General features: G+C 63.7%; 40 protein-coding genes and 2 tRNA genes (1 of these 42 running past the window's edge). 23 read left to right on the top strand and 19 right to left on the bottom strand.

Annotated elements, in window-relative coordinates; all coding sequences use genetic code 11:
• The 4 genes in view from IG178_RS17905 to lipB are tightly spaced (at most 9 nt apart) and all read left to right on the top strand, a layout consistent with a single transcriptional unit that may run on beyond the window.
• A protein-coding gene (locus IG178_RS17905; RefSeq protein WP_193213947.1) for a DEAD/DEAH box helicase crosses the window boundary here: on the top strand, nt 1-1,175 show its 3' portion. 25 nt of this gene lie to the left of the window's left edge; 1,175 of the gene's 1,200 nt are visible here — the last part of the coding sequence; the start codon falls outside the window, past its left edge; the stop codon is at nt 1,173-1,175.
• A 9-nt stretch (nt 1,176-1,184) separates the two neighbouring features.
• A complete protein-coding gene (locus tag IG178_RS17900) occupies nt 1,185-1,454 on the top strand; it encodes a hypothetical protein (RefSeq protein WP_193213946.1) in 270 nt (89 codons plus the stop codon).
• A gap of 1 nt (nt 1,455) precedes the next feature.
• Nucleotides 1,456-1,959, top strand: coding sequence for a crossover junction endodeoxyribonuclease RuvC (ruvC, locus tag IG178_RS17895; RefSeq protein WP_193213945.1), 504 nt, complete (start codon nt 1,456-1,458; stop codon nt 1,957-1,959).
• Nucleotides 1,956-2,579 (top strand): lipoyl(octanoyl) transferase LipB, encoded by a 624-nt coding sequence (gene lipB, locus IG178_RS17890; protein ID WP_193213944.1) that lies wholly within the window; start codon nt 1,956-1,958, stop codon nt 2,577-2,579. Before ruvC ends, lipB begins: the two co-directional genes overlap by 4 nt.
• A gap of 10 nt (nt 2,580-2,589) precedes the next feature.
• Here lipB and IG178_RS17885 read toward each other — a convergent pair whose 3' ends face one another.
• The 4 genes from IG178_RS17885 to IG178_RS17870 form a co-directional block, all read right to left on the bottom strand.
• Entirely contained in the window at nt 2,590-3,300 is a 711-nt protein-coding gene (locus IG178_RS17885) for a YebC/PmpR family DNA-binding transcriptional regulator (protein WP_193213943.1), read from the bottom strand.
• Nucleotides 3,301-3,385: 85 nt separating this feature from the next.
• The gene (locus IG178_RS17880; RefSeq protein WP_193213942.1) at nt 3,386-4,585 is read right to left on the bottom strand and encodes a hypothetical protein; all 1,200 of its coding nucleotides are present in this window, start codon (nt 4,583-4,585) and stop codon (nt 3,386-3,388) included.
• 102 nt (nt 4,586-4,687) lie between these two features.
• On the bottom strand, nt 4,688-6,535 hold the full coding sequence (locus IG178_RS17875) for a DNA topoisomerase IV subunit B (protein ID WP_193213941.1): 1,848 nt from the start codon (nt 6,533-6,535) through the stop codon (nt 4,688-4,690).
• 54 nt (nt 6,536-6,589) lie between these two features.
• Nucleotides 6,590-8,944 carry a serine/threonine-protein kinase gene (locus IG178_RS17870; protein ID WP_193213940.1) on the bottom strand — a complete coding sequence of 785 codons (2,355 nt, stop codon included), beginning with the start codon at nt 8,942-8,944 and terminating at the stop codon, nt 6,590-6,592.
• A gap of 102 nt (nt 8,945-9,046) precedes the next feature.
• Between IG178_RS17870 and IG178_RS17865 the strand changes: the two genes are divergently transcribed.
• The 10 genes from IG178_RS17865 to IG178_RS17820 all read left to right on the top strand — a co-directional run bounded on the left by IG178_RS17865 (nt 9,047) and on the right by IG178_RS17820 (nt 20,858).
• On the top strand, nt 9,047-9,973 hold the full coding sequence (locus IG178_RS17865) for an RluA family pseudouridine synthase (protein ID WP_193213939.1): 927 nt from the start codon (nt 9,047-9,049) through the stop codon (nt 9,971-9,973).
• A gap of 272 nt (nt 9,974-10,245) precedes the next feature.
• Nucleotides 10,246-13,404, top strand: coding sequence for an Ig-like domain-containing protein (locus IG178_RS17860; RefSeq protein WP_193213938.1), 3,159 nt, complete (start codon nt 10,246-10,248; stop codon nt 13,402-13,404).
• A gap of 13 nt (nt 13,405-13,417) precedes the next feature.
• A complete protein-coding gene (locus IG178_RS17855; protein ID WP_193213937.1) occupies nt 13,418-14,089 on the top strand; it encodes a PEP-CTERM sorting domain-containing protein in 672 nt (223 codons plus the stop codon).
• 39 nt (nt 14,090-14,128) lie between these two features.
• Nucleotides 14,129-14,407, top strand: coding sequence for a DUF1841 family protein (locus IG178_RS17850; RefSeq protein ID WP_193213936.1), 279 nt, complete (start codon nt 14,129-14,131; stop codon nt 14,405-14,407).
• 111 nt (nt 14,408-14,518) lie between these two features.
• Nucleotides 14,519-15,391 (top strand): hypothetical protein, encoded by an 873-nt coding sequence (locus IG178_RS17845; RefSeq protein WP_193213935.1) that lies wholly within the window; start codon nt 14,519-14,521, stop codon nt 15,389-15,391.
• Nucleotides 15,392-15,435: 44 nt separating this feature from the next.
• Nucleotides 15,436-16,704, top strand: a complete 1,269-nt coding sequence (locus tag IG178_RS17840) for a ClpP family protease (protein WP_193213934.1) — start codon at nt 15,436-15,438, stop codon at nt 16,702-16,704.
• A gap of 145 nt (nt 16,705-16,849) precedes the next feature.
• Nucleotides 16,850-16,924: transfer RNA gene (locus tag IG178_RS17835), tRNA-Val, on the top strand.
• 94 nt (nt 16,925-17,018) lie between these two features.
• Entirely contained in the window at nt 17,019-17,549 is a 531-nt protein-coding gene (locus tag IG178_RS17830; protein WP_193213933.1) for a sigma-70 family RNA polymerase sigma factor, read from the top strand.
• Nucleotides 17,549-18,988, top strand: a complete 1,440-nt coding sequence (locus tag IG178_RS17825) for a FecR domain-containing protein (RefSeq protein ID WP_193213932.1) — start codon at nt 17,549-17,551, stop codon at nt 18,986-18,988. The genes IG178_RS17830 and IG178_RS17825 overlap by 1 nt, the downstream gene beginning before the upstream one ends.
• Nucleotides 18,933-20,858: an alpha-amylase family glycosyl hydrolase gene (locus tag IG178_RS17820; RefSeq protein ID WP_193213931.1), complete on the top strand. Its 1,926-nt coding sequence runs from the start codon at nt 18,933-18,935 to the stop codon at nt 20,856-20,858. The genes IG178_RS17825 and IG178_RS17820 overlap by 56 nt, the downstream gene beginning before the upstream one ends.
• Here IG178_RS17820 and IG178_RS17815 read toward each other — a convergent pair.
• A complete protein-coding gene (locus IG178_RS17815; protein ID WP_226895555.1) occupies nt 20,855-21,838 on the bottom strand; it encodes an endonuclease/exonuclease/phosphatase family protein in 984 nt (327 codons plus the stop codon). The two genes, IG178_RS17820 and IG178_RS17815, sit on opposite strands and share 4 nt — an antisense overlap.
• 63 nt (nt 21,839-21,901) lie before the next feature.
• Nucleotides 21,902-22,138, bottom strand: a complete 237-nt coding sequence (locus tag IG178_RS17810) for a Sec-independent protein translocase subunit TatA/TatB (protein ID WP_193213929.1) — start codon at nt 22,136-22,138, stop codon at nt 21,902-21,904.
• A gap of 204 nt (nt 22,139-22,342) precedes the next feature.
• Here IG178_RS17810 and hrpB point away from each other — a divergent pair, with 204 nt between their 5' ends.
• The gene (gene hrpB / locus IG178_RS17805; protein ID WP_193213928.1) at nt 22,343-24,934 is read left to right on the top strand and encodes an ATP-dependent helicase HrpB; all 2,592 of its coding nucleotides are present in this window, start codon (nt 22,343-22,345) and stop codon (nt 24,932-24,934) included.
• 12 nt (nt 24,935-24,946) lie between these two features.
• The gene (locus IG178_RS17800) at nt 24,947-25,492 is read left to right on the top strand and encodes a hypothetical protein (RefSeq protein ID WP_193213927.1); all 546 of its coding nucleotides are present in this window, start codon (nt 24,947-24,949) and stop codon (nt 25,490-25,492) included.
• Here IG178_RS17800 and lnt read toward each other — a convergent pair.
• Both lnt and IG178_RS17790 read right to left on the bottom strand, forming a co-directional pair.
• The gene (lnt, locus tag IG178_RS17795; RefSeq protein ID WP_193213926.1) at nt 25,489-27,234 is read right to left on the bottom strand and encodes an apolipoprotein N-acyltransferase; all 1,746 of its coding nucleotides are present in this window, start codon (nt 27,232-27,234) and stop codon (nt 25,489-25,491) included. The two genes, IG178_RS17800 and lnt, sit on opposite strands and share 4 nt — an antisense overlap.
• 70 nt (nt 27,235-27,304) lie before the next feature.
• A complete protein-coding gene (locus tag IG178_RS17790) occupies nt 27,305-29,269 on the bottom strand; it encodes a phospho-sugar mutase (protein WP_226895554.1) in 1,965 nt (654 codons plus the stop codon).
• A gap of 76 nt (nt 29,270-29,345) precedes the next feature.
• Between IG178_RS17790 and IG178_RS17785 the strand changes: the two genes are divergently transcribed.
• Nucleotides 29,346-30,176 (top strand): class I SAM-dependent methyltransferase, encoded by an 831-nt coding sequence (locus tag IG178_RS17785; protein ID WP_226895553.1) that lies wholly within the window; start codon nt 29,346-29,348, stop codon nt 30,174-30,176.
• Between the two features lie 54 nt (nt 30,177-30,230).
• On the opposite strand, the gene IG178_RS17780 is transcribed toward IG178_RS17785, so the two are convergent.
• From IG178_RS17780 to IG178_RS17750, 7 genes are all read right to left on the bottom strand, one after another.
• Nucleotides 30,231-31,226 (bottom strand): S1C family serine protease, encoded by a 996-nt coding sequence (locus IG178_RS17780; protein ID WP_193213924.1) that lies wholly within the window; start codon nt 31,224-31,226, stop codon nt 30,231-30,233.
• A gap of 57 nt (nt 31,227-31,283) precedes the next feature.
• Nucleotides 31,284-31,922 carry a hypothetical protein gene (locus IG178_RS17775; RefSeq protein WP_193213923.1) on the bottom strand — a complete coding sequence of 213 codons (639 nt, stop codon included), beginning with the start codon at nt 31,920-31,922 and terminating at the stop codon, nt 31,284-31,286.
• Between the two features lie 23 nt (nt 31,923-31,945).
• On the bottom strand, nt 31,946-32,539 hold the full coding sequence (locus tag IG178_RS17770; RefSeq protein ID WP_193213922.1) for an RNA polymerase sigma factor: 594 nt from the start codon (nt 32,537-32,539) through the stop codon (nt 31,946-31,948).
• A gap of 13 nt (nt 32,540-32,552) precedes the next feature.
• A complete protein-coding gene (gene uvrA / locus IG178_RS17765) occupies nt 32,553-35,408 on the bottom strand; it encodes an excinuclease ABC subunit UvrA (RefSeq protein ID WP_193213921.1) in 2,856 nt (951 codons plus the stop codon).
• An 87-nt stretch (nt 35,409-35,495) separates the two neighbouring features.
• Entirely contained in the window at nt 35,496-36,239 is a 744-nt protein-coding gene (locus IG178_RS17760; protein WP_193213920.1) for a hypothetical protein, read from the bottom strand.
• Nucleotides 36,240-36,284: 45 nt separating this feature from the next.
• Nucleotides 36,285-38,270 carry an Ig-like domain-containing protein gene (locus IG178_RS17755; RefSeq protein WP_193213919.1) on the bottom strand — a complete coding sequence of 662 codons (1,986 nt, stop codon included), beginning with the start codon at nt 38,268-38,270 and terminating at the stop codon, nt 36,285-36,287.
• A 581-nt stretch (nt 38,271-38,851) separates the two neighbouring features.
• Nucleotides 38,852-39,742 carry a hypothetical protein gene (locus IG178_RS17750; protein WP_193213918.1) on the bottom strand — a complete coding sequence of 297 codons (891 nt, stop codon included), beginning with the start codon at nt 39,740-39,742 and terminating at the stop codon, nt 38,852-38,854.
• Between the two features lie 93 nt (nt 39,743-39,835).
• Here IG178_RS17750 and IG178_RS17745 point away from each other — a divergent pair, with 93 nt between their 5' ends.
• The 4 genes from IG178_RS17745 (at nt 39,836) to IG178_RS17730 (ending at nt 47,265) form a co-directional block, all read left to right on the top strand.
• Nucleotides 39,836-40,687 carry an alpha/beta hydrolase gene (locus IG178_RS17745; protein ID WP_193213917.1) on the top strand — a complete coding sequence of 284 codons (852 nt, stop codon included), beginning with the start codon at nt 39,836-39,838 and terminating at the stop codon, nt 40,685-40,687.
• A 141-nt stretch (nt 40,688-40,828) separates the two neighbouring features.
• A complete protein-coding gene (gltB, locus tag IG178_RS17740) occupies nt 40,829-45,508 on the top strand; it encodes a glutamate synthase large subunit (RefSeq protein ID WP_193213916.1) in 4,680 nt (1,559 codons plus the stop codon).
• 131 nt (nt 45,509-45,639) lie between these two features.
• Nucleotides 45,640-46,203: an elongation factor P gene (locus tag IG178_RS17735; protein WP_193213915.1), complete on the top strand. Its 564-nt coding sequence runs from the start codon at nt 45,640-45,642 to the stop codon at nt 46,201-46,203.
• A gap of 186 nt (nt 46,204-46,389) precedes the next feature.
• On the top strand, nt 46,390-47,265 hold the full coding sequence (locus tag IG178_RS17730) for an ROK family protein (RefSeq protein WP_193213914.1): 876 nt from the start codon (nt 46,390-46,392) through the stop codon (nt 47,263-47,265).
• Nucleotides 47,266-47,295: 30 nt separating this feature from the next.
• Here IG178_RS17730 and IG178_RS17725 read toward each other — a convergent pair whose 3' ends face one another.
• From IG178_RS17725 to IG178_RS17715, 3 genes are all read right to left on the bottom strand, one after another.
• Entirely contained in the window at nt 47,296-48,414 is a 1,119-nt protein-coding gene (locus IG178_RS17725; RefSeq protein ID WP_193213913.1) for a LacI family DNA-binding transcriptional regulator, read from the bottom strand.
• A gap of 400 nt (nt 48,415-48,814) precedes the next feature.
• The gene (locus IG178_RS17720) at nt 48,815-54,253 is read right to left on the bottom strand and encodes a LamG-like jellyroll fold domain-containing protein (RefSeq protein WP_193213912.1); all 5,439 of its coding nucleotides are present in this window, start codon (nt 54,251-54,253) and stop codon (nt 48,815-48,817) included.
• 415 nt (nt 54,254-54,668) lie between these two features.
• Nucleotides 54,669-54,741, bottom strand: a tRNA-Ile gene (locus IG178_RS17715).
• 118 nt (nt 54,742-54,859) lie between these two features.
• On the opposite strand from IG178_RS17715, the gene IG178_RS17710 reads away from it, so the two are divergent.
• Together IG178_RS17710 and IG178_RS17705 are read left to right on the top strand one after the other, a co-directional pair.
• On the top strand, nt 54,860-55,918 hold the full coding sequence (locus IG178_RS17710) for a tyrosine-type recombinase/integrase (protein ID WP_193213911.1): 1,059 nt from the start codon (nt 54,860-54,862) through the stop codon (nt 55,916-55,918).
• A gap of 712 nt (nt 55,919-56,630) precedes the next feature.
• The gene (locus IG178_RS17705; RefSeq protein WP_193213910.1) at nt 56,631-57,119 is read left to right on the top strand and encodes a hypothetical protein; all 489 of its coding nucleotides are present in this window, start codon (nt 56,631-56,633) and stop codon (nt 57,117-57,119) included.
• Nucleotides 57,120-57,157: 38 nt separating this feature from the next.
• Here IG178_RS17705 and IG178_RS17700 read toward each other — a convergent pair whose 3' ends face one another.
• The gene (locus IG178_RS17700) at nt 57,158-57,610 is read right to left on the bottom strand and encodes a hypothetical protein (protein WP_193213909.1); all 453 of its coding nucleotides are present in this window, start codon (nt 57,608-57,610) and stop codon (nt 57,158-57,160) included.
• Nucleotides 57,611-57,671: the final 61 nt, after the last annotated feature.

The raw sequence follows: 57,671 nt of genomic DNA, 5'->3' as shown, positions 1-57,671 counted from the left end.
CGGAAACCGTCCTCCAAGCCGTGACGGAGTCGGGCTATGAAAACCCGACACCAATCCAGGCGCAGGCCATTCCGTTGATCCTCGACGGCAAGGATGTCATCGGCGCGTCGCAGACGGGAACCGGCAAGACCGCGGCGTTCGCGTTGCCGTCGCTCAGCAAGATCCAGCCGATCGGCAAACCGCAGATCCTGGTGCTGGAGCCGACCCGCGAGCTGGCCCATCAGGTCGCCGAGCAGTTTGAACACTACGGCAAGCACACCGGCATCAAGGTCGCGCTCCTCTACGGCGGAGTCGGTGCCGGCGAACAACTCAAGCAACTCGAGGCCGGTGCCGATGTCGTGGTCGCCACCCCGGGCCGCCTCGTCGATCACTTTTACCGGGGCACCATGCGCTTCGGGGAACTCAAGATCCTGATCCTCGACGAAGTCGACCGCATGCTCGACATGGGCTTCCTGCCGCAGGTCCGCAAGATCGTCAACCTGTGCCCGTGGGATGGCCGCCAGACGCTGTTTTTCTCTGCGACCATGCCGCCGGCCATCCAGACCTTCGCCCAGTGGTGCCTGGTCGACCCGGTCAGCGTCGAGATCGCCCGGCGGGCGGTCGCCTCGACGGTTACCCACGCTTTCTACCCGGTGTCGATGGACCAGCGCGACGAACTCCTTTTGGCCCTGCTCCAGCAAACCGACTACCACTCGGTGATGATCTTCACCCGCACCCGCAAGGAAGCGGACCAGGTCTGCGCCCTGATCAAGCGGGAAGGTGGCCATGACAAAGTCGCCGCCATGCACTCCGACATCAGCCAGGCCGACCGGATGAAAGCCTTGGCCGGCTTCAAAAGCGGGGAATACGAGGTCCTCGTCGCCACCGACGTCGCCGCTCGCGGGATCGACATCTCCGGGGTCTCGCACGTCATCAACTACCGCGTCCCGGAGAACGCCGAGGACTACGTTCACCGCATCGGCCGGACCGGCCGCGCCGAGGCCGAGGGTGACGCCTTCACCTTGCTCACCGCCGACGAACTCGACTTCGCGAAGTCGGTCGAAATCTTCATCGACCAGACCATCCAGCGCAAGAAGCTCGACAACTTCGACTACATCTACACCGCCCTGCTCGACGATTCCCCGGCCAAGCCGATCCGCAAGCGCCGGCCGGCCGGCAAGAAGAAGCGGAGGTAGTTTCCGGCCATGGCCGCCACCCGGGGAACGCCGCTAGGATGCATCGTCGGGGTGCTTTCGCTCTTTCCCCTCGGCTTGGTCTTCCTGGGTGTCTACGGCTGGAGCGAATGGAGCGCCCTCCCGGAAGAGAAGCGTCCCGATGACCTGCTGTCGCTGTGGATGGCCAGCATCGCGGGGGGGCTCGTGCTCGCCGCGGCACTGATCTGGCTGTCGGTGAAAATCCTCCGTCGCACCGATTGGAAGTCCTACGATCCCGACAAGGGCAACTCGCAGATGTAGCATGAAGGTCCTGGCCATCGATCCCGCCGTCCGCAATACCGGCTATGCCATCGTCGAGGGCGACGGCCGCAAAGCCCGGGCACTGGCGTTCGATGTCATCAGCATCCCGGCACGGCTACCCCAGTCCGCGGCCCTGGCCGCGGTCCGGACGCATTTGCGGAACGTGATCGCGAAATACCAGCCCGACGAAGTGGCGGTCGAGGGGATCATCTACGTCCAATCGCACCAGACCGCGATCTCGATGGGTGCGGCCCGCGCCGCGGCGCTGATCGCCGCCGCGGACTCCGGTTTGACCGTGTTCGAATACGCGCCTCGCAAGGTCAAGAAGGCGGTGGTCGGCAACGGCACCGCCGACAAGGCCCAGGTTGCTTTCATGGTGCGCGCCCTCCTCGGTCTCTCGGAAACCCCGCCCCACGATGCCGCCGACGCGCTGGCCATCGGGCTGGCCCATCTGCAGGCCTCCGATCCCCTCAAAGCGAAGATGCTCGATCGCCGCCAAGTATGAAGACCGTCCAACTCGGCCAAGGAATCTCCTATCAAGACGGCCTCGATTTCCAGAAGGGAGCGGTCAACGCAGTGCTCGACGGCGGCGGCGAGGAAACCCTGTTCCTTCTCGAGCACGCCCCGGTCTACACGATCGGCCGCCAACGCGACCAGTCGTCCCTGCGCAACCCTGCCGCGCTGCCGGCACCGGTCTTTGAAACCAACCGCGGCGGTCAGGCCACCTACCACGGCCCCGGCCAGCTGGTCGGGTATCCGATCCTCGACCTGCGCGAGCGGAACCGCGACCTTCACGCCCACCTCCGCGGCATCGAGGAAGCCTTGATCCTCACCTGCCGCGACTTCGACATCCCGGCGACCCGGCGCGAGGGCCTCACCGGAGTTTGGGTTGAGAACCGGAAGCTCGCTTCGATCGGGGTCGGCGTGAGGAAGTGGATCTCCATGCACGGATTCGCGATCAACGTGACATCGGATTCCCTCTTGCCCTTCTTCGCCATCACGCCGTGCGGGATCGACGGAGTCATCATGAGCTGCGTCGAACAGGAAGCCGGCAAACCCGTCAGCGTCGATGAGTTTGCAACGGCTTTCATCCCCCGCTTCACGGAAGCCTTCGGGCAACCTTGAGCGGAGGGGGTCAGGCGATGTTGGTGAAAACCACCTGAACGTCGTCGTCGTCCTCGATCTTCTCGAGGATCACCTCGACCTCGGCCATCTGCTCCTCGGTCAGTTCGATCGGCTGGGTCGGGATCCGTTCGAGGCCTGCCTTTTTCGTGGGAATCCCGAGCTGCTCGAAGCCGGCGACCAGATTCGAGAAACTCGCGAACTCGCCGATGGCGCGCCCGATCCCATCTTCCACCTCGAGCTCCTCGAGGCCGGCATCGATCAGTTCGAGTTCAATCTCCTCAAGGTTCATTCCGTCCGTCACCTCGAACTCGACCACCGCCTTGCGGGTGAACATGAAGTCGAGTTGGCCGCTGTTCACGATCTGGCCGCCGTTCTTGTTGAAGATCGTCTTCATGTTGACCACCGAGCGATTGGTATTGTCGGTAGCGCACTCGATGAAAAACAGCGAGCCGTGCGGGCCTTTGCCTTCGTAGGCGACTTCCACGATGTCCGCGGCGTCATGTCCGGCGGCACGCTTGATGGCCGCGTCGATCTTGTCCTTCGGCAGGTTCTGCGCCTTGGCGTTGTTGATCGCCAGCCGCAGCGGGGCATTGGCAGCAGGGTCCGGACCGCCGTTCTTGGCGGCCATGGTGATGGATTTGGCGAGCTTCGGGAAAACCCGGGACATGGTGTCCCAGCGGGCTTCCTTGGCGCGGCGTCGGCATTCAAAGGCGCGTCCCATGGTTCGAAAGGTTCTTGGTTGGCGGGATTGAAGCGGATCCGCGGCAGCGGGCAAGCCTGCCTTGCGACCCGGCTCCGGGGCGACCCTAGTTCCAGAACTCGACCACCGGCCGGGTGACTTCGGAATCCACCGAATACCCGCGGGCCAGCAAGCGATGCTCCACGTCCGGAAGATGGGCGGCCCCCCATGGAATGTAGACTTCGGCAAAGTCGGCGGCCATTTCATCGAAGCGCGCCATCAGGACCGCATTCCGCGCACCGATGAGCCCGTTGCGGAGCAGGTCCTCGAACTGTTCGCCGGTGACACTGCCCATGTCGGCAATCAAAAGCTTCGCGGGATCGCCGGAGCCGATGACATCCAGCAGCTTCACCAACAGTTCGCGATGACCCTGATCGAGGTCCGACACGTCGATGTCGGCGTTTTGCCACGTGACATGGGAGTCCGCAGGTAACTCAGGCTGAACCACTGTTCCCTCCGCGTGCCCTGTCCGCAGTGACTTTTGCGATTCCAATCCCAGGAGTTTCGCCCACCGGGCGTAGGCTTTGCCATTGGCGAAATCCGCCGGGATGATCTTCTCCCGGTCGGAAACACCCTCCGTGAGAACGAGCCGCTTGCCGCCGTTCTCCGGTACCGCGGCCATGCGTCCGGTCACATCGCGATAAAAGGAACCATCCCCGATGTGCATCATCCCCACGAGGTGCACCCGTCGACCGTCCTTCACGAATACCTTTTCCACCAGGCCGACTCCGCGAGGCGTGAACTCCACGTAGTTCCCCATCAAGTCCCGGGCCCCACAACCGAACCCGAGGAAGACGACCGGCACGCTGACCACGACCAGAAGCGCCCCGACCATGAGGGCGGTCAGGGAATGACGAAAGCTGAACCACCGGCGCATCGCCACGAACGGAACGCGACGAAGCGAGTAGACGAAATACACCAACGCGAACCCCAACAGCGCCACGGACAGGATCCGCGCCGCCGCGGAGTGGTCCATCCAGAGGTTGAGCGGGAATCCGAACGAGAAGCGCCCGAGCAGTAGCAGGTCCGCGCCGATCACCATCCTCTTTGGCAGCGCCGACGTGATCACCACCGCCACGGACAAAAAGCCCAGATAGAGGAAAACCATCCCCATGCTCGCCGATGTTTGGAACAACAGGTCGCCCTTGTGGGCGAAGTCCGCCGCCACCATCCATCCTGACAGCAGCATCAGCAGCGCCGCGGCCAATGCGTTGAGAACCGGCTTCGATCGATCTTCCTCCGGAGGGGCTGCAATTCCTTCACTCATGCCAGCCACGACCCATAGGAGATTTCTCCCGTCGTGCCACTACAATGAAACCGCCGGTTCCCACGTCGCCCCGGGAACCGGACTCCCGCGAATGCAGGATCGTCACGCCACCTGCCGGTCGACATCGACCCGCAGGTTCTCGATGATGAAGTCCTGACGAACCGGGGTGTTCTTGCCCATGTAAAAGGCAAGCAGTTCCTTGGTCCCCTTGCCTTCCTCGAACTCGACCGGGTCGAGCCGCATGTCGGGTCCGATCATGAACTTGAACTCGTCCGGCGAGATTTCACCCAGTCCCTTGAAACGGGTGATCTCGGCCGACTTGCCGAGCTTGCCGAGGGCCTTCTCCTTCTCCTGCTCGTCGTAGCAGTAGATCGTCTCCTTCTTGTTGCGGACCCGGAACAGCGGCGTCTGGAGGATGTGCAGGTGCCCCTCGCGGATGACCTCCGGGAAGAACTGCAGGAAGAAGGTCAACAGCAGCAGCCGGATGTGCATGCCATCGACGTCGGCATCGGTGGCAATCACCACCTTGTTGAAGCGCAGGTCCTCGATCCCGTCCTCGATCCCGAGCGCCGCCTGCAGCAGGGCGAATTCCTCGTTCTCGTAGACGATCTTCTTGGCGAGGCTGTAGGTGTTGAGCGGCTTGCCGCGCAGCGAGAACACGGCCTGGGTTTCGACGTCGCGGCTCTTGGTGATCGAGCCGGAAGCGGAGTCGCCCTCGGTGATGAAAAGCGTGCTGTCGAGGGCCTGCTTGTGCTTCGTATTCAGGTGGGCGCGGCAGTCGCGGAGCTTCTTGTTGTGGACCTTCGCCTGCTTGGCTCGCTCTCGGGCCATCTTCTGGATGCCCTTCATGTCCTTGCGCTCGCGCTCGGCGAGCTGGATCCGCTTCTGGATCGCCTCGGCCACCTTCGGGTGCTTGTGCAGGTAGTTGTCGAGATGCTGCTTGAGGAAATTGCCGACGAAGGTGCGCAGGGACTCGCCGTCCGGGCTGATTGTCGCCGATCCCAGCTTGGTCTTCGTCTGCGACTCGAACACCGGCTCGATGATCCGCACGCAGACGGCCGCCTCGATGCCCGCACGGATGTCCGCGGGATCATACTGCTTCTTGTAGAATCCGCGGACGGCGTTCACCAGACCCTCGCGGAACGCCTGCAAGTGGGTGCCCCCCTGGGTGGTGTTCTGGCCGTTGACGAAGGTGTAGTATTCCTCCCCGCTCTCGGCGCTGTGGGTGAAGGCGATCTCGATGTCATCGCCCGTCAGGTGGATCGGATCGTAGAGCGGTTCGCTCTCCATTTCCTCCCGCAACAGGTCGAGCAGCCCGTTCTTCGAGCGAAATTTCCGGCCGTTGAAGACGATCGTCAGACCCGGGTTGAGGTAGGAGTAGTAGCGGCACATCTTCTCGACGGTCGCTTCCTTGAACTTCGCCTTGGCCGGGAAAATCGTCCGGTCCATGTCGAAGGCCAGCCGGGTTCCGGAGGGTGCGTCTTCCCGGCGCGGCGTCTTCATTTCCTCGGTGACCACGCCCTTGGAGAACTCGATGGCCTTGGTCTGGCCGTCCCGCCAGGCCTGGATCTCGAAGAAATTCGACAAGGCGTTCACCGCCTTGATGCCGACGCCGTTGAGGCCGACCGACTTCTTGAAAGCCTCGCTGTCGTACTTCGCACCGGTGTTGATCTGGGCGGCGCAGTCGTAGAGCTTGCCCAAGGGAATGCCGCGGCCGAAGTCGCGGACCTCGACCCGGCCCTCCTCGTCGATATCGACCCGGATCTCCTTGCCGTGACCCATGATGTGCTCGTCGATCGAGTTGTCGATGACCTCCTTGAGCAGAATGTAGATGCCGTCTTCCGGCGAGGATCCGTCGCCCAGCTTGCCGATGTACATTCCCGGCCGGAGCCGGATGTGTTCGCGCCAGTCGAGGGACTTGATGTCGGCTTCGGTATAGTCAGCGGCCATGGGGAAAATCTTTCGGAAAAGCTGGGCAATTGGCCCCGGGCTGGCAAGCACCGGTCACTTCAGGGCCGGCTGAACCAGGTCCCAGCGCAGCTTGAACGACGGATACTGGGCCGCGAGGCTGGTGCCCGCCTTGATGCCGCGGGCGGGGTCGCCGGCCAGCAGATCGTAAGCGATCGCCTGCTCATGCCGCCGCAGTCGTTCGATTTCGCTCGACTCGCTCCGCATCAGCGAGCGGTGGAGCTCATTCAAGCTGTCGGGAGAAATCTCGCCCCACGCCACCTCGCGCGACGCGCCGTCTGCGCCGAGAGTCACAAGTCCGCCCGGAACGGCTCCGGTGATTCGCTTTACGACCGTCTGGTCACGGAGGATCAGGGAAATGTCGGAGGGAGAGCCGTCCAGTTGATCCGAAATCTCGCCGAGGAAGGCTGCCGCCGCTTCAGTCAGCACCAGCAACGCGGCCGATCGCTCAGTGCCGTACGCCGCGAATGAAGGCTCTTTCACCATCGCCGACGCCCGGGAAAACTGGCATTCGGCGGCCACCTTACGGACTTCGTCCTCCGTGACCGTTTTTGCGACCACGGGCTCGGGTTTAGGCGTGGCCTCGAGCGCACGGGCGTGCTTTTCGAGTTCGAGCTGCCAGGTGCGGATATTGAAACGGGCCCTGCCCTTCGTTTTGAGCCCCGCATGAACCGCGTGGAGTTCATCCACCAAGGCGCGGCATGCCTCCGGGGAGGACGGCAGCGTTTTCGGCTCGGCGCCCTCGAGACGCTCGGCATCGCCGAGATAAAGGGCGATGATTTCCTGGTAGGGGGCGATCCAGGCGTCCGGACCGCTCGCTTCGGCTGCGACGACCGCGTTCATGAACGGCCGGGCGGCCGCGGGCATCCCGTGTTCCCAATTCCTCAGCCCGGTGGCGAGGGAAACCAGCAGCCCGGCACCGGACGGGGCCTCATCGTCGGCATCCTTTGCGATGACAGGAAGGCCGCCCAACTTCCGGATGGCATCAAGCAAGGGCCCGCGGATCTCCTCCACGCCCTCCGCTGCCTCCACATGCGCACCGGCCGCCTGCAGGTCCTTGCGCGCTTCGCCGGGACGTCCGTCGAGATAGGAACAAACCGCCGCCTCGAATCCGGCCCAGGATCCGGTCGGCTCCAGCACCCCCGGTTGGTCGCGAACCCGGACAAAAAGCTCCCGCGCCTTGCCAAAATCACGGGCACGCAACGCTTCGCCGGCCTCGCGGTAGGTCGAGCCGATCGCCACCCCCGTGGAAACCGGGGCGTCGACCGCTGGGGGAACGATCACCGGTGGTGCCGGCTTCGCCACCACCGTCGCTTCCGGCTGCATCACCCACCAGGCCCCGAACACCAGGGCCCCGATCACCAGCAGGCTCGCCCCGGCCAGGGCCAGTTTCTCCCCGACCGACGATCCGCGCCTCCGGGCCCTCGCACCGGTGGCGGGAGGTGACGTGCTCCCGGAGGTCCCCGAGCGCTGGCGCGCACTTTCCAGTGCGGCCAGGAGATCGTCATAGGAGCGGAAACGCTGCGAAGGATCGTGCGCCATCGCCCGGTCCACCAAGGCGGAGGTTTCCGGACTGACCCAGGGGGCCGCCTTGGCCAGTGATGGGATCTTCTTTTTCGCCTCGCGCAGCCGGTTGGTGTCCATGGACTCCTCGTTGCACGACGGCTTCCCCGCCAAGGCGTGATAAAGCGTCGCCCCGAAGGCATAGACATCGGAGCGGAAATCTTCCGGGAGCCCCTCGATGGTTTCCGGCGGCACGTAGTAGGGGGTGGCCCAGATCTCGGTGGCCTGGGCTTTTCCGCCCTTGGTGACGAGTGCCAGGCCGAAATCCACGATCTTCGCGTGGCCCGCGGCATCGAGCAGGATGTTTCCCGGCTTCATGTCGCGGTGGATGAGTCCCGCCGCATGGGCGGCCTTCAGCCCCGCGGCGATCTCGATTGCCAGGGGCAGCATCTCCTGCTCCGGGATCGATCCCCGTTCCCGGATGTGGTGCTCGAAGTGCCCCCCCGGCACCAACTCCATCGCGATGTAGAAGCGGTCGAAGGCCCTGCCGGTCGTGAACACCCGGACCACGTGGGGGTGGCTGAACGAAGCGGTGATCCGGGCCTCCTCTTCGAATGCGCCGATCCGCTTTTCGTCGCCGCCATACTCCTCGTTGAGGATTTTCACCACGACCTCGCGGTCCAAGGTGTTGTCCTGGGCGATAAACACGACGCTCATCCCGCCGATGGCATGGCGGCGCAAAAGCGTGTAGGGACCGAACTCCCGTTTGACCCGGGTGTGCTTGCCGCAGGAAGGGCAGCCGACATTGGAAAACGGTGCCACCGCCGACACATCCATGGACGTCCCGCAAGCGTGGCAATAGGCGACTACGATTTCCCCCTCCGGCATGGCCGAGGCTAATTTACGCCGCGAAGGACTGGAAACTTCATTCTCACGAATCCAGTGCCGGCGATTGACATTCCGGGGATGGGGTCGCGACCTTCGGCGGCCATGGAAATCCGCGTGGAAGATGATGCCGGAACCCGCCTCGACGCCTTTCTGGCGGCGCGGGTGCCGGAGTTGTCGCGCTCGCGGATCCAGGAGCTCATCCGCGAGCAGTTCATCCTCCGCAACGGCAAGCCGGCCAAACCGCGGGACGCCGTGGCCCTAGGCGATAACTTGAGCATTGCGATCCCCGAGGCGGTCCCGGCCGAGGCCCAACCGCAGGAGATCCCGCTCAAGATCCTTTTCGAGGACGAGCACATGGTCGTCCTCGACAAGGAGTCGGGCATCGTCGTCCACCCCGCCGCCGGGAATCCCGACGGGACGCTGGTGAATGCCCTCCTCCACCATTGCAAGGGCCAACTCAGCGGAATCGGCGGCGTGGAGCGGCCGGGCATTGTCCATCGACTCGACAAGGACACCTCCGGCTGCCTGGTGGTCGCGAAAACCGACACCGCCCACCGCTCGCTCAGCGAACAGTTTTCCGGCCGGACGATGGAAAAGCGCTACCTCGCCGTCGGCCAGGGCGTCCCCTCACCTTCCAGCGGCACGGTTTTCACCCACATCGGCCGCCACCCGGTGAACCGCCAGAAAATGGCGGTGGTCAATCCCCCGGGCGGCAAGGCGGCGATCACGGACTACGAGGTGATGGCAACGGACCCCGCCACCGGCACTTCACTGGTCCTGTGCCATCTCCACACCGGCCGCACCCATCAGATCCGGGTCCACCTCCACCATCTCGGCTGCCCGCTGGTCGGCGATCCGATTTATGCCAAACCCGAACGCCAGAAGGCCCGGACCGGTCGCCTGATGCTTCATGCGTGGCGGCTGGTCCTCGATCATCCCACCAGTGGCGAACGGCTTGCTTTCGAAGCCGAGATCCCGCCTGAATTCAGTCCGTGGATTCGCTTGATGGAGATATCGTTTCCGGAATGAGTTGTTATTAGCTGATTCTTTTTGTGTATGTCGGCGGCATCAAGCCCGCGGAGACAGACGATTGGCGTCGGATCTGCTGCGGACTCGAAGCCCCCCTCATCGCATTGCACACCCGTCGCCACTCCCCCTCACGCCTCTGGGCGTGGGCCATTGTCATTTGCGCCATGGCCACTCCCATGTGCCCGGCACTTTCGCGCACTGACGTTCCCGGGCCACCGGGGAGCGGGAACTTCGGCGCGAGGCTCACCCGACTCCCGGACGGCGCATATTTGGTGACGGATCCGGAATACGACGGCCCCGGGGCAAATCCCGACGTGGGAGCCGTTCATCTTTACAACAGTGCCTGGCAACGGATCGGCAGCCTCACCGGCAGCCGCCCGAATGACCGGGTCGGATCGGGCGGCATTGTTGTCCTGCCCGGCAATGCCTTTGCCGTCATCAGCCCGGATTGGGACAATGGCGCGTCAACGGACGCCGGCGCCGTGACGTGGTGCACGCCCGGAAGTTTCGGCGGGACCGTCTCGGCAACGAATTCCCTGGTAGGCGGAGCACCCGGCGACCGCGTGGGCGGCGGCGGCATCACCCGGCTGCCGGGTTTCGCGTGTGTCGTGCTCAGCCCGTCATGGGACCGGCCGGGCCTCATGGATGCCGGAGCAGCAACGTGGGTCGATCCCGATCAGCCACCGGTCGGAGATCTGGCCCTGGTACCCTCGCTGGTGGGTGCAACATCCGGCGACCGCGTTGGCAGCGCCGGCGTGACGGTCCTTCCCGGTGGGGACTATCTGGTCAAAAGCCCAGAATGGAACCAGCCCGGAGCCGTGTCGGCCGGAGCCATCACCTGGTGCTCCGGGACCGCCGGCCGAACGGGTGAGGCCAGCGATTTGAACTCGCTGGTGGGTTCCAGCGCCTACGACGAGGTCGGTGCCGGACACATCGAGATCCTGGAGAACGGGGATTTCGTCGTCATTTCCAGCTTCTGGGATAATGGGACATTCGTCGATGCCGGCGCCGCGACTTGGGCCAATGGCGCGAGCGGGATCGCCGGAGCTATTTCAGATGCGAATTCCCTGGTGGGTGACAGCGCCGATGACCGTGTGGGTTCATCGGGTGTCTTGTCATTGTCGGGTGGTGACTTCGTGATCGTAAGCCCCCTTTGGGACGCCAGCCCGACCGCCATGGATGCGGGTGCCGTGACTTGGGGCAATGCGGGTTCAGGCATTGCTGGCTCTATTTCCGCCGGAAACTCCTTGGTCGGAACCCGGGGCGGCGATCAGGTGGGCTCCGGGGGCGTGCTGCGTCTCGATTGTCCTGGTGGCATCTGCAACTACGCCGTCGTCAGCCCCAACTGGGATCAAAGCAGTAGCGTGACCAATGTCGGAGCCGTCACCTGGGCTCCAGGCGTCACGGGCCTTGCCGGGGCGGTTTCCAGCATCAACTCGCTCACCGGACTTGCCCGCGACAACCGGATCGGCAACGGCGGAGTGGCACTCCTCCCCGATGGCAATCTGGTCATCATCAGTCCGGATTGGGGCACGGGCGGCGTTCCATCCCGCGGTGCCGCCACGCCATTCAACGGCAGCACCAGCATGACCGGCACCGTGGGGTCGGCCAATTCGCTGACCGGATCGACTGCCGGCGACCGCGTCGGTTCAGGCGGCGTGGAGGTGCTTGCAGACGGCAATTTCGTCGTGATCAGCCCGGAATGGGACCGGGCGGGCATTGCCGACGCCGGGGCCGTCACCTGGTGGCAATTTTCCAACAGCGCCTTCACGACCGTGGCCGCCGGCAATTCCCTGGTCGGAGCGTCGCCTGATGACCGTATCGGCTCCGGTGGTGTCACGGCCCTGAATGCCGGAAGCTACGTCGTTCAAAGCCCCCGGTGGGACAACGGCACGTCACTTGACGCTGGTGCCGTCACTTGGTGCGCGGGCTCTGGTTCCACCTCTGCCGTGGTGGGATCCGGCAACTCAATGATCGGCAGCACTTCGAGCGATGGCGTCGGCGGCATGGAGTTGAAAGTCCTCCCGAACGGCGCCTACGTGATCAACAGCCCTTTCTGGGACCGCGACGGCACCCCCGACGCAGGTGCGGTCACCTGGTGCGCGGGAAACCAAGTTTCTGCAGGTCCAATCTCTTCCCTAAACTCGATTGTGGGAGGCCTTCCGGGGGACCAGATCGGTGGATCCGGGATCGCGATCCTCGGCGACGGGAATTATTTGGTGTGCAGCGGAGCTTTCGACGCGGATGGATCGGAAGATACCGGTGCTGTCACTTGGGCCGATGGAAGCGTGCTCACCTCGCTGGAGGTATCACCCGCCAATTCGCGGACGGGAGCAAACCCGTTCGACCGTCTCGGGGCGGCTGGCCTGTATTGCTTTGCCGACGGATCATACGCCCTCTCAGACGGCGATCACGACGCGGAATTCATCCCGGATGCAGGGGCCATCACCGGCGTGAACGGCGGACCCGCGGCAGGCCCCACCAGCACAGTCAACAGCATCTTTGGGACGAAAGCCGGCGGGACCCTGCAAATTTTGGGCAGGGACGCATCGGGGCTTATCGTCGGCTGCCCGTCCGCCAACATCATCACGCTTCTGGAGTTCGACCCTCTCCTGGCAACGGACGGGGATTCCCGCGATTTCGGTCCCGTCTCGGTAAACACGTCATCCTTGCTGACGCTGCAAGTTCAGGTCGGAACCGGCACCCCTGCCTATGAGATCATCGACACGGCGAACCCGTCTCCCTTCACGATCCTCAGTACAATCGGCCCCGATGTAGATGGCGTTTTGACCCTGGTCATTTCATTTGCTCCGGCCGGGCCCACCGCCAACTCCGCGCTGTTACAAGTCGGGGGGGCGACAATCGCGCTTTCCGGACTTGGCAACGCCCCGCCCGTTTTCACCGGCTACACCGCCTCGACCTATCATGAGTCGTCTCTCGTGCTGTTCCTCACCAAAATGTTGCGGGGCGCCTATGATCCCGACGGCGATCCATTCCGGGCAAGTTCGGTCCGCACGACCACGCCCGGTGCCTCGGTGCAGGTCCTGCGCGACCGCCTGATCTACTCGCCCCCGGCTGATTTTGTCGATACCGACCAATTCGAGCTCACCCTGACCGATTCACGGGGAGCCTCGAGTCTCTCGATGGTCACGGTCAACGTCGGGCCGGAATTCGGCGGCACGCTGAACCCGGGTGAGATCGATGAAATCCTGGATGGCAACGAACTCCTCGGGTTCAGGGTCAAGTTCCAGGTGATTCCTCACCGGGCCTACGAGCTCCAACGGCAATATTCAGGTGGAGCATGGGAGGTTGTTCTGAACAAGGCGGCCGACCCCAACGGCCTCTACCAATACAGCGACTACTTTCCTCCACAAACCGACCCACCCACGCCCCGGCCGTCCAGTGCCCTCTATCGGCTGCGTTCTCCCTGATCCAGGCCCTGCCATGAGATTTCTCCTCACCCTGACCCTCGCGGCCATCGCTCCTGCGACTGGAGCCGTATCGACCTACAGCAATTCCTGGACCGTCAACACCACCTTGGCCGACAATGATCCGGCTGGCTGGGCCAGCTCGGTATTCATCAACGACGTGCCATTCGAACAGATTGGCACTCTGGAGGTAGATCTCGTGATCAGCGGCGGATGGAACGGCGACCTTTACGCGTATGTCACCCACAAGAATGGCTTCAGCGTGCTGCTGAACCGGATTGGCGCCACCAGCTTGGACGGTGCCGGCTCCTCGTCTTCGGGAATGAACGTCACCTTCTCCAGTTCGGCGACCGAGGACATTCACACCTATGCCGCCGGCGTGTTCTCCGGAAGCCTGTCCGGGATCTTTCTGCCCGACGGGCGTGAAGCCGATCCGATGGCGGTAACCCAGTTCACCCCGCAAACCGCCCTGCTCTCTAGCTTCCATGGCCAGGAAGCCAACGGGCTGTGGACGCTCTTCGTCGCAGACATGGCCCACGGCGACCTGTCGACAGTGGTCAGCTGGGGAATCACCATCACCGAGGTACCCGAACCAGCACGGGTGCTGGCCGCCGGCATCCCCGTCCTTCTCGGCACTGCCCTGCTGGGCCATCGCCGCAGACCCCGGACGCAAAGCGAGTGCAATTAGCCTGACAAGTCGACCTCTTGCCAGCTCACTGGGCCGCGCATGGATGATGACGCCTTCTTTCAGGATCTTCTGGCCGCGGTAGAACAGCAGCTCGCCTCCCCGCAAACGCGCTATGTGGCCAAGGAATACGAGCGCCTGACCTCGAAGGGCATGAGCGAAACCGACGCCAAGGAGCGCATCGCCGCCTGCCTCGGCGAGGAGACCGATGCGATGTACCGGCGGAAAACCGCCTTCGACGAAAAGAGCTACAAGAAGCGGCTCGCGGAGATCGACCCCGCGGCCCGGTTCGACGAGGAGACGGACAAAGAAAGCGATTAGAGCCCGCTCGGACCATGGAGGGATCTGGCGGCCAAAGCGCCGGCGATTTCACCCTGACCGGCGACATCCGCCTTCGACTTTACGCATTTCCACGTCTAAGAACCGCCGCCCATGCCTCCGCAAGCTTCCGCCCGTTCCCCTTTTGCCGGCTGCCTGATCTTGATCGCCGCCTTGGTCCTGCTGGTTTTCCTGATCGGATTCACGGCCTGGATGCCGTTCCGCCAAGCGGCTGAAATCGAAAAATTCACCGCCGACCAGCCGGCCCCGCTGGCGGTCGATCCGATCGAGGGCAACGAAACCAAGGTCAATGACCTGGTCGAGCGACTGGAGTTCTTCCGCACCGGTCTCAAGGACGGGAACGAGGCGCCGACCCGCATCGAACTCGACGCCGCCGATCTCAACCTCGCCATCGCGGCCTTCGCTCCGGTCGAACAGCTCCGCGGCAGTTTCCGGGTGAGGGAAATCACCGACGAAGCGCTGATCATCGACATCTGCTACAAGCTCAACGGCCGACCACGCCTGGCACGGGAGGGCGAGGAAGGTCCAATCACCTCGGATCCCCGCTTCCTCATCGGCACTCTCCAAGGCCGGCCGGAACTCTCCCGCCGCGAACTGGTGCTGAAGGTCGACAGTCTCGAGGTCCCCGGAAAAACCGTTCCCGAGGGTTTCATGGAACATTTCTCCACCCTGCGGATCTTTGAAGCTTACCTCAAGGATCCGGTCCTCGGCCCGGCCATGGCCGCCATGACCCGTGCCGAACTGAAAGACGGCAAACTTGTTCTGGCCCGGAACCCCGGGGAAAGCCCGCCCGATGTTGTCAGCGACAGCGATTTCCGGAAAGGCGGCGGCCGGCTGGTGACCTTCCTCGGGATCGGAGCCTGCATTTTCCTCGCATTCGCCGCGACAATGGTTTTTCTGGGAATCCGAAAACAGCGTCAAAACGAGCGAAATCACCAGACAAGCACGGACGGCAACGACGCTTGATTGCCGTGCTCCGGGAAGTCGCTCGGATCCCTCAATCACGTCCCATGAAGACCACCACCCGATCCTCGCTTGTCCTGCTGGCCATGGCGACCGCCCTGGCCGCCCGCGAACCCGCCGAGACCACCACCGCGGTCACCCCGCCCGTCGCCATCGATACCGCCGCGGCCCCGGCCGAGGAAAAGCCGGTCGAAGCGTCCGTCGACCCCGCCAAGGACGAACAGGCCAAGCTGGCGCAGGAAAACGCCCTCGCGGCCGAGCGACTGAAGGCGGAGACCAGCGCAATGCAGGCGGAGATCACGAAGCTCAAGATGGAGAAGGAACTCCTCGGCGAACGGCTCGCCCTTGCCGCGGTGAAGCGCCAGGCGGCGCAAGCGGATGATGACGCCAAGGCGGAAGCGGAGCGCGCCCAACTGAACCGCGACGCCGCCCTTGCCAAGGCGCGCGCCGAGTTCCTGACCAACGAACTCAAGGCGGTCCAGAGCGAATCGGGCATCGAGATCGCCAAGCTCCAGAATCAAATCTCGGAGATGGAGATGGATTCCAAGCGCCGCGCCTATGCCGACGCGAAGCCGGTCTATCTCGAGAATCCGCTCAAGGAGGATGGCACCCTGGTCATTTCCGACCGCCGGATTCCGCTCAACGGCCCGATTTCGATGAGCACCGCGGATCACATCACGGACCGCATCGATTTCTACAACAACGCCGACCGGAAGATGCCGATCTTCATCGTCATCGACCAATCCCCGGGCGGCTCGGTGATGGCGGGCTACCGGATCCTCAAGGCCATGGAATCCAGCGACGCGCCGGTGCATGTCGTGGTGAAGTCCTTCGCCGCCTCGATGGCCGCGGGCATCACGACCCTGGCGAAGGAGTCCTACGCCTACCCCAACGCGATCATCCTCCATCACCAGATCAGCTCGACCTTGTTCGGCCAGATGAACCTCACCGAACAGGCCGAGGTGGTGAAGGAAAGCCAGCGCTGGTGGACCCGCCTCGCCACGCCGGTGGCAACCAAGATGGGCATTTCCACCGACGAGTTCATCAAGCGCATGTATGAACACTCTTCCAGCGGCGACTGGAGCGAATTCGGCGAGGATGCCCAGAAGCTGAAGTGGGTGAACCACATCGTCCAGGGCATCGAGGAAACGTCACTCACCAAGAATCCGGACCTGAAGTCGCCGGACGCCCCGCCGAGGACCGCGCTGGCGGAAGAAATCGACGCCAACGGCAAGCCCTTCGCCTACCTGCCACGACTTACCCCGAAAGACGTCTATTTCCTCTACAACCCGGACGGATACTACCGGGTGCGATAACGGATCAATTTTGTCCTCGAACGGGGCTCTGGCACCATACCGGGGCCCCGTTTTTCGTGTCGGACGGCGGACCGTGAAATCCCGAGGGGAAATGCTTGCCATGGTCCCGCGATTCACGCAAAACCTCCGCCCGCTGCCACGCAAAGCGCGCTTAGCTCAGTGGTAGAGCACATCCTTCACACGGATGGGGTCGCAGGTTCGAACCCTGCAGCGCGCACCATCTTCCGGCACCCGGCCTTTTTTCTCGAAGGCAAGGCCATCGCGGGACTAAACCGGCACGGCCGATCGTGCGTTTAACTTCACGCAGGTTACCGATGGATTCAAAGGAAGACAGCATCGAGGAATTCGTCCACGAACTCACCCGGTCCCAGAACGATCTGTTCTATTTCATCCGGGCGCTTTGTGGCGATGCCCATGCTGCCGCCGACATCCGGCAGGCCGTGAACATGATCCTGTGGCGCAAACGGGAGAAATTCAAACCCGGGACCAGTTTCAAGAACTGGGCGTTCCGGGTGGCCCAGCTCGAGGTAAAAAGCTATCTGCGCCAGCGCAAGAAGAGCAAGTTGATGTCCTTCGACGGTGATTTGCTCGATTGTTTCGCCTCGGAGCTCCCGGCCACGATCGACGAGTTCCCCGAACGCCGGACCGCGCTTTTGGAGTGCCTGAAAAAGCTCACGCCGAAGGATGACGAGTTGATCCGACACCACTACTGGTCCGGCGGCTCGCTGGCGACCCTCGCCCGGGCGACAGAGCGCAGTGTCGGCACCCTCAAGGCCCGCCTGTTCCAGCTTCGTGGATCGCTCCGTAAGTGCATTCGCGGTCAACTCAACCTCAAGGAGTCGTAATGGAAGAGCACGAACTCAACCGACTGCTCAACCGCCTGATCGACGGTTCGATCGAAGCCGATGACTTTGATCGCATCCAGGCGGTCCTGAAGCAGGATGAAGCGGCAAGACGGACTTACTACGAGCTGCTGGGCGTCGACATGCTTCTCGGCGAACTTTATGAAGTCCCTGACTACATCGCCGTCCACTCCCAGACGATGGACAACAGCTGGGCGCTCCGCCGGGCCAAACGCGGGATGTTCGCGTGGTCGGCGCTCGGAGCCGCCGCCATCCTGCTGATCACCCTCGGCACCTTCTTCCTGTTCAAGGCGCGTCCGCCGGAGATCAAGATCGCCGCTTCTGAGGACAGCCACTTTCACGTCAACGGCGAGATCCGTTCTGGAGGCATGCTGAACCCCGATGATTCCCTGGTCATCGACCACGGGGTCGTCTCCCTCGCTCTCGGTCCCTATGTGGAAGCCTACATCGATGGCCCGGCGAGGCTCCGTCTGATCGACCGCCAGGGCAGGCTTGAACTGATGGAGGGTTCGGCCTTTTTCCAGATCGCCCCCGGAGGCGGCGGATTCGAGGTCCACACGCCGGCGGGGATCATCCGCGACATCGGCACCAAATTCGGCGTTCGCATCCTCGCCGGTGGCCAGGTCGAGACCCACGTTACCGCCGGTGCCGTCGAAGTGGAGCGCCACCAAGGCGATGCCCCGTATCGTGTCGATGCCGGCGAAGCGGTGAAATGGAGCCCAACAGGCCCCATCCGTCGGACAATCATCAACGCCGACCTCTTCGTGCAGGCCCTGCCATGGCAGCATGTCTTGTTCCGCGACGACTTCAACGAGGAGGACGGCACGCTGCTTTCCGGCAAGAATCCCGATGTCGGCTGGCCCTGGCGGATCCTCATGGAGCCATCGCCGACCTTGGTGACCGACGGTCGCGTGGACACCTCCTTCGGACCCAGGACGATCAGCGGGAATTTCATTGCCGAGCCGTCCAGCGGCCGCCGGCGGGTCTATCTCGTCTCACTCACCACGCTCCCGCCGGAAAAAATCGACGACAAGGTCGGTCTGGCCAACGGTAGGGAGACCATCACCCTCTGGAACCGCGACGGATTTCCCCTGGTCAGCCTGACCGCCAATGCCACCGACCGCCACCGCTGGCATTTGTCGGATGACCGGACCGGCACCGCGTCCCTCGGTACCCAGCTGTCTGCACTTGAGGAGAACACCATGACCCTCAGCTACGACCGGGACACCGGGTTGGTCCGCCTCTACGAGGGCGGCAACACCCGGGGCACGCTTCTCGACCAGCTTTCCGTCCAGTCGGGTGAATCCCCCGTCTCCTTTACCGTGACGAATGCCGACGGCGGTGACGTCGCGATTGACGACGTGGATGTCCGGGTCGTCGCCTATCCGCAGGCAAGCCGCCTCGGGAGCGACGGAGAGTGATCGTGCCCGCGGGCGGATCGGGTTTGTCGCCGGCTTCACGATCTGGTTGGATACCACGGTGACGAGCGATCAGGCGCGGCCGGTGATTTATCAGGTGCTTCCACGCCTGTTTGGCAACCTTTGCACCACGCGTAAGGTCAACGGCACCTTGGCGGAGAATGGCTGCGGCAAGTTCCGCGATTTCACCGCGACCGCCCTGTCGGAGATCAAGGCCATGGGCTTCACCCACTTGTGGCTGACGGGAATCCACGAACAAGCCAGCGGCACCTCCTATCCGCAGCGCCCGGCGGATCCCCCGGATATCCTGAAAGGGATTGCCGGAAGTCCCTATGCGATCCGCGATTACTTCGACGTCTGCCCCGACTACGCCGTGCAGCCCGGGAAGCGCCTCGCCGAATTCAAGAACCTGCTGGGGCGTTGCAAGGAGGCGGGATTGAAGGTGATCGTGGATTTCGTGCCGAACCATGTCGCTCGCTCGTACGGATCGGACATCCGGCCCGGCGAGACCTTCGGGGCGGACGATGACAAAAGCGTGTTCTTCGACCGAAACAACCACTTCTACTATCTCCGGAGTAGCGACCCCGGTGGTGGCCCTCCCCTGAAGTTGCCAACCTCCTCGATGCCCGGCTGCAGCGGTTTGTTCGCGCCGGAGTCCGGGTTCGGCCGAGTCACGGGAAACAACTCGATCACCTGGTCACCCGGACGATCGGACTGGTACGAGACCGTCAAACTCAACTACGGTCACGACTTCACAACCGGGCCGGACACCTCGCACCTACCCGGTCCGGAGACACCGGTTGCGGACGTCCCCAAGACCTGGCGGACCATGGACTCGATCCTCGCCTACTGGCAGGATCTGGGAGTCGATGGCTTCCGGGCCGACATGGCACACATGATTCCGATGGAGTTCTGGGCTTGGTCGATCCACAGGGCCAGACAGCGAGATCCGGATGCCTTTTTCACCGCGGAGGCCTACGACAACGATCCGGCAAAGTTAACCACGGGGCACGTTCTCGATGCCCTGCTCGCGGCCGGGTTCGACGCGGTGTACGACGATCCCGTCTATGATATCCTCGAGGGCCTCTACGATTCGGGAAAATGGGCCAACGATCTCGATGCCCTCACCTTCACGGGGGATCGCTTTCACCGGTCCCTCCGCTATGCCGAGAACCACGACGAGGTCAGGCTGGCCAGCCCCAGGGAATGGGGCGGGCTTGGCATGGACGTCGGCCGGCCGGTGACCGCCGTTTTGTTCGGGATGGGTCGTGGCCCGCTGATGCTCTACTCCGGCCAGGAAGTCGGCGAGCCCGCCGCCGGACCGGAAGGCTTCGGTGGCGACGATGCCAGGACAACCATCTTCGACTACTGGTCGATGCCCGAATTCCAGAAGTGGGTGAACGAGGGCAAGTTCGATGGTGGCGGGTTGGAAGAGCGCCAGCGGAACCTGCGCGAATGGTATGGCAAGTTGGTGCGACTCATGCAGGAGCCGGCTTTCGCCCGCGGGAACTTCTATGGTCTGAACCACGCCAACAAGGAAAACCCCGGGTTCGGCCGTGTCGGGGATGAAGCTGCAAGCGGCCACTGGCTCTACGCCTACCTCCGCCACGATTGGCAATCCCGTCAGACTTTCCTGATGGTCGCCAATTTTCACGGCACCGAAACCCTGACCGACGTCCAGATCCAGATTCCCGCCGACGCCCTCGGTTGGCTTGGGGTGACCAAGAATGAGACCCCGCTCTTCACGGAGCGCTTGGAGGATGGTTGGACGTTTTCGGTGCCCGCGGCCGAGCTCCCGACCCAGGGTATCGCGCTTCCTCCATTGCCCCCCTTGAGCGCCAGGGCAATCGAGATCGTCAAAGTCCCGAGCTAGCGCAAGATCACGAGCAGGGGCCGGTGGTCACTGGCTGAAGTCACCGCTTCGTCGTCGAGGATGCGGCAGCGGTCCCAGTCGATCGATCCCTTCAGCGGGTTGCTGATCATCACGAAATCGATGCGTGAATAGATGTCCTCGTAGCTCCAGTGATGGGTCCAATACTCGCCGCGCGAGTCCTTGATCGCCACCATCGCCAGCGACCGGTCGTTCCTGCCGCTGCCGCGCACCGCACGGATGGCCGGACTTTGACGGGTATCATTGAAGTCTCCGTAAACGACCAGACGCGCGTCGGGGCTCTCCTTGATGATCCCGTCAATCTCGCGCCGGAGCAAATGGGCTTCATGCAAGCGCATGTCCGCTTGATCGCCGTCGTCCACCTCCCGTTTGGACTTCAGATGAACTCCGAGGAACCGGAAGTCGCCGACGGGAGTGGTGACGGTTGCATCGAGAATCCCCCGCTGCATCTGATATTCCCTTCCATTGGAACGGTAGCTCAAATCGTCGTGCACCAAGGTCTTCCCGATCGGAAAACGGGACAGCAGGACCAAGCTCCGGGTGGGATCCGATCCACGGTTCAGATGGAAATGGGGCATCGGGTGTCCGGCCCTTTCGAGATAACCCTGCAGGTCACGCACATCATCCTCCGTGCCGATTTCGGAAACGCCGAGGATGTCCGGCCTTGCCTTGACGAGGACCTCCGTGATCGCCTGCCGCTCCTTCTCCGGCTTGGGTGCTCCCTTCCGGCTTTGACCATCGACGTATCGGTCCATGGTCAGCCAGTTCTCGACGTTGTAAGCGACGAAGCGGACATCGGCAACCTCACTGCCGGCATCACGCGTGACCAGCGCTTCGGTCGACTTGACGCCCTCCACCTCGGGAGTCGCGGTCGCGACTTCGGCCGACGGCTCGGGAGCGGGTGACCCATGACCCGCCCAATCGCCTGACTGGTCCTTGTCCTTGCAGCCTCCGAGCGACAAGAAAAACGCCCCGAGCAACCCCGGAGCGATTCGACTGATTCGATTCAGCAAGGACCTTTTCATTCAGGCCTTCTCGTGGGCCTCCTTGCCAGCGGCCTCCTTGATCTTCACCTCGTCCTCGGCGCGGGTAATCTCGCGCTCGAAGTCCTCGCGGGCCTTCTTGAATTCACCCATGCTCTTGCCCACGCCGCGGGCGAGCTCGGGCAGTTTCTTTGCACCGAAGAGAAGAAGGACGATGAGGAAGATGACGACCATCTCCTGGCCGCCGAGGCCGCCGATGAATGCGAACGAAGTGTTCATGAATGAAGAGTAGGACCGCCCCCGGCGGCTTGCAATGGGAATAACGGTCTCGGACAGCGTCGCCTTTCGTCCCGATTTGTAACGGCATGCGGAGGCAATTCACCACTGAGACCCCCGCGTTGGAGCCGGATGGGGCGACCAGGAACTTCCGCCCGGAGCTTCTTGGCGGTTTTCATTCCCGGATTCCCCCGCTATCCGCAGGCCGTGCGATTGCCGGTTCACGAGATCGAAGAAGAGTTGATGGCAGCGGTTTCTCCCGGACGGAACGACCGTCTGCTTCTGAAAGCGCCGACCGGATCGGGAAAATCGACGGCCGTTCCCGGCATGCTGCTCGATGCCGGCATTCCCGGCAAGATCCTGGTCATCGAGCCCCGGCGCATGGCCGCACGGCTCCTCGCCGGCTGGGTGGCGAAGCTGCGGGGTGGATCGATCGGCCACGAAGTCGGCTACGCAGTGCGTTTCGACACAAAGTACGGTCGAGACACCCGCCTGATCTACATGACCGACGGGGTCTTCCAACGCTGGCTACAGGATGATCCGGGGCTGTCGGGCGTCGGTGCTGTGGTTTTCGATGAGTTCCATGAACGACGACTTGCCGTCGACGTCACCCTCGGTCGCTGCCTTGATTTGCAGGAAGCTTCCCGGTCCGACCTGCGCGTGCTGGTCATGTCGGCCACGCTCGATACCCGGGAGCTTGGCAGCTATCTGGCCCCGGCAACCCAGCTCGAAGCCGGCGGGAGGACCTTCCCGATTGATATCTCCTACCGGGCCGGAGGTCCAAAAGCCCACGACCGGCGCGGCGGCCCGCCGCGGGAAACGCCCGTTTGGGAGAAGGTTGCCACGGTTTGCAAAGAGGCTCTCGCTCAGCCCGATGCGGGGGACGTCCTCTGCTTCCTTCCCGGCATGCACGAGATCCGCAAGACGGTGGAAGCCCTGCAAAATGCATCCTTCACCCGTAGCCATGACATTTTCCCCCTCCACGGCGGGCTTCCCCCGGCGGCCCAGGAGGCCGCCGTGTCGCCGGGGAAGCGGCCGAAAATCATCGTCTCGACCAACGTCGCCGAGACGTCCCTGACGATCGAGGGCGTCCGCACGGTAATCGATGCCGGACTGGCTCGCGAGGCGAGCTTCGACCCGCGACGCGGCATTGACACCCTCCTGATCCGGAAGATTTCTCGTGCATCGGCGGAGCAGCGGGCCGGACGGGCCGGACGCACCGGCCCCGGGCGTTGTTTCCGGTTGTGGAGCGAAAACGAGCACGCCCGCCGGGAGGCGTTCGACGCCCCGGAAGTGCGCCGGGTTGACCTTGCGGAAACCGTCCTGTTGCTGAAATCCGCGGGCATCCGTGACGTCCGCGGATTCCGGTGGCTCGATGCTCCGTTGGAAGAAAGCCTCGGCCGGGCGGAGTCGTTGCTCCATGACCTCGGCGCGCTGGATGCCGCGGGAGAATTGACGGAAGAAGGTCGTCATATGGCATCGCTGCCGCTGGAACCGCGCTATGCCCGTCTGATGCTGGCCGGGGTCGAACAGGGCTGCCTGGCGGAGATGGCGTTCATCGCCGCGGCGGTTCAGGGCGAAGGGATCTTCGTCTCGAAACGCGGAGGCATCGGCAGGAAAGACTTCGTCTTCGCCGGCGACGCCAGCGACTTCGAGGCCGAGTGGCGGGCCTTCGACTCGGCTGCGGGGATGGACTTCGATCCGCGTCGCTGTGCCCCGCTCGGAATCCATGGTCGCGGCGCGCGGGAGGTTGCGCAGGGGCTCCGGCGGCTCGAGCAACTCGCCTTGCGGCGCGGGTGGCCGCTCGGCACGATCGATTTCCAGGCGAACCGCGAGGCGGTTGGCCGCGCCATGCTGGCCTCGTTCAGCGACCGGCTCGGCGTGCGCTTTGGTGGCGCGACCTTGGCTTGCCGGGTGGTCGGCAAGCGCAAAGGCAAGCTTGATGACGAGAGTGCCGCCAAGGATGCCGCCGCCTTCGTCGCCGCCGAGATCACGGAGGTTGAGGGCCGCGAAGTCACCGTCCAGCTCCGGCGCGCCACTGCGATCGACCCTTCTTGGTTGAGGGACTTGTTCCCGGATGATTTTTCAATTTGTGACGGCGCGAGCTACGACGAGCCTCGTCGTCGGGTGGTCGCGCGCAAGGAGACCCGCTTCCGCGACCTTGTCCTCGAGGCCAAGGAAAGCGACCACGGCGTCAACCTCGACGCGGCTGCAGAATTGCTGGCCACGCGGGTCCTTTCGGGCGAATTGCTGCTCAAGAAGTGGGATGCCGCCGTCGACCAGTGGTGCGCCCGCCTTTCGTGCCTTGGTCAATGGATGCCGGAGCTCGAACTTCCCGGCTGGAGCGACGAGGACCGCGCGGCAGCCGTCGCGCAGATCTGCCACGGCGCGCTCGGCTACAAGGACATCAAGGAGCGTCCGGTTTGGCCGGTCTTGCGCGAATGGTTGAGCGCACCGCAACGGGCGGCCCTGGATGCCTATGCACCGGAACGGATCACCTTGGCCAACGGCCAGAATCCGAAGATCACCTACGAGATCGGCAAGGATCCTTGGATCGGCCTGCGGGTCCGCGATCTGTTCGGTGTCTGGGAAACCCCTGCCATCGCGAACCAGCGGGTGCCGCTCCTGGTCCACGTGCTGGCGCCGAACATGCGGCCATGGCAGATGACCCGCGACCTCGCGAGCTTCTGGTCCGGCGGCTACGCCCAGATGAAAAAGGACCTCGCGGGCCGCTATCCGAAGCAACCGTGGCCGGACGACCCGAAGGCATGGCTTGCCGCGGGTGGCGGGAAACGCTGAGCTGCCCCGGTCGTGTGGAAAGTCGTTCTCATCCTCTCCCTCCTGCCGCTGGTCGGCGCGTGGCTCGGGCGACACTGGTTCTGGACCCGCGTCCAGTTGCAGGGGATGCGCCGCGATTGCGGCACCACTGCCCGGCAACTCCGCGAACGCCTCGGCCTGCCCGCCGGACGCAAGGGCAGTGACACCCACGCCGCCGCCTTGGGAAACTCCTTGCGGGAGTGCGGCCTGCTGTTGCTTGAACGCGACGGCAACCTGCAGGCAAAAGCGCGCATCAAGGGTGCCTTCTTGACCAAAGCCCTGCCCGCGCTGGCCGGCATCGTCGGTTTTTTCGGCATCCTCTCGAAACGGGTGCCTGCCGGCTGGGCGATCGCGGGGGCCATTGCCGTGGTTGCCATGTGGACCTTGCTGCGCCTCACCGGGCTGGCCATCGAATGGCGGGCGGTTGCTCGCGGAACCGAGGCCCTGCAGGCAAGCCGCGCCCTGAAACGGCTCGACGACGAGGAGGAAGTCATCCGCTGTGCCAAGGCCAGCGTTTGGAGCACCGTCTGGCCCTTCTAGGACACCGGCTTCCGCCGGATTGTCAGCAGGACTCCCGCAAACGCCAGCGCGGCAACGCCCCAATCGCCGATCACGGCATACAACGAGGTCGGCGGATCCTTCGGGATGTCGAGCTCCACCAGCATCGAGCCGCGGGTGAAGGTGCTGCCATGGTCGTCCCTGAGCTCCTGGACCGGCCCGCCGTTTGGCGATGCGGTGACCCCGGTCGCGGTGACCGCCGCCGACACCCCGGTATTCGCGCATCGCAGCATCGGCCGCCGCAGCTCGATCGCCCGGAACCGGGCATTCGCGAAATGCTGGGCGGCCCCCTGGCTCTCCTTGAACCAACCGTCGTTGGTCACGTTCACGATGATCTGCGGCCCCTTGCGCACGAACTTCCGCATCAACCGGGCCACGGTATCCTCGAAACAGACCGCGGGAACCAAGCCGACCGTTTCGCCCCGGAGATCAAGCGCAAGCGGTTCCGTTCCCTCGCCCGGGCTGAAGGCACCCCCGTATTCAACCCCCGCCTGCTGCTTGTAGATCTCCGCGAGGAACGGCAGCTTGTCGACCAAGGGTATGTATTCGCCGAAGATCACCAGATGATGCTTCCGGAAGGTCTGCAGCCCTTCGTCCGGGGAAAGGACGGCGAGCGAGTTAAAAATCCGGGCGTCGGGTTTCATCACGAACCCCTCATCGACCTCCTCGCCTTCAATTTCGTTCACCCCCATCACCAGGGTGAATTCCCCGGCGGAACGGATCCGGTCAATGGTGATCCGGTTTTCCATCCCCATGGCCCACTGACCGGAGTCGGTCTGCAGGATCCTGCCGGTCAATGCGGTTTCCGGCCACACGATCCAATCCGGCGTCTTGAGTTCAATCCCCCCCTCGTCGCCGTCCTGCATTGCCGCCTGCAAGCGCTCCTGGTCGCTCTCGGCAATCCGGTCCAAGGCGGAAAGAGTCACATCCTCGTAGCCGAGGTGGATATCCGTGGCCGACATCAGCTGCCTGGATGCCTCCTGGGGAATATTGAGCTGCACCAGCAGGGCTTTCAGCCGGATGCTCTCGCCTTTGCCCACGGAGGCCAGGCGGAAGACCCCGTAGCTCGTGACCGCCGCCAGCAGGACCGCCGCGACCAGGAAATCGAAGCGCGGCTGGCGACGCCCGATGCCCTCCTTCATCCGTCGAACCACCTGGACGATGACCGCCTGGAGGAACACCGGCAGGAACGAAAGTCCCGTGGCACCGAGAAGATCCGCCGCCTGGGCGATCACCGGGGTCTCGTGGAAAGCGACCCCGAGGGTGTTCCAGCTGAAGCCGGTGAACATCCAGCCCCGCAAGAGTTCGAATCCCGCCCAAACCGAGGCACAGGCAAAGGCATGGCGCAAGCTGTGCAAGGTGACCGCCCGGCTTCCCGCATCCGGGGCAGGCGGATTCCGCCAAGGATTGCCCCAAGTGGCCGCGAACACCGCCCACATTGCCGGATAGACCGCGAGGTAAAGGGCGACCACCACCCAGCCGAGGCCGCTGACTTCACGCAGCCAGGTGAGCGTGGGCAGGAAAAACGCCACCCCGCTCAAATAGCCGAACACGAATGCCCTTCGCTTCCGCCGCGTTTCGCCGAGGCTCCACAAGGCCGCAAGCAAGGGAACCAGCGTGATCCACACCAACCCGACCGCGTGAAACGGCGGAAACAGGAAGACCATCCCCAAGCCACTGGCAAGAGCGGCAAGAGGACGAAGCAGGCGCTGGGACTTTCTCATGGTTGCACGAATCCGCTCCTCGGAACGCCGCGGTCACGCGCAGCCATTCACACCCGCCGGAGCGCGCGTTTCACGCCATCCGGGCCTTTGCGTCGGCTTCGATCGCGGACCACAAGCTGTCGAGCGCCGCCGACACCTTGGCCTTCGAGGCAGCGAGGTCCTCTGCGGGCGAATCCTTGCCGAAAAGGTAGAACTTGATCTTCGGCTCCGTGCCCGACGGCCGGACCGCAAACGATCGCCCGTCCTCCAGATCGACAAACAGCATCTTCTCCTTGGGCAGGGCATCGCCTTCCTCGTCGAAGAGGTCCTGGGTGGCGAAATCGCGGATCCGCGACACCTTGCTGCCATCGACCTCTTCCGGTGGTTGCACCGAATAGGAACCGGCCAGGGCCTGGATCTTCGACGCCCCGTCGGCCCCCTCCATCACCAGCGATTTGCCACGCTCCTCGTGGTAGCCGAACTGGGTGAAGATGTCGTCCAGCAGGTCGGCGATCGTCTTGCCGATCGACTTCGCGTAGGCCGCGACCTCCGCGAACATCACGGCGGCGCCATTGCCATCCTTGTCCCGGACAAAGTCGCAGCCGAGATAGCCGTAGCTCTCCTCGCCGCCGAAAAGGAAGAAGCGCGAGTATTCCAACCGCAGGGTGCGGGTCGTCGCCTCGTCGAGGGACCGGTAGTCGACACCCTTCTTGTCGGCAGGAATGGCATCCTCATACTTGCGCAGCTTCTCCGCGATGTACTTGAAGCCCGTCAGCGTGTCGACCACACCGATCCCGTAGTGGTCGGCGATCGCGCGCTGCAACTCGGTGGTCACATAGGTTTTCACGAACAAGGCGCGGGCCCGGGTCGTGTCGTTCAGCCAGCCGATCTCGAAAGCGGTCTTGGCCCGATACCAGGCCATCAGCGAACCGATCTGGTTTCCGGTCAGAAGCCGCATCTTGCCGGCGCCGTCCCGAACCGCGACGCCCATGCGGTCGTTGTCCGGATCGGTGCCGATGACGATTTCCGCTTTCTCCTTGTCGGCGAGGTCGACCGCCATCTTCAAGGCCGGGCCGTTCTCGGGGTTCGGCGACTCCACCGTCGGGAAGCGACCGTCCTGGATGTCCTGTTCCGGCACGGTGATCACCTCAAAACCCAGCTCCCGGAGCAAAGGCACGATGATCACCCCGCCGACGCCGTGCAGATTGGTGTAGACCACCCGCGTCTTGCTACCTTCCAGCAATTCCGGCCGCATCAACAGGGACTTGAGGCGGTCCATGTAGCGCCGGTCGAGGTCGGCACCGATCGTGGTCACCGTCCCCTGCTCCGATGCCGGCAGCGGCTCGAAGATCTCACTGTCGAGTGCGTTGACCTCGGCGATGATCGCGGAGGCATGGGGTTCGACGATCTGGGCACCTTCGTTGAAGTAGGCCTTGAAGCCGTTGTCGTGGGCCGGGTTATGGCTGGCCGTCAGCACGACCCCGGCATCGGCCCGCAGGTCACGCACCGCGAAGGAGAGCTCGGGCGTCGCCCGGCCGGACTCGAAAAGGTAGGCGTCGCACCCCAGTTCGGCCGCCGTTTTGGCGCAGAACTCCGCAAAGTCGCGCGAGAAGTGGCGGGTATCGTGGGCGAACACCAGCTTCGGCCTCCGCGAAGAGCCGACATGCCGCTTCGCATAGCGGATCAAGCCCCGGACCGCGCGCGAGACATTGAAGAAATTCATCGTCGCGGTGCCGGCACAAGGATGCTCCGGGCGCTCGTTCGGCCCGCCCTTCCCCTGCTCCGCCCCGGTGACCACCCGGCCGATCGTCCGGCCCCGCAACCCGCCGGTGCCGAATGCCAGCGTCTTGAAGAAACGGTCGTTCAGCTCTTCCCACTGTCCCGCCGCGGCGAGTTCGGTGACGGCAGCCTCTGCGACCGGCGAAGCCGAGCCACGCAACAAGAGATCGATGTTGGTGCGGGAGCTTTCAAGTAGGTGGCCATCCTTGAGGGCCTGATCGAGTTGGGAGGCGAGGTCGCTCATTTCGCGCTGGATGGTAGCGGGTCGATCCCTCATGGCAATGCCCTCCATGCGACATTTGTTCGAAGCGGCCCTTGCCCGGCGCACACGTCTGCGCGCCCCGGGAACCGACATGTTCCGGCTGATTGACGGCGAGGGCGACGGCTTGCCGGGGCTGGAACTCGAGGACTTTGCCGGCCGATGGCTGCTCTCGACACGGGACCGGCGGCCGCCTGCCCAGCTGCTTGCGTGGCTCGAGGACCAGCAGCGCCCGGTCTATTGGAAACGACTCGACCAACAGCAGAAGGAATCTCCGACGCCGCTCTTCGGCCCGCGTCAGAACGAGCCGTTCACCGCCGGCGAGAGCGGCCTGCAATTCGAGATCTCGTTCCAATCCGGCTACTCCCAGGGAATCTTCCTCGACCAGCGTGACAACCGCGCCGAATTGCGATCCCGGTTGAGTCCGGGTGACACGCTGCTGAACACCTTCGCCTACACCGGAGCCTTCTCGGTCTTCGCCGCATCCGCCGGAGCCACGGCGACCACGCTTGATCTGGCCCAACCCTATCTCGACTGGGCAAAGCGGAACTTCCAGCTCAACGGCATCGACCCGGCGGAACACTACTTTTGCAAGGGCGACACCTTCCACTGGCTCGCCCGCTTCGCGAAACAGGGCCGGCGCTTCACCGGGATCGTCCTCGATCCGCCGACCTTCTCCCGCGACAAGGACGGCAAGGTGTTCCGCGTCGAAAAGGACTACGGGCGCTTGCTTGAACTCGCGCTCGCCTGCCTTACCCCGGGCGGCTTCCTCCTGTCTTCGACCAACTGCAGGACCCTGTCGCCCCGCATGTTCGAGCGCCAACTCCGCGAGGTGGCACCGCGCACGGTGCAGACCCGACATGCGCCAATGCCTGCCGACTTCACCGCGGAACCGTATCTGAAAAGCATCTGGCTCGAAACGTAAGCACCCGTCCCGGCTGATCGACCGGAACGGGTGCACGAGCCTCCCTGAAAATCCTTATTCCCCGTCGGGATCGACGTCCTTGCCGAAGCGCAGCTTCAAGCCGTTGCCTTGGAAATCCGTGTCGATGTTGAGTTTCTCGATGCGCGGCCTGTATTCCTGCGGGACGGCTTCCCGGTCCTGCGGAGTGTCGTAGGGCCCCTCCCACTCAACCTTGCCACCAGGCCCCAAAATCCGCACTTCCTTGCCCCCGTCCATGCTGCGGAGTTCCACGCCGCTGCCATCGGGATCGATCATCCGGAAAGTTCCCGCACTGCGGATCTTGAGCTCCCCGTTGGCATTCCCGGGCACCGCGAACGCGTCCGCGTTGTTCATGCCTTGGAGCATCATCTTGAGGCGCTTGTGCATCTCCTCCCCGATCATTTGCTCGGGAAAGGCGCCATTGCCGGCAGGATCACCCTCGAATTCCCTGAGGTTTCTCTCGATCTCCTCGCGAAGCCGCTTTGCCTGATCCTGGGGCATGCCGTCGAGCAACAAGCGGTCGAGCGGCTTCACGTCCCCGGCAGCCAGTGCGGGCGGGAGCTCGGGTGCGGTCCCCAGCGCGATCTTTGCAGTGCCGACTTTGCCGCGGTGGATGAATTCAACATCGACCTCGTCGTCCGGTTTCATCCCGCCGATCACGTCGCGGAGTTGTTCATGGGAGCCGATCGAGTTGCCGTCGACCTTGGTGATCACGTCGTTCTGGGCGATGCCCGACTTCGCGGCCGGACCATTGGCATCCAAGGCACGGACGACCACGCCCTGGCCCGCATCGAGCCCGAGATGTTCGCCCAACAAGCCGGGCACCTGCGAGGTTCCGACACCCAGGTAGGCCTTCGGATCTTCGAGGGGCACCACCTGGCCGGCATCCGGCGCCTCAAGCGGCACGACCTTGACGTCTTCCGGTTTCGGTTGCGGGGGGATCGGTGCGGCGGCGCCGGGCGGCTCGATCGCCAGCACGGACGAAGCCACTCCCACAAATGCCGCAATGCCGTATGCAGTGGATGATTTCATGTTCGTTGCGATTAACATACGGTAAGCGTAGTAATTCGCCCTCCTCGTCTTGGAAAATCAGTCGATTTTCTCGGGAACCTCCAGGTATTCAACCCTCGGCACTTCCGCCTCGAAAGTCCGGCCGTTCGCATCGCGCAATTGCACGCGATCCCGGTAAATGACCCGCACCCGGCGCACCGGCCGGCCGTCGGCCGTCCACTTGACGCCTTCATCCTTCGCCTCCTCGAGACCGCTGCCGAAGCTCGCGTTGACGAAAGCGCCAGGATCCCGGGGTGCAGCAGCCGGTCCACGTGCCGAGATCTCCGCAACCGGCTTCGCCGGCGGAACCGTTCCCGGACCATCCATCATCAGGGCGCTGAACGCACCCGCCATGGCGACGGCAGCTGCCGCCGCGAACCACGGCCGGCGGTGGCCCGGTTTTGATTCGGCCCTGGACCCGCCCGGGAACAACACCACCTTCTCGTCGATCGGAAAGGCTACCTTCGAAACGGTGGCCACCATGCGTTCGGTCATCGCATCGGTCAGACCTGCAGGCTGCATGGCCGAAAGCTTGCTCACCACTCCCGCGGTCGATACCCCGGGCACTTGCAGTCTTCCCTCCACGGCGGCGAGCAGGCGATCCAGGCACGCCGCGTCGGGTGCCACGGGTCGCATGCCCTTGAGCGTGTCTTCGAGAGTCTGGAAGTTGTCGTCCATGCGTTGTTCGGAATGATCGTCGTTCAAATCGAAAGGTCTCCTTTGCGCCGCGCCGAAGAGAGCTTCTTCTTGAGGGCTTCAAGTCCATAGCGATACCGCGAGGCCGCCGTGTTTGGAGAAATATCAAGCGCTTCGCCGATTTCAGCGAAAGTCCGCTCACCCCAGATCTTCATCACTACCACCTCCGCGAATTTCGGCGGCAGTTCCTTGAGACCGGCCTCCAGCAACTGGCGGGTCTCGTCTTCGGAAGACTCGCTTTCGAACCAGGGATGAAAGGCCTCGCGCTGGTCCGCTTCGGATTCTTCGCTGACGACATCCTCGCGGCGGCGACGGCGGTCATCGCGGCGGCCGAGATCGATGGACAGCCGGCGGATGGTGGTGAAAAGGTATGGCATCCACGCCTCCTGCCCCCCGACGAAATCGTTGGAGTTGATCTTGTCGACCAGCTTCACCAAGGCGTCCTGCAAGACGTCCTGGGCATCCTCCGTGGAGCGTGTCTGCTGGCGGGCGAACAGGAGCAACCGGGGTCCAAATTCGCCCAACCACTCGCGCCAGGCGGTGGTGGAAAGCGATTCGCTTTCAGCGGTGGATGGGTTCACGTCGTCGTTGGGATCCATGGCTTCAGCGTCGTCAACCTAGCCCCTTGTCTACCGAATGGCGAGCGATTCGCCGTGACAATGCCCTGCCGGTCGGCGAACCGGCGACCTTCGCCACCTGATCCGGCGGCCCCTCCGCCAGCAAGCATCCGCCCTCGCGCCCCCCGCCCGGTCCCAAGTCGATCACCCAGTCGGCGGCAGCGATGACATCCAGGTGATGTTCCACCACCAGCACGCTGTGTCCGGCTTCGCGCAAACCACGGAATGCCACCAGCAGCCGCTCGACGTCGCCGAAGTGCAGGCCGGTCGTCGGCTCGTCGAAGAAGTAAAGCGTGTGCGGCGCCGCCGGCTTGGAAAGTTCCACCGCCAGCTTGAGACGCTGGGCCTCCCCTCCGGACAAGGTATTCGCGGCCTGGCCGAGACGCAGGTAACCGAGCCCGAGCGAATCGAGAACCTGCAAGCCGCGGCGCAGCTTCGGCACCGCGGCGAAAACCTCCAGGGCCTCACCGGCCGTCAGGTCGAGAGCGTCGGCGATGCTCATTCCCTTGAACCGCACCTCAAGGGTTTCGCGATTGAAGCGCCGGCCGCCACATGAGCGGCAGATCACCCAGGCGTCCGGCAGGAAATTCATCTCGATCTTCAGCCGTCCCGCGCCCACGCAGGTCTCGCAGCGGCCGCCATGGGTGTTGAAGCTGAAACGACCGGCACCATAGCCGCGCTGGCGGGACAGCGGGAGCTTCGAATAGAGGTCACGGATCACGTCGAACATGCCGGTGAACGTCGCCGGGTTCGAGCGCGGACTGCGGCCGATCGGCGACTGGTCCACTGCGACCACTTTTCCAAGATGCTCCATGCCCTCGATCCCACGGTGGGCACCGGGGGCGTCCCCGCTGCCGTTGAAATGCCGCTTCAGCGACCTCAACAAGACATCGTCGGCAAGGGTCGACTTGCCGCTGCCGCTGGGTCCACTGAGGCAAACGATGCCGCCCAAGGGTATCCTGACGTCGAGATCGCATAGATTGTGCTCGGTCGCGCCTCTAACGACCAAGGCCTCGTCCAGCAGGCTGAACCCCTTGCCTCCTTCCGGAGCGGCAACCGGTTCGGCGAGCCAACGCATGGTGGGAGAGCTTTCCGGAAAGTCCTGGAGCGTCGCGGAGCCGAGAATCTGACCGCCTTCGGTCCCGGCACCCGGACCCAGTTCAATCATCCAGTCGGCGGCGCGGATCATCTCCTCGTCGTGCTCGACGACCACCACGGTATTGCCCCGGTCGCGAAGCCGCTTCAGAGCGGCGATCAACCGCCCGGTATCCTGGTCGTGCAGGCCGATGCTCGGTTCATCGAGGACGTAAAGGACCCCGGTCAGCCCGCTGCCCAACTGGGTTGCAAGCCGGATTCTCTGGGACTCTCCCCCCGAAAGTGTCGCGCTGGATCGGTCGAGCCCCAGATAGCCCAGCCCCACCTCCTCGAGGAAGCCCAGCTTCTCGCCCACGGCGCCGCTCAGCTGCTGGCAGACCTCCACCCGGTCGTCCGGCAGGCAAATCCCGGCCAGCCAGGCCGCGGCTTCTTCCACCGGGAGCGAACAAAACTCCTGGATCCCCAACCATCGTCCCGCTCCATCCGCGATCTTCACCGCCAGGATCTCCGGCTTCAGTCTCCTGCCTTGGCAAACGCTGCAGGGCCTCTCCGCCATCACCCGCAGCAAGCGCCTCCGCACCGCCTCGCTGCGCGCCTCCCCCAGCTTTCGTTCGGCCTCCCGGCAAAGCCCTTCGTAGCGCTTGAGCTGCTTTTTCTTTTCAATCCCGACCCGCCATCCGGTGTCGAATTCCCCGCCCTCGAAGATCAGCTTCTTGCCTTCCGCCGACAAGCCGGTCGCGGCCGTGTCCTCCGGCAGTCCAAGCATCCGCAGGATGGCTGCCGCCTCCTTGGCGAAGCTCTTGCCCCGCAAGGCACCGACCTTCCACCACCCCTTGATCCCCCCCTTGGCCAAGGGAACATCGGGATCGCCCACCAGGAGAGCAGGATCACAGAAGGTCTCCGTGCCCAGCCCCTCGCATGCCGGACAGGCACCGAGATGGGAGTTGAAGGAGAAATGGCGAGGACTCAGCTCGCCGATCATGAAGCCGGTCTGCGGGTTCCGGTAGCTGGTTTGGAATGAAATCTCACGCCATCCGTCGCCATCGCTCACAAGCACCCGTGCTTCCGCACCGCAGATCCGCAGCGCCGTCTCGACGGAATCGGCGAGCCGGGCCTCGCCGTCCGGCCGGACCACCAGACGATCGACCACAACCTCCACCGCCGACACTTGCTCCGGCCACGAGGCCTCCGCCTCCTCGAGCTCGAGGATCTCCCCGTCGATCCTCACCCGGACGAAGCCCTGCCGCCGCAGGTCCCCGATCAAGCGCTTCCCGTCGGCCGCCTCCTCCGCGGGAACCGGCGCGAGAAGCACGACGCGGGTGCCCTCGTCCATGCCGGAAATCGCCGCCACGATATCTCCCGCACTCATGCGGGTCAGCCGCTCTCCGGTCACCGGGTCGTGGGGAACACCGGCCGCCGCCCACAAGATCCGCAGGTGTTCGTGGATCTCGGTCACCGTTGCCACCGTCGAGCGCGGATTCAGCCCGCCGCTTCGCTGTTCGATCGCAATTGCCGGACTCAATCCCTCGATCGAATCGACGTCCGGCTTTTCCAACTGATCGAGGAACTGTCGGGCGTATGCCGAGAGCGACTCCACGAATCGCCGCTGCCCTTCCGCAAACAGCGTGTGGAAGGCCAGCGACGATTTGCCCGATCCGCTCGGACCGGTCACCACCACCAGCTTGCCACGCGGGATATCGACGTCGATTCCCCGCAAATTGTGCTGCCTCGCTCCCCGGATCCGGATGCTGTCCACGGCAAAAGGAGAATGCGCCGGGATGCCCGTGCCAAGCGCCAATGCGGTCGTGGCGGAGGCGAGGCTTCACCTGGTAGCTCTCGTCTCCTATTTCTTGGGAGGAGCGATCGCGAAGGGAATCGTGATTTCCTTCAAGTCCGACCAATAGCGCACCGTCACGGCCAACTCCTTCCCCTTGGCCTTGGCGAAGTGGTAGGTCTTGCGGTCGCCCGACCAGGAGCTTCCGTTCCCATCGAGCTCCGCTTCACCGTCCATCACCACCACCTCGATGATCGCCTGATGATCCCCGGTGATCTGGATGTTCGTGGAGTCTTTCCCGCCGCCGAAGAATCCCCCGCCGCCCGCCACGCCGATCTTGAACGGGCCGAGATCCTTCGGTGCTGTTTCGTCACCGGCCAGAGTAACCTTCTTCTCCTCGGACGCCGCGGCGGTGACCGCCTTGATGCTACCGTCGAGTGTCGACTGCTCCACGCTGCCGAACAGGTCACCGGGAAAGCTCACCGTGAAGCTGCCGATCTTCCCGTCTTCGCCCACCTTGGAAAAACTCTCCTGCTTCCAGTTCGGCTTTCCGCTGCGGGTGCGGGCCCACTCGCGGCCATCGCCCAGCTTGAAACTCTTGATCTCCACCGAGTCGTCCTTGAACGCGACCAGGTCTTCACCGCGGACCAGGAATGAGAAAGCCACCCCCGCTTCATGCCCCATCGGTTTCACCTCGAAGCCCACATCATCACCGAGCGGCTTGCCGATGCGGGTCTGGATCAGGGAAACGTCGTAGGATTGCGCGGGAGCGAGACAGGGTAGGAAAAGGACGGCAAACAGGGTGGCTTTCATCCCCGGCAAGCTGCCGGAAAAAGCCACCCCCGCCAAGGTGAAGCATCACGGTGTCCGCAAGCGGAAGAACCCCCGCCCGGCCTCCGCCGGAACCGCGACATCGAGGGTCGCCCCGCCGCTGGCATCGATTTCGATGAGGCGGTCCTCCGACCACTTGGTCAGATTCGTTGAGCTCTCGAGGACGCAACTTTGCCCGGGAAGCCCGGTCACCTGGATCCGCACGCTGCCCGGATCCCCCGGCACCGATCGCAGGGCGAGAGTCGGCACGGGGAGGTCCCCTTCCACCAGATTCCGGGCGGTAAGGTTGCCCGAAGCAGCTCCAATCGTTAGGGTGACCGTGACCGGTGCCGAGTCGAGCACGCCGTCATTGGCGACGTAAGTGAAGGAATCGGCCCCTTCGAAGAGGCCGGTCGGCTTGTATCTGAAAACCCCCTTCTTGTTGAGCTTCAGCACGCCGGACGAAGGCCCCGACACCACCCGGAAGGTCAACGGGTCGCCGTCGGCATCGGAACCCGAGGCCCCGAATACCACGGGCTTCTTGACCGGTCCGGACAAGTTCATGGCCTGGGCGACCGGGGCACGGTTGTTTGGATTGACGACCGAGACATCGATCCAAGCCGGCTTCGACTTGGTGGTCCCGTCCAAGGCCCTGAAGGAGAAACGGTCCTTGCCCTTGAATCCTGCGTTCGGGGTGTAGACGAAGTTGGGGCTGGTTCCGGAAATCGTGCCGTTCGACGGCGACCTGACAATTTCGAAGGTCAGTGGATCCTCATCGAGATCCGTTCCGGTCACGACCACCACCTTGCTGCTGTTCTGGTTCGCAACGACCGCGGCCGAATTGGCCACCGGCCGGCGGTTCTTGTCCTTCACGCGGATCGTCACGGTGGCCGGCGGAGAGTTCGCGACGCCGTCACTGACGCGATAGGTGAAGGATACGGTCCCGGTCCATTTGCGCTCGGGCGTGTATTTCATGTTCGGGGGCGTCCCGCTCAAGGTCCCGGAAGCCGGCTGGCTCAGCACGGTGAAAGTGAGCGGATTGGCGTCGGCATCGTCGCCGCTCAAGGTCACGGCAACGGTCTTGTTCTTCATCGAATTCACCGACTTGCCATGGGCCACCGGAGTGGTGTTGGTGCCGTTGATCGTGATCGATACCGTGGCCGCGGCCGAATAACCGGTGCCGTCGTGAACCCGGTAGGTGAAACTGTCGCTCCCGGTCACGCCGTTGTTCGGCTGGTAGGTGAGGTTCGGAGCGGTCCCGGAGAGGGATCCCTTCGAAGGCCCGGAAAGAATGCTGAAGGTCAGGCTGCTGCCCTCTACATCGGTCCCCGACAAGTTGATCCCGACGCTGGTGTTGCGTGTCGTCGTCACGGACTTCGCGGCGGCGACCGGGAGATCGTTGACCGGGGTGATCGATATCGAAACGGTGGCGGACGAGGAGTTGAACTCGCCGTCGTTGACCCGGTAGGTGAAGCTGTCACTCCCGTTGGCATTGGCGTTCGGCCGGTAGGTGAGGTTCGGCGCGGTGCCCGACAGCGTCCCCTTCGTGGGCGAGATGAGGATCGAATAAGTCAGGGAATCGCCCTGCGGATCGGAGCCCGACAAGGTCGCAGCAACCTGCCCGTCCTCCAGCACCGTCAGCGAAAACGGGTTGGCGGTCGGTGCGGTATTCGGATCGGTAGGCACCGTGTAGACGACCTGCGAGGACGGAGCGCTGGCCAGACCGGAGGTATTCACGGCAACCACGGCGAAGTAGTAGGTAACCCCCTGGGTCAGGTTGCCTGCCGTGGCCGAAGTGCTCGCCCCGGCATTCACCGTGCTCGAGTAGGAACCCGACGAAGTTCCGTATCTCAGCTCGTAGTGGTCGATGTTCGCTTCCGGGTTGGCATCCCAGGCCAAGGTGACGGACCGGGTGCCGGCGGCAGTCGCCTCGCCGGCGACGCCGAACCAAGCCATCAAGACGACGGCCAGGTGGATCAGGAATCTAGGTTGAACGGGGGTGGCGAAGTGTTTGGCGGCGACCAAATGATTCATGTTCTTCGGGCAATGGATGTGCGTTTTCCAGTGACGCGTCTCCGCGCCGGTATCGCAGGGGGCTGGCGGGAGGCCCTCGCCATCAAGAACAGCCCCACAGGGCAGCCTTGATTTCCATTCAGGATGGAAGCCGGCGACGGCGATCTCGAAATCTGGTGGCTGCAAGTCGTCCCGGACGGGGCACCATCCGCCCGGCTTTTCCGGGATTTGATCCGCCCAACCGAACGATAATCCGGGTCGAGACGGTCAATCCGGCCGGGGGGAGCCATGGCGACTTGCACGATGATGCCGGGGCTTTTCATGGAACTTCTTAGCCCGGTCAAACCCCGTTAGAGGGATTGACGTTTGGGGGAATGTAAATGATCAGGATCCCTTAACAAGAAAATCTGTGAATAACTTTTGAACACCATTGAACCTTAGATGTCTTCGCAAAATGACAGCCCCATGAAGCTCCCTCATGAGTTCGATCCGGGACGAAACTTTTTCGCCGGCACGCGCGGATACGACGCGTCGGAAAGACAAACAAATCCGCCACAACGGGCTCCAGCCCCCCTCTTGGCCGGACTACCGACCTCGCAAGCTCAGCGGCGCAGCAACTTGGCTCCGGTGGCAGGATCCACCGTGAAGCTGGTGGATGCGAAGGGCTTCAGGATACCGCCCTCCTCCACCTGATACTCGAAAGCCTTGATGGGCTTGGTCCCCTCGATCTCCGACATGAGGTAGACGCGGATCGTGAATGCTTCCTTGCCGGTCCCGCCTTCGAGTCCCTTGACCGTGTAGGCGATCGAGTTCGCACCGTCCTTGGCCCCGCCGAGAATCACCTCGGCCTCCTTCGCGTTGGCAAAGCGGTGGCGGCTGAATTGATTGATCTGAACCTGCACTTCCCGTCCCGGACAGAACACGTAGACCTTCGCGATGTACTTCGCCGCCGGAACCATCGGCGGACTCGGAGGCACCACCCCGGTCGCCTGGAATTCGGGAGTCTCCTCGACATACTTGAGGTCCCCGGCCGTAAGTTCCTTCCTTACCTCCGGCAGGGCAGCGAGATTGACGAAGTCCGCCCGGTCGTAGAGCCACGTGCCATTGGTGTTGATGAAGGAGAGCACCAGGATGTTGTCGGTCGGTTCGCCCTCGACCCCGAAATTGACCTTGCCGAAAAACGCCGCCTTGGCGGTGGCGCCGCGCTGGGAGAGGTGGATGATTTTCAATCCGTCCAGCCCGGGTGGCGGTGCCGGCAAGCTGAACACCGCCTGCGGAAACGGCCGCTTTTCGGACACCAGCCGGTTGCGCACCTCCACCTGGCGATGGGCGGCCGTGGCCCGCTTCCATGCGCTGGCGTCCTTGCGGACGATCGACGTGCGCCAGGCCTGGTAGCTGGCGACCAGGGATTTCCCGAGCGCCGGCGAAGGGGCCTGAGCCATGCTGGCTGCGGGCAAAGTGAACACTGCGAGATAGATCAGGAAGCGCGTCATCGGTGAATTGGATTGGACAAGGAGGCCTCGCTCATAACAATTCTTTTCGTCCTCCGGCCGTTTCCGGAGATCCGACCTTCCCATTCCCCCTTGATGAGTCAGCTCCATAGAACCCCGCTGATCGGCCAGGCCCGCCAGCGGGAGATGCTGAAATCTGCGACCACCTTCACGTATGCGGAATCTCCGGAAGGTCCGCTCCAAGCCCACTTCTTCACGCCCCCGGGCTTCGAACAGGGCGACCTGCGGCCGCTCATCATTTTTCTTCACGGCGGCTTCTGGGAGTCGCCGATGGCCACCCAGTTTGTCCCCCATTGCCTGCATTTCGCCCAGCGCGGAGCAGTGACGGTAACGCTGGAAACCCGCGTCGGCTCGGTCCACCGGACGGGCCCCGTCGAGGCGCTCGAGGATCTCCATGCCTTCCTGAAATGGGTGGCAGGCTTTGAGCAACATTTCGGCGTCGATCCGTCCAAGGTCATCCTCGGTGGTGCGGCCGGCGGGGCCTTCCTGGCACTTGCCGTGACGCTGCCGAAACTGAAAAAAGACGAGGTCGCCCCGGCCTATTCCCCGGCCGCCCTCCTGCTGTTCAGCACCCTGTTGGACCCGATGGTCCACCCCTTGCTCCAACGCTTCCCGGACCACTCGACCGCCAAGCGCCTGTCGCCGCTGCGGGCCGTCCGCCGCAAGGCGCCGCCGATGATCCTTTTCCACGGCAAGCGCGACCGGGTGACACCCTTCGTGCATGCGGAAAAGTTCTGCAAGTCGATGCGCTGGCGCCGGAACAAGATCGAGCTGGTGGATTTCGAGAACGCCGAGCACTCGTTCTTCAATTTCAACGTTTCCGACCTCCACTACGAGCTGAGCGTCTCCGCCGCCGACCGCTTTTTGGTGAGTCTCGGCCTGCTTGAACCGGCACCGGCCGACGAGGGGCTGGTGGAGCCGTTATGACAGAACCGGACGGGCGGCGAGGGCACAATTCCTGCTTGGCACTCCGAGGAAGCTGCCGTTTATTCCCCGCCCCGCGGGAGAGCTCCGCGCCGTGGTAAAAACGCGGGTCCGCGGGGACGGCAATTTCTGCCATTTCCTGCGATGAATCCCTATTATCACCCGAGCACTCCGCTGGTTTCCGGATCCCTCCACCGCCTTTCGGCCGAACGCGACAACTGCGGCATGGGCGCCATCGCCCAGATCCACGGCAAGCGCTCCTACCAGATCCTCGACTATGCGCTGAGCTCGGTGTGCAACATGACCCACCGCGGTGCGGTCGATGCCGACATGAAGACCGGTGACGGCTCCGGCATCCTCTCGCAGATCCCCTACCCGATCTTCCTCAAGGCAGCGGAAGCGCTCGGCACCAAGCTCCATGACCCCGGCGACCTTGCAGTCGCGGTGTTCTTCCTCCCGGTCGACGATGCCGCCGGCCGCCAGCAGCTCAAGGCCATGGCCGAAGAGGTCGTCGCCAAGCGCGGCATCTCCGTCATCGGCTGGCGCGAGGCGCCGGTCGATCCGGACGCCCTCGGCAAGCTCGCGCTGGCAACCCGCCCGCAAATCGAACACCTCCTGCTCCGCAAGCCTGCCGGTTGGGACGGCGATCACTTCGAGCGCCAGCTCTTCCTGTGCCGCCGCGCCATCGAGCGGCAGACCAAGGGCCTGAACGGCTTTTACATGCCGTCATTCTCGAGCCGGCTCATTTCCTACAAGGGCCTCGCCATGCCGGCCGCCCTGCGCGCGTTCTACAAGGACCTCCAGGACTCCGATTTCGAAACCGCGATCACGCTTTACCACCAGCGCTTCTCGACCAACACCTTCCCGGCCTGGCCGCTCGGCCAGCCCTTCCGCATGATGTGCCACAACGGTGAAATCAACACCGTCGAAGGCAACCGCAACTGGATGGCTTCCCGCGAGGAGTTCTTCGAGAGCGAGATCTGGGGCAAGGACGTCGAACTGCTCCAGGACCTGATGAACGAGCATGAGTCAGACTCCGCGTCCCTCGACCACGCCCTTGAGCTGTTGGTCCTCTCCGGCCGTTCGCTCGAGCACGCGATGTGCATGCTGGTTCCTCCCGCCTACCGCAACGACGAGGACATTTCCGACGACCTGCGGGCCTTCTATCAGTACACCCGGTCCTTCTCCGAACCCTGGGACGGACCGGCCGGCCTGGTTTACACGGACGGCGTCAAGCTCTGCGCCTCGCTCGACCGCAACGGCCTCCGCCCGTCGCGCTACAAGCTCACCGAGGACGGCTTGCTCTACATCGGCTCCGAAGCCGGCGCGGTCGTCATCGACGACACCACCGTCATTCGCAAGGGCCGCCTCGGCCCCGGCCAGATGCTCTCGGTCGACACTTCGACCGGGGAAGTCCGCAACGACCGCGAGGTCAAGGAAGCCCTGGCCAAGCAAAAGCCCTACGGCCGCTGGATCGACGAGAACCGGCTGGAACTCCGCCGCTTCTGCTCGCCGGAAGCCCTGGCCCCGGCCGAGGACTTCTCCGCGCTCGAGCTTTCGCGTCAGCAAGTGGCCCACGGCATCTCGATCGAGGAGCTCGACATGGTGTTCCCGCCGATGATCAAGGCGGCCCAGGAGGCGGTGTTCTCGATGGGCGATGACATCCCGCTGGCGGTCCTGTCGACCTATCCCCGCCTGCTCTTCACCTACTTCAAGCAACGCTTCGCCCAGGTCACCAACCCGCCGATCGACCCGATCCGCGAATGGGCGGTGATGAGTTCCTCGGCGGGCCTCGGCCCGGAAAGGAACCTTCTCGAGGATTCCCCGGAACACTGCCGCATCGTCAACCTCGAGTCGGCGATCCTTTTCGAGCACCAGCTCGAGCGCATCAAGCATCTCGAGGAACACGGCTTCCCGTCCGCGGTGCTCGACATCACCTGGCCGGCTGCCTCCGGCAAGGAAGGTCTCAAGGCGCGCCTCGACGAACTTTGCGCCGAAGCGGAGGCCGCGGTCGAGAAGGGCGTCAGCATCATGATCCTGTCGGATCGAGCCGCATCGACCAGCCGCGTGCCGATCCCGTCGATCCTCGCGATTGGCACCGTCCATCATCACCTCAACCGCGTCCGCAAGCGGATGCGCTGCTCGCTGGTCATCGAGTCCGGTGAGATCCGCGACACCCACCAGGTCGCCTGTGCCTTCGGCTTCGGCGTCACCGCCGTCTGCCCGTATCTCGGTTTTGCCACCGTGCGCCAGCTGGTCGCGGCCGATGAAGGCAAGGGCAAGCTCGACGGCATCATCGTCGAAAAGGCGATGGCAAACTACGCCAAGGCCCTCGAGAAGGGCGTGCTCAAGATCATGTCCAAGATGGGCATCTCGGTGCTCAACTCCTATCAGGGTGCCCAGATCTTCGAAGCCATCGGCATCGGCAAGGACGTGGTCGACTACGCCTTCACCGGCGTGCAGTCGAAGATCGGCGGCATCGGCTTCCACGAGATCGCCGAGGAGTCGCTCATCCGCCACCGTACCGCCTTCGAAACGGAAGTCCCGGCCGGCGAAACGCTCGACCTCGGTGATCCCGGTTACAACCGCTTCCGCAAGTCCGGCGAACGCCACGCCCTGACCACCGACGTCATCAAGAACTTCCACACCTTCGTGAAGAGCGGCAAGGCCGAGGATTACGAGGACTACGTCAAGATGACCCTCGAGACCACTCCGGTCGCGATCAAGGACCTCTTCGAATTCGTCCCCTCCTCTTCCGGCCCGGTTCCGCTCGACGAGGTCGAGCCGATCGAAAACATCCGCCGCCGCTTCACCACCGCGGCGATGTCGCTCGGCGCTCTCTCGCCCGAGGCGCACGAAACACTGGCGATCGCCATGAACCGGATCGGTGCCAAGTCCGATTCCGGCGAGGGCGGCGAGGATCCCGTCCGCTTCAAGCCCTACGCCAACGGCGACATGGCCCGGTCGTGGATCAAGCAGGTTGCCTCAGGCCGATTCGGCGTGTCCGCTTTCTACCTCGTCAATGCCGACGAGCTGGAGATCAAGATGGCCCAGGGCGCCAAGCCCGGTGAAGGCGGCCAGCTTCCCGGCCACAAGGTCAACGCCCTGATCGCCCGCCTGCGCAACACCCAGCCCGGCGTCCAGCTGATCTCGCCGCCGCCGCACCACGACATCTATAGTATCGAGGACCTCGCCCAGCTCATCCACGACCTCAAGGAAGTGAACCCGCGGGCGCGGATCACGGTGAAACTCGTCGCCGAAACCGGCGTCGGCACCGTCGCCTCCGGCGTCGCCAAGGCCAGCGCCGACACCATCCTGATCTCCGGCCACGACGGCGGCACCGCCGCCTCGCCACTGTCCTCCACGAAGCACGCCGGATCACCGTGGGAACTGGGTCTCTCCGAGGCCCAGCAGACGTTGCTCATCAACAATCTCCGCAACCGGGTGATCGTCCGCACCGACGGCGGCTTGCGCACCGGCCGCGACATCGTCACTGCCGCCATCCTCGGCGCCGAGGAGTACAACTTCGGCACCATCGCGATGATCGCCATGGGCTGCGTCTACGTCCGCAAGTGCCACCTCAACAACTGCCCGGTCGGGGTCGCTACCACCGATCCGAAGTGGCGCGCCAAGTTCAAGGGCACCCCGGAAATGGTGGTCAACTTCCTCAACGGCGTCGCCCAGGAAGCCCGTGAAATCATGGCCGGACTCGGGATCCGCAGCCTCGACGAGCTAATCGGGCGGCCGGAGTTCCTCCGCCAGCGCGAAGTCCCGGGCCACCCCAAGGCCAACCTGGTCAACCTCGACCCGGTCCTCAAGGACGTCATCCCCGACCTCGCCAAGCACCACGGTGTGGAGGCCTCCAGCTTGTCCCGGATCTGCACCCAGGACCGCAACGACGGCATCTCCAAGACCCCGCTCGACCTCCAGATCCTGCGCGATCTGGTCCAGGCCGTCGGCACCGGTGACATCCCGGCGGACACGCCGGAATACGGCCGCGATTCGACGCCGCCGGAAATCGCCGCCGCGATCATGGCGCTGCCCGACCGTGCACCGGTCGAACTCAGCTACGACATCGTCAACACCGACCGTAACATCGGCACCCGCCTGTCCGGCCGCATCGCCGAGATCCACGGCAACACCGGCTTCAACGGCCACACCGCCGTGACCCTCAAGCTGCGCGGGTCCGCCGGCCAGTCGCTCGGCACCTTCCTGGTGTCCGGCGTCAAGATCGAGCTCACCGGCGAGGCCAACGACTACACCGGCAAGGGCATGGCCGCGGGCGAGATCGTGGTCAAGGTCACCCCGGGTTCGAAGTTCAATCCGGCGACCAACACCATCCTCGGCAACACCTCGCTCTACGGCGCCACCGGTGGCGCGCTCTACGCCAACGGCCGGGCCGGCGAGCGCTTCGCCGTCCGCAACTCCGGGGCCACCGCGGTGGTCGAGGGCGTGGGTGACCACGGTTGCGAATACATGACCAACGGCAACGTTGCCATCCTCGGCAAGACCGGGAAGAACTTCGGCGCCGGGATGTCCGGCGGGACCGCCTACGTCTATGATGTCGACGGCCGCTTCTACTCCCGGATCAACCCCGAGATGGTGGTTTCCCTGCCCGTCCAGCGCGCCCAGGACATCGCCGACCTGAAGAAGCTGATCACCGATCATGCGGACAAGACCGGCAGCCCGCACGCCGCCGCCCTGCTCGACGACTGGGATCACAGCCTGCAGAAGTTCGTCCGCGTGATCGCCAAGGAGCGTGCCGCCCTGGAGGCCGCCGAGGCGGAACACGAGGCGGCTTCCGACCCTGCCGGCGCACGCTGAGCCGAAACCATTCCCGGGCCGGCCCCTCGGAGAAATCCGGAGGGCCGGCCTTTCTGTCGCCGGTCCGGCGGTCCGGGCGGAAACTCCACGCTTGCACGACGGGTCCGCCCCCCCTATCCCGCTTCGCAACCATGGCAAGCACGCCCGCAATCAACCTCCGCAAGGGACACGCCGTCCGTCACAACAACGACGTCTGTGTCGTGATCTCCCATGAACTCAAGACGCCGCCGCGCATGGCATCCTATGTGGTGATGTCGATCCGCAGCGTCGCCAGCAAGAAGGTCTCCAACCTGCGCCTCACGTCGAACGACTCGATGGAATCCGTCCATCTCGAGCGCATCCCCCACGAGTATTCCTACAAGGATTCCGGCGGCTATCACTTCCTCCACAACGAAACCTATGACGACGTGGCGGTGCACGACGAGATCATCGATTCCGTCCGCAACTACCTCATCGAGGGCCAGCCATACACGCTGCTTTTCGCCGACGGGATCGTCGCCGACATCGAGTTGCCACCCTCGATGGAAATGGTCGTCACCGAATCCCCGGAAGGCGTGAAGGGCGATTCCGCCAACAACGCCTACAAGACCGCCACCATGGAGACCGGCCTGGTCGTCCAGGTGCCCTTGTTCATCAATCCCGGCGAACGTTTGATCATCAAGACCGACGACGGCTCCTACATCAGCCGAGCCTGACCCCTGCTCTCGACGCCGGGCTTTCCTCGGAGAAGCCCGGCGTTTCCATGTACCGGCGTTTCCTCCGGATCATTGGAAAACCACCGGAAAGGAGCACCGCCTCGATCAGCTTCAGCCCCCCCGGAAATCCCCCGATCGTCTCCCGTAGCGCTCGCCGTCCCGGATTCCACGGGTTAGGCCTTTTGCATGATCGCAGGCATTGAATTGGGCGGCACCAAAACCGTCGTCGCCACCGGCACCGCCGACGGGCAGGTTATGGAAGAGTGGCGCTTCCCCACCGCCTCGCCGGACGAGACCTTCGCGCAGATCACGGGCTGGCTCCGTGAGCGCGGCACGCCGGGCGACATCGGGATCGCTGCCTTCGGGCCGCTCGGCGTGGTTCCGGGCCGCGCAAACCATGGCCAGTTGCTGGCAACCCCGAAGCCCGGATGGGCGGGATTCTCCATCACCCGTGCCCTGGCGGCTGCTTTCCCCTCCGCCAGGCTGACCCTTGAAACCGATGTCAATGCCGCGGCCCTGGCCGAAGCCCGCCTGGGCGCTGCCCGCGGCCTGGATGATGTGGCCTACATCACCATCGGCACCGGGATTGGGGCCGGCATCCTGTCCGGCGGTCACCTGATCCACGGCGCCCTTCATCCGGAGTTCGGACATCTCAAGGTTCCACGAATGCCGGGAGACAGCTTCGCGGGTGTCTGCCCCTTCCATGCCGACTGCCTAGAAGGCCTCGCCTGTGGTCCCGCCATGGCGGCTCGCTGGGGTGCGCAGGCCGCCGACCTTCCCGCGGATCATCCCGCCTGGAACACCGAGGCATGGTACCTCGCCCACGGCTCGCTCTCCCTCCTCGGCATCGTCTCTCCCGCCCGCATCATCATCGGCGGCGGGGTGTCCCAGGCGAGCGGGTTCCATGAAAAAACAGGCGCATTGCTGGAAGAGATCGCCGCCGGCTACTTTACCCCGCTCCGACAAACACCGTACGTGGTGGCTCCCGCCCTCGGTCAGCAAGCGGGCATCATCGGCGCCTTGCTCCTCACCGATCGCCACACGGGCCCGTCAAATCCCTGATCTGCCACATCTCCCGGGGCCACATGACGCTCAGGAAGCCTGCAGGTAGCGGGCACCCGCACCCACGAGAACACCGCGTGGCGCCGGTCCTTCCGCGGGTGTCCCCAAACTCTGCAAATGACGCTTGGGCAGGCTATCACCATCGATCCAGCGCCCCTTGATCACGAGTTCACGGTGAATCTCCGGCATCCCCAGCGAACCTTTCTTGATCAACGAATGCAGCAGTTGGGCTCCCGAATACGCGACCTCGAGGGAGTTCCGTTCGATTCCCGCGGATACCGGGCAATCGAAAAGCCCAAGCGCCGCCACCCCGACATCGGAGGGAATCCTGACGTCCATCCGGGACAAGACTTGCGGCACTTCCGGGCAATCCGTGAGAATGGCGTCCGGGCTCTCGGCTTCAAACCAATCGCGGAAAGAGTCCTCCCAACGGTTCGACTCACCGGCGGACGCCATCAACAGCGGCAAGCGATCACCCACGGGAACTTCCTGTTGCCCCAGGAAATACCCCGCCGAGAAGGAACGCAGGGCATCCGGCCTGCCGACAAACCCGATCCGCTTGTAACCCATCCCGCGGATGGTCCTGAATGCCAGCAGCGCGTTGTTCATCTGGTCATCGACCACCACGCTGGGCGTTAGCCCGCTGGCATCGGGAAGTCGGCCCAAACGGACCACCGAGAACGAGTCCCAGTCGAACTTCCTCCAATCCGCGGGAACCGGCCCCGGCGGCAAGATGATTCCCCTCACTCCCCGCGCGTGCAGCACCTTTTCCAGGCGCGGCAGCGGCAGCTCGGGTCCGACGACAAATTCATCAAGGCGATAGCCCAACTCCGCGGCACCTGCGGCGGCACCCTTCCAAAGCTGATCGATCTCCCGGCTCCCCTGCAGGCTGGCGGGGTCTTGCCAGCAACTCAGCCACGCCAGCGAGGCCCTGACGGCGGGAACCGTCGACGCCTGGCGCAGATGGGCCAGCGCCGCGCCCGAAGGATTCGGCTGGTAGCCCAGGGCGGCGGCCTTCTCCAACACCATCGCGCGGGTTTTCTCGTTGATCGCGGGATCGCCGCGAAGTGCCATCGAAACGGTGGACTGGGCCATGCCCAAGACCCGCGCGAGTTCCTTCTGGGTGGGTCGAAGGTCCGACTTACTCATGGGTTTTTCCGGTTTTTTTGAGGCCTTTCCAAGCCCCTGCCGAAGACAGGCAAGATGGAGAGACACTCTGGGTTTAGTGGAGCAAGCATACCACCCAGCCCGGATCCTGCTAGTATGTCACGGATGTCTTCTTGTATCTTTTTACCATTCCAATCATTCCAGCCACCGCCAAGCCAATCATCCAAACGGGTTCCTCCTGCGAAACAAGACTCGAAACCCACCAAACCATGCGCTCTGAAGGCTTCTCAAAGCCAGCCAGCACAACCCTTCGGCATCCCGAACTATGATGTTTTCTCCAGACGTCGAAATCCTACCCATCATTCATTCCGAACCGTCGATCGTACAAAAAAATCCCCCGGAGCCGCTGGGGCCCCGGGGGACGGAGGTTCAGCCAACCGGCTTACGGATGGCTGGCACCGGCTTGAAGGAAGCCCTTCCCGCCGAGGCCTTCCGATGCATCCAGCCGGAAGGTGTGGAGTTCATAGTCGGGATCGCCCGAGGCCGTCGATCCCACGACACTCACCGCGCTGGTGAAGTCCGTGAGGTTCTGCGAGCCGCGGATGGTGTAGGTCACACCGCCGACCGTGGCGGTCTGCACCCCGTCGACCCCCGGAGCGAAGGTGGCACCCGCCCGCACTGCGATGGTGAGCGTCAGCTCTTTCTGGCTGTTGGCGTTGGTATCCACCAGGGCGCTGCTAATGACGCCGCGGGACGACGGGTTCTTCGGATCCCCGTTGAAGGCGAACTCGACGAGGTCGATGATGCCGTCGAGGTCGAAGTCACCGGTGCCATCCCGCGAGGTGTCCCCGCTGAAGTTGGCCATTTCCCAGGCGTCATCCATGCCGTCATTGTCGGAGTCCGGATTCGATTGGCCGAACCGGACCACCGTGAAGCTGTCGAGCTGGGCCACCTTGTTGGTCGGGGTGGCATTGCCGCCGTCGAGCACGAAGACCCCCGCCTCAAGCGTGGCCACGCCATCGAGGAAGGCCGGCTGGACGCCCGGGGTCGAGAAGTTGCCGTTGCAGCTCATCGACCACACGCCGCCGATCCGTTCGATGACGACGATCAGGTCGCGCTCGGCCACCCCGCCGGTTCCCGCCGCCCCGAAGAACGCATCGGCGTCATTGGTTCCGTTGGTGTTGACGCCGAGGGCACTGTAGTTGCCGCCGATCGCCGCTGCGCGGGTCATGGCCTGCGAGCTGGTGCCGACATAGGCGCCGATCTGGTCGTAACCTCCCAGTACCGGCAGGTCGACATAGCGGGCCCGGATCCGGAAGTCCTCGGTGCCGGTGAAGCCGAGCGACGAGAGCGGGATCCCGAGCGCCTCGAGCTGCGCCATGTTGACCTGACCGTTGATGTCACTGGTGCTGGTCGTCAGCGACAGCGTCCCCGCCGTCGTGTCAAGGTCGAGGCCGGGATCCGGTGACACGATGGTCGTGCCCGTTCCGCCCAGACGATGAGTGAGCGGCGTTGCTTCGGAGTCCTTGTCCACGATTCCCGAACCGGTCGATTCGAAGTCGTAGAAGGCGAACACGTCGCTCGTTCCGTCTCCGTTGATGTCGGTCGGGGTGGACGTCGCGCCGGTTTCCACGGTCGGGTCGGACGATGCCTGGTACTCGCTGAGGTTGTCGGCGAGGTCGCCATCCGGGTCACCGCTGGCATCCTGCGAGGTGATGTTGCCGAACTGGGCGACTTCCCACTGGTCGGGCAGGTTGTCGTTGTCGCTGTCGCCGTCAGGCACGCCGGGCGAAAGCGGATCGAACGGATCGCCCTTCGCAACGAATTCCTGGAGCGCGGTGAAGTTGTCACCATCGTCATCGGACTCGGGATCAAACACCCCGAAGTTCAATTCCCAGCCATCCGAGATCAGGTCCCCGTCGTCGTCCGGGAACGAGGTGTAGAGCGTCGGATTGGAACCGGCGGCAAGTTCTTCGTAGTTGAACGAGAAGTCGCCGTCGCTGTCACCGAACTCGTCCTGATCGAGGTTGCCGAAGTAATTCAGCTCCCAGGAGTCGGGCAGGTTGTCCCCGTCCGAATCGTTCGGGCTGGAGAGCTGGTCGCTCGGGTCGGATCCGGCCAGCAGTTCCTCGAGGTTGGTGCTGAAGTCACCGTCCGGATCGTCGTTCGGACCCTGGTCGAGACCGAAGAAGTAATACTGCTCGAAGGCGTCCGGCAGACCGTCCGGCTCCGAGTCGACCTGCGCGGCGTTGTCGGGGCCCTGTTCGTGCAGGGCCTGCAAGGCCCATTCCGGAAGCGCACCGTCCCAGAGACGAACCTCATCGTAGGTTGCGCTGGCCGTGTTGTCGCCCCAGGGCGAATAGCCGAGCGCGTCGATGGTGTCGTTCAGGAACGCCAGCGTGTTGGCGATCGTGAAGGTGCCCCAGGCGGGCCCGAGGTCGAAGTTCGTGACCCCGTCATACTCCGGAGCCGCATAGCACTTCACCAGCGAGCTTCCCGCCACCGCGGCGGGTTCGATCGTCATCACGATGTGATATTTGGTGCCCACCACGTAGGCTCCGGTGATCACATCGGTCAGCCCGTCGACCACGTTATCGCGCCACTCGGTGCGATTGGTCAGGGCTCCGGTCCCGCGGGTCCAGCTCATGAACATGTTTTCATTGATGCTGTCGTGGAAGTCGAAGATCCGCGACCAGTTCTGGATCCCGTTGGTCGTCGCCCACAGCTCGATGGTGCACGGTGTGTTGCGCGACGGGAGCAGGTTGCTGCCGAGCTTCACCCACTGCGAGTTCGCCTTCGCGCCCCCCGTCATGGTCACCGAGGTGGCACCGACCGTGGCCACGTTGGCACCGTCGGTGGTTCCGTTCTCGATCGTCGCGGTAACCGAGCCGATCGAGTCGGACAGATCCCCGGTGAAGCTCCAACGGTGGGTTCCCCGCGCGAACGCCGGGGAGAACGACGAATCCTGCGGGTCGGATCCATACTGGTACTCCTCGAGGTCCGTGAAGTTGTCGGAGTCGCTGTCCGCCGTGCCGTCCTTCGCGGTGATGTCGGAGAAGAACTCGATCTCCCAGCCATCCCCCATCAGGTCGCCGTCGGTGTCGCTGTAGCTACCGGCAAGCGTGGCGTCGGTGCCGTTGGTGAACTCCAACAGGTTGCTGTCGAAGTCGCCGTCGAAGTCATCCGCACCCGACTGCGCCGTGGTGCTGCCGAAGTTCGTGACTTCCCAGCTGTCGAGCAGCCCGTCGTTGTCGATGTTGTTCGGGTCCGACGACGCGTCGTTGGCGCCGGTACCGGCGAGGAACTCCTCGTAGTTGCTCGAGAAGTCCCCGTCGATGTTGCCGAGGGCGCCATTCGGGCCGTCCTTCGCGCCGGGAGAGCTTTCGCCGATGGACCCGTCGTCGTTCTTGTCGAGACCGTTGGCATCCTCGTAGGCGTCGGTCATCCCGTCGCCGTCGGCATCGGCGGAGACCACCTCGACGGTGATCGCGCTGCCGGTGTCGTTGAAGTTGTAGAGGAAGCCGACCTGTTGGTTGGCCACGCTGAGGCCGCCGGTACCACCTGAGAACGTGCCGCTGTATTCGATCAGCGTATAGGTTCCCGGAACCGCCAGGTTGGTGGTGCCGGCGGCAAAGAGCGTGACGGCCAGGTTGCCGAGGGTCAGGTCGCCGGTAACGATCTTGTCGCATAGGTTGCCGGTGTCGGCCTCGAAGGTGGCCGAGGCATCACTGCCGAAGTCGAGCGAGGAAACGGTGAGCGTGCCGATCGCACCGGCCGGGTCCGCCACCACGATCCCGCCGCTGGATGCAACGGTCACGGCGTTGGAAGCATAGTTGCCACCGAATCCGAGCTTGCCGCCATTGATCAGGATCGGCCCGGTGAAGGTGTTGGGGCCGGTCAGCGTGGTCGTGCCCGATCCGTTGAAGGTCATCCCGCCGCTGGCGTTGGCCACGAGCGTCGCGGCGCCGCCAACGGTGCCGGTATTCCCCGCGCCGCCGCCCACGAGGGCGAAGGTCGGAGCGGAGGTGTAATTGACGCCCGGATTCGTCATCGTAATCCCGGTCAGGTTGCCTGACGCATCGATGCTGGCCACGGCGCTCGCACCGGTGCCGCCACCACCCGTGATGGTCACGATCGGCGGATAGAGATACCCGCCGCCGCCCACGGTCAGCCCGGTGGTGCTCACGCCGTCACCGGTGGGGGCCAGCAGCCCTTCGGCGATCCGGATGCCGTGGCCGTTGTTATCGATCGTCCCGCCCGCCGGGTGGACGAAGGCCTGGGTATTGGCGAGGTCGGCGAAGAAGTTGGTGTTGGTGCCCGCCGCCTTCAGGGTGCCGCCGCTGAAGTTGACCTGATAGACGCCGGTCACCGTCGAGGCACCCTTGGTCACGCCAAAGGTGCTGAGGCTGCCGCCCAGCAGGTTAAGGGTTCCCGCCAGCGAACTGGCGTTACCCGCGAACTGCATGGTCCCGCTGTTCGCCCCGCCGTTGGTCGCGAGGCTGACGGCGGAGGTGCCGCTGATGTTGAGCGTGCCGGTGCCGTTCTCGCCGAGGAAGATCCCGGTGTTGCCGCCCGCCGCGATGTTGAAGGTTCCGCCGGTAAGGTTCACCACGCCGATCGACCCGTTGCCGCCGGCGCCGATGGTCATGCGGTTGGAGTTCACGGCGATCGAACCGCCGTTCTGGGTCAGCAGCGAGCGGTCGAAGTTCGCCCCGACCACCAGCCAGCTGCCGGAGGTGACCGTGCCGCCGTCCAAGGTGAAGCCGGCGTGGGCCGACACCCCGGTGGCGCTTCCATTGCCGACCTTGAGCTGCTCGGTGACATTGAGGACGCCGCCGGTCATCTTGACGAAGCCGCGGGAGTTGTTCCCGCCGCCGATCGCGAAACCCGGGTTGTTGGTGCGTGCCGCATTGAGCGTGCCGCCGGAGATCTCGAGGATCCCGTTGTTGTTGACGTTTCCCGTATTGCCGATGTTGGCAGTCCCGTAGCCGCTGCCACCCACCGACAGGGATCCGCCGGTTGGCAGGATGATCTTGCCGTTTTCAAGCCCGAGGTAGTCGAGGCCCGGGCCGCTGGTGCCGGACAGGGTCAGCTCACCCACGCCGCGCTTGACGAAGCCCAAGCGGGCCGCCGTCGCGCCGTTCTGGATCGAGCCCCCGAACTCCTGGTTGGAAGCCGAGTTCAGGAAGAACCACTTGCTGTTCGGACCACCATTCTCGAGCACTCCCGAGCCGGTGAGGCCGCCCGCGGTGACGTCGCCGGACATCTGGATCTTGCCCGCCTGGATATCCAGTGTGCCGTTGATCGCGTGGTTGTTGTTGGTGTTGTTGAGCCAGACCGATCCCGCACCGGTCTTGGTGAGACCCGCCCCGGCGGCGCTCGCGATCGGGTTCAAGAGAACCAGTGGATTTGCCGACGGATTGTCCCAGGTCTGCGTGGCACCGAGGGTCGTGGTGACAAACTGGCCGTCGGTGGTGGAGCCGATGGTCACCGCGCCCGCGGCGGCATCGACCGAGATGCCGCCCGCTCCCACGGTGAGGATGTGGTTGGCGTTGCCGCCCTGGATGGTGGTCGCACCGGTGTTGTTGAAGAGCAGGGAATTCACCGACTGGTCGCCGTTGAGATCGATGACGGTCGCACCGTCGACGGTATCGACATTGAAAACGGCATCGTCTCCTGGTCCGGGCACCGCGGCGGGATCCGGCGTTTCGGCTCCGAAAACCGCGGACCAGTTGGTCACGCCGTCCCAGCCCGCGGAGGCGGCACCATCCCAGCAGATGGCGGCGGCGTCCGCGGAGGGGACGGAGGATGCGAGCAGACACCCGAGACCGAGGGCGGTCTCGAGCAGATTGCGACGATTGATAGGGATATTGGGTCTCATGGGTTTTACTTGGATTGGGTGACCCGGCGGACCGTTGACCGCTCCCGCCCTTTCCTCCCTCCCGTCCGATGTCGGGGCCTACGTCGGCCGGGTCGGGATGGTGGCAAGGCGAGCGCGCCTTTCCGCCGGATACACTTACTGCAATCCACTACCCAGACCCCCATCCGTTGCCAAACGTCGCGGCATTGATACGTATCAAACCCGATCAAAGCCGATGGCTTGATGCCATGGAACTCCATCCATCAAACCCCATCCCCAACCCACTCAAGCTCGGCGAATAACCCAAACGGGTTACTTTGATCCACCAACATCTTCCGGCAACTACCATCGACATCATCCCTCGCTGGAAGCTGGCGTCCGTTAGATGACATCGGAATACGATTCGATCCCAGTCGCCCGAAACATCATCAACGCGTAGGCCCGGCGGGGTTCGAACCCGCGACCAAAGGATTATGAGTCCCCTGCTCTAACCACTGAGCTACAGGCCCTAATTGCTTGATTCCAAACACTTACGCGACCGGAAAAAAGACCACAATCGCCACTTTGACTACCCGGATTGACTACCCGACTTGAATTCCACCCGAATAATGGGCTAACACCTGCCGCATGAAGAAGGCGACGGGTGACTGGAAGAAGGCGGGTGAGAATCTGGTTCGTCACAGCGGCGGGACCTATTACCTGCGCGCAAAGGTGGCCGGCAAGGGCAAACGAGTCTCGCTCGAGACATCCGATCTCCGCACCGCGAAACTGAAACGTGACGAGATGCTCGCCAGCTTGCGAAAGGCTGCAGCCTCCGAGAGCCCGGAAGGCGGGATCACCACCCTCGAGGACGCGATCCGCCTGACCGCCGGGCAATTGGTGGATCGTCCGCATACCAAGCCGGCGACCAACGACTACTACCGGGATCTGATCGCGATCCTGCGCCGCACCCTGCCTGTGACCACGCCAGCCCGGAAATGGACCTCCGCCGAAGCGAGCGCCTGGTGGAAATCGATCACAAAATCCTACTCCGCCCAACGGGCGAACAACCTGCTGAGTGTCGCAAAAACCATGGCCGGAATCATCGTCGATGCCGGCGTGCGGATGGACGATCCCATGGCGAAGCTCAAAAGGATCAGGATCGTGCCCCGCAAGCTCGAGGTGCCCTCCAAGGAGGATATGGGCCGAATCGTCGAATCCATTGCATCCCAAGGGAAACGAGCCTCGAAGCAGGCCAGCCTGTTCGTCGCTTTCCTCGCGTATTCCGGTTGTCGCCACGGCGAAGCGCAAGCAGCGCTCTGGGAAGACGTGGATGATGACTGGCTCACCCTCACCGGTGGGGAGAATGGGACCAAGAACAGGGAGATTCGCCGCATTCCCGTGTCGGAGCCACTTCGCCAAGTCCTCGATTCTCTGCGCCGACCGGATGCCAAGGGGAAGGTCCCGATCTTCAGCATCAGAACGCCGCGAATCGCCCTAGACAACGCCTGCGAGCGATTGGGGCTCCCTCATCTTCGCCTGCATGACCTCCGACACTTCTTCGCGACCTGGTGCATCGAAAGCGGAATCGACATCCCCACCGTTTCAAAGTGGCTCGGGCACAAAGATGGTGGCGCACTGGCGATGAAGACCTACGGGCATCTGCGCGATGAACACTCGCTTGCGAGTGCAAGGAAGCTCTCATAGTGACGCCGAATGATTATTGCGCTTCTGGATAGATTTGCATTTTCGCAAGTTTCTCATTGTTGCCGACCAGTCTGGAGTATAGGAACACGCCATCTCCTACGCTTGGCGGCATTCAGTTCAGGGCCATTTTCGGACGAGTCCGAATACCCGCTCTCCTCTCTCGCCGCCATGCACGAAGGAGAGCGGGTTCCTTATCCAGGCCCGCGTGGTTCCAACGGCGGCACCATTGTAACAGCAGGCCATTTTCTGCCGGGGTCATCGGAAGTGCTGGGTAACCGGTTCCGAGTCACGGAGGCAGACTAAAGAAGTCCGTGTAGAGTTCTCATCGCCTTGCCACCTCTGGGAAGAGAGGGGGTAAGGGGGTGAGTTGAGAGGGGGTAAGGGGGTGAGTTGGGAGCGAGGGGACAGTGCTTCAAAGGCTCGGTCGCCTCCGAACGAAAGCACGGCGTTTGCTCGATACTTGAGATCCTCTGGAGGCATATGCTGTGGTGCCGGATCATTTTACGCACTGCCACCAGTCATCGGCGCAGGTTTGCCATGGAGGCAGTCGAACTGCGTTTGCCACCGCCACGTCGAAGATCATCACCAATGGGTCCAGGCGATCCCCGACAAAAAGCTCGAAGTAGCCCGTCGACTCCACAACATCTACTGCCAGCAGCTTTTCTCGAGGCCCAGCGCGACATCAAGCGCTTTGCCCGAAGCCGCGAATCCAATGCCATTTCGACTCCAGGCCGGCACGCCGGCGACGACCAACAGTATTGTGATGCCTGCACGCGCGAAATCCCACCACTTTGCCAATGAGCTTCGTCGGGCGATTGACGAGCATTTCGGAGGGAACATGACTACTTTCTCCAGGGCTTCGGCAGTCCCCCTTGGAACCATCGCTCACTACTGTCGTCCCGGGGACAAAGGCAGGTATCCCTCCGCCACCCAGTTGGAAAGGATTACCCTGGCGATGCCCAAACCAGCACAACCTGGCCTCATTATGGCCTTCATCAGCGACTTGGTGCCCCCAAAGATCGCGAAGAACTATGAAGTCGTCGCAAAAAACAGGGAGGCGGGAGCATGCACCATTGAGGAATCCCCCCACCTGCCCAAGTCGACGCAAAAAGCACTCGAGGCGCTGGCTGGTCTAGCCGCCAGCAATTTGACCGTCCGGAGGATGCTGGAGTCGACAGCGAAGGCAATGATTGGCGAATAGTGATCTGGATCTGGCGGGCTCATCGTGAATTCCCGAGCCTACTTGCCTTCCGAGAATGGCTTCGGGGAAAGAGGGTGATTCCTCTCCAACCATCTCGTTAACGAGGTCGGTCCACGCAAGTGCTGGGCGCGGTCCCACGGGAGAGTAAGGGCGAGCTTGAAGACAACCTCCAGATCGGACGTCATGGCCTGCAATACCCCGGCTTGCGTTCCTCCCCAACAGGAGGAGTCCCCATGGTTCACGAGGAAGTCCAGCTCGTGAAGCAGGGCAAAAACCATGCTGAGTTGCTCTCCTCGGAGATCCCTCATGGCCACATAGAGGGCGAGCTTCAGGCTCGCCGAAACCGTCGCCGCGAGCTCGCCGAGCTCCGATCTCCACCGCTCAATTCCCACCGTGTTGCCTCCCGTGACAGGTTTCCCCTGCCAGTAGACCTCAATTTTCCCCTCCCTGTCCCAGTCGTCATTCTGAGGTGAGCTGGATTTCTGGACCACCAACCTTCAGAAACCCCATCCATGAATCCGAAGCCCCGGCGACGCTACACCGCCGAATTCA

The organism is Neoluteolibacter marinus, assembly GCF_014904755.1.
GTDB classification, from domain to species: domain Bacteria; phylum Verrucomicrobiota; class Verrucomicrobiia; order Verrucomicrobiales; family Akkermansiaceae; genus Haloferula; species Haloferula marina.
The sequence above is the reverse complement of the archived record's forward strand: the minus strand, read 5'-3'. Positions and strand labels throughout refer to the sequence as shown.

What these genes read in the sequence shown, in the direction of transcription:
- IG178_RS17845 (WP_193213935.1), top strand. Translation starts at nt 14,519, where the DNA reads ATGCCTCCGCAAGCTTCCGCCCGTTCCCCTTTTGCCGGCTGCCTGATC.
- IG178_RS17880 (WP_193213942.1), bottom strand. Translation starts at nt 4,585, where the DNA reads ATGAGTGAAGGAATTGCAGCCCCTCCGGAGGAAGATCGATCGAAGCCG.
- IG178_RS17855 (WP_193213937.1), top strand. Translation starts at nt 13,418, where the DNA reads ATGAGATTTCTCCTCACCCTGACCCTCGCGGCCATCGCTCCTGCGACT.
- IG178_RS17875 (WP_193213941.1), bottom strand. Translation starts at nt 6,535, where the DNA reads ATGGCCGCTGACTATACCGAAGCCGACATCAAGTCCCTCGACTGGCGC.
- IG178_RS17705 (WP_193213910.1), top strand. Translation starts at nt 56,631, where the DNA reads ATGCCATTTCGACTCCAGGCCGGCACGCCGGCGACGACCAACAGTATT.
- IG178_RS17785 (WP_226895553.1), top strand. Translation starts at nt 29,346, where the DNA reads ATGTTCCGGCTGATTGACGGCGAGGGCGACGGCTTGCCGGGGCTGGAA.
- lipB (WP_193213944.1), top strand. Translation starts at nt 1,956, where the DNA reads ATGAAGACCGTCCAACTCGGCCAAGGAATCTCCTATCAAGACGGCCTC.
- IG178_RS17755 (WP_193213919.1), bottom strand. Translation starts at nt 38,270, where the DNA reads ATGAATCATTTGGTCGCCGCCAAACACTTCGCCACCCCCGTTCAACCT.
- IG178_RS17830 (WP_193213933.1), top strand. Translation starts at nt 17,019, where the DNA reads ATGGATTCAAAGGAAGACAGCATCGAGGAATTCGTCCACGAACTCACC.
- IG178_RS17780 (WP_193213924.1), bottom strand. Translation starts at nt 31,226, where the DNA reads ATGAAATCATCCACTGCATACGGCATTGCGGCATTTGTGGGAGTGGCT.
- ruvC (WP_193213945.1), top strand. Translation starts at nt 1,456, where the DNA reads ATGAAGGTCCTGGCCATCGATCCCGCCGTCCGCAATACCGGCTATGCC.
- IG178_RS17825 (WP_193213932.1), top strand. Translation starts at nt 17,549, where the DNA reads ATGGAAGAGCACGAACTCAACCGACTGCTCAACCGCCTGATCGACGGT.
- IG178_RS17710 (WP_193213911.1), top strand. Translation starts at nt 54,860, where the DNA reads ATGAAGAAGGCGACGGGTGACTGGAAGAAGGCGGGTGAGAATCTGGTT.
- IG178_RS17725 (WP_193213913.1), bottom strand. Translation starts at nt 48,414, where the DNA reads ATGAGTAAGTCGGACCTTCGACCCACCCAGAAGGAACTCGCGCGGGTC.
- IG178_RS17870 (WP_193213940.1), bottom strand. Translation starts at nt 8,944, where the DNA reads ATGCCGGAGGGGGAAATCGTAGTCGCCTATTGCCACGCTTGCGGGACG.
- IG178_RS17810 (WP_193213929.1), bottom strand. Translation starts at nt 22,138, where the DNA reads ATGAACACTTCGTTCGCATTCATCGGCGGCCTCGGCGGCCAGGAGATG.
- IG178_RS17720 (WP_193213912.1), bottom strand. Translation starts at nt 54,253, where the DNA reads ATGAGACCCAATATCCCTATCAATCGTCGCAATCTGCTCGAGACCGCC.
- gltB (WP_193213916.1), top strand. Translation starts at nt 40,829, where the DNA reads ATGAATCCCTATTATCACCCGAGCACTCCGCTGGTTTCCGGATCCCTC.
- IG178_RS17865 (WP_193213939.1), top strand. Translation starts at nt 9,047, where the DNA reads ATGGAAATCCGCGTGGAAGATGATGCCGGAACCCGCCTCGACGCCTTT.
- IG178_RS17790 (WP_226895554.1), bottom strand. Translation starts at nt 29,269, where the DNA reads ATGAGGGATCGACCCGCTACCATCCAGCGCGAAATGAGCGACCTCGCC.
- IG178_RS17820 (WP_193213931.1), top strand. Translation starts at nt 18,933, where the DNA reads ATGTCCGGGTCGTCGCCTATCCGCAGGCAAGCCGCCTCGGGAGCGACG.
- IG178_RS17760 (WP_193213920.1), bottom strand. Translation starts at nt 36,239, where the DNA reads ATGAAAGCCACCCTGTTTGCCGTCCTTTTCCTACCCTGTCTCGCTCCC.
- IG178_RS17735 (WP_193213915.1), top strand. Translation starts at nt 45,640, where the DNA reads ATGGCAAGCACGCCCGCAATCAACCTCCGCAAGGGACACGCCGTCCGT.
- IG178_RS17775 (WP_193213923.1), bottom strand. Translation starts at nt 31,922, where the DNA reads ATGGACGACAACTTCCAGACTCTCGAAGACACGCTCAAGGGCATGCGA.
- IG178_RS17745 (WP_193213917.1), top strand. Translation starts at nt 39,836, where the DNA reads ATGAGTCAGCTCCATAGAACCCCGCTGATCGGCCAGGCCCGCCAGCGG.
- IG178_RS17750 (WP_193213918.1), bottom strand. Translation starts at nt 39,742, where the DNA reads ATGACGCGCTTCCTGATCTATCTCGCAGTGTTCACTTTGCCCGCAGCC.
- lnt (WP_193213926.1), bottom strand. Translation starts at nt 27,234, where the DNA reads ATGAGAAAGTCCCAGCGCCTGCTTCGTCCTCTTGCCGCTCTTGCCAGT.
- IG178_RS17770 (WP_193213922.1), bottom strand. Translation starts at nt 32,539, where the DNA reads ATGGATCCCAACGACGACGTGAACCCATCCACCGCTGAAAGCGAATCG.
- IG178_RS17730 (WP_193213914.1), top strand. Translation starts at nt 46,390, where the DNA reads ATGATCGCAGGCATTGAATTGGGCGGCACCAAAACCGTCGTCGCCACC.
- IG178_RS17900 (WP_193213946.1), top strand. Translation starts at nt 1,185, where the DNA reads ATGGCCGCCACCCGGGGAACGCCGCTAGGATGCATCGTCGGGGTGCTT.
- IG178_RS17840 (WP_193213934.1), top strand. Translation starts at nt 15,436, where the DNA reads ATGAAGACCACCACCCGATCCTCGCTTGTCCTGCTGGCCATGGCGACC.
- IG178_RS17850 (WP_193213936.1), top strand. Translation starts at nt 14,129, where the DNA reads ATGGATGATGACGCCTTCTTTCAGGATCTTCTGGCCGCGGTAGAACAG.
- IG178_RS17885 (WP_193213943.1), bottom strand. Translation starts at nt 3,300, where the DNA reads ATGGGACGCGCCTTTGAATGCCGACGCCGCGCCAAGGAAGCCCGCTGG.